The 56,128-nt window shown below is 72.6% G+C and carries 51 protein-coding genes (2 of these 51 only partly in view); 19 read left to right on the top strand and 32 right to left on the bottom strand.

The window, feature by feature from the left end:
• The 3 genes in view from AB0K28_RS29330 to AB0K28_RS29320 are tightly spaced (at most 42 nt apart) and all read right to left on the bottom strand, a layout consistent with a single transcriptional unit that may run on beyond the window.
• Positions 1–1,729, bottom strand: the 5' portion of a protein-coding gene (locus AB0K28_RS29330; protein WP_364376344.1) for a molybdopterin cofactor-binding domain-containing protein. It extends 539 nt beyond the left edge of the window; only the first 1,729 of its 2,268 coding nucleotides appear in the window; the start codon lies at positions 1,727–1,729; its stop codon lies beyond the left edge, outside the window.
• A complete protein-coding gene (locus AB0K28_RS29325; RefSeq protein WP_364376341.1) occupies positions 1,726–2,940 on the bottom strand; it encodes an oxygenase MpaB family protein in 1,215 nt (404 codons plus the stop codon). The genes AB0K28_RS29330 and AB0K28_RS29325 overlap by 4 nt, the downstream gene beginning before the upstream one ends.
• Positions 2,941–2,982: 42 nt before the next feature.
• Positions 2,983–4,197 (bottom strand): oxygenase MpaB family protein, encoded by a 1,215-nt coding sequence (locus tag AB0K28_RS29320; RefSeq protein ID WP_364376338.1) that lies wholly within the window; start codon positions 4,195–4,197, stop codon positions 2,983–2,985.
• A gap of 193 nt (positions 4,198–4,390) precedes the next feature.
• On the opposite strand from AB0K28_RS29320, the gene AB0K28_RS29315 reads away from it, so the two are divergent.
• Positions 4,391–5,035, top strand: a complete 645-nt coding sequence (locus AB0K28_RS29315) for a helix-turn-helix domain-containing protein (protein WP_364376392.1) — start codon at positions 4,391–4,393, stop codon at positions 5,033–5,035.
• Here the strand turns inward: AB0K28_RS29315 and AB0K28_RS29310 are convergent, their stop codons facing one another.
• Positions 5,036–6,205: a cytochrome P450 gene (locus tag AB0K28_RS29310; RefSeq protein ID WP_364376335.1), complete on the bottom strand. Its 1,170-nt coding sequence runs from the start codon at positions 6,203–6,205 to the stop codon at positions 5,036–5,038.
• A gap of 86 nt (positions 6,206–6,291) precedes the next feature.
• Between AB0K28_RS29310 and AB0K28_RS29305 the strand changes: the two genes are divergently transcribed.
• The 3 genes from AB0K28_RS29305 (at position 6,292) to AB0K28_RS29295 (ending at position 8,688) form a co-directional block, all read left to right on the top strand.
• Entirely contained in the window at positions 6,292–7,362 is a 1,071-nt protein-coding gene (locus AB0K28_RS29305; protein ID WP_364376332.1) for a TetR family transcriptional regulator, read from the top strand.
• 222 nt (positions 7,363–7,584) lie between these two features.
• Positions 7,585–8,292 (top strand): TetR family transcriptional regulator, encoded by a 708-nt coding sequence (locus tag AB0K28_RS29300; RefSeq protein WP_345404041.1) that lies wholly within the window; start codon positions 7,585–7,587, stop codon positions 8,290–8,292.
• A gap of 180 nt (positions 8,293–8,472) precedes the next feature.
• Complete coding sequence (locus AB0K28_RS29295; RefSeq protein ID WP_364376329.1) at positions 8,473–8,688, top strand: hypothetical protein; 216 nt, start codon at positions 8,473–8,475, stop codon at positions 8,686–8,688.
• On the opposite strand, the gene AB0K28_RS29290 is transcribed toward AB0K28_RS29295, so the two are convergent.
• From AB0K28_RS29290 to AB0K28_RS29260, 7 genes are all read right to left on the bottom strand, one after another.
• Positions 8,689–10,236: a two-component sensor histidine kinase gene (locus AB0K28_RS29290; protein ID WP_364376326.1), complete on the bottom strand. Its 1,548-nt coding sequence runs from the start codon at positions 10,234–10,236 to the stop codon at positions 8,689–8,691.
• A 67-nt stretch (positions 10,237–10,303) separates the two neighbouring features.
• Complete coding sequence (locus AB0K28_RS29285; RefSeq protein WP_345404032.1) at positions 10,304–11,167, bottom strand: SMP-30/gluconolactonase/LRE family protein; 864 nt, start codon at positions 11,165–11,167, stop codon at positions 10,304–10,306.
• 52 nt (positions 11,168–11,219) lie between these two features.
• Complete coding sequence (locus tag AB0K28_RS29280) at positions 11,220–12,377, bottom strand: MFS transporter (protein WP_364376323.1); 1,158 nt, start codon at positions 12,375–12,377, stop codon at positions 11,220–11,222.
• A gap of 44 nt (positions 12,378–12,421) precedes the next feature.
• A complete protein-coding gene (locus AB0K28_RS29275) occupies positions 12,422–12,901 on the bottom strand; it encodes an Rrf2 family transcriptional regulator (RefSeq protein ID WP_364376320.1) in 480 nt (159 codons plus the stop codon).
• 193 nt (positions 12,902–13,094) lie between these two features.
• A complete protein-coding gene (locus AB0K28_RS29270; RefSeq protein WP_364376317.1) occupies positions 13,095–13,973 on the bottom strand; it encodes a pentapeptide repeat-containing protein in 879 nt (292 codons plus the stop codon).
• 71 nt (positions 13,974–14,044) lie between these two features.
• Positions 14,045–14,821 carry a polyprenyl diphosphate synthase gene (uppS, locus tag AB0K28_RS29265; RefSeq protein ID WP_345404020.1) on the bottom strand — a complete coding sequence of 259 codons (777 nt, stop codon included), beginning with the start codon at positions 14,819–14,821 and terminating at the stop codon, positions 14,045–14,047.
• A 78-nt stretch (positions 14,822–14,899) separates the two neighbouring features.
• Positions 14,900–15,466, bottom strand: coding sequence for a TetR/AcrR family transcriptional regulator (locus AB0K28_RS29260; RefSeq protein WP_364376314.1), 567 nt, complete (start codon positions 15,464–15,466; stop codon positions 14,900–14,902).
• A gap of 75 nt (positions 15,467–15,541) precedes the next feature.
• Between AB0K28_RS29260 and AB0K28_RS29255 the strand changes: the two genes are divergently transcribed.
• A complete protein-coding gene (locus AB0K28_RS29255) occupies positions 15,542–16,540 on the top strand; it encodes a DsbA family protein (protein WP_364376311.1) in 999 nt (332 codons plus the stop codon).
• Between the two features lie 285 nt (positions 16,541–16,825).
• Here the strand turns inward: AB0K28_RS29255 and AB0K28_RS29250 are convergent, their stop codons facing one another.
• Positions 16,826–17,293, bottom strand: coding sequence for a hypothetical protein (locus AB0K28_RS29250; RefSeq protein ID WP_364376308.1), 468 nt, complete (start codon positions 17,291–17,293; stop codon positions 16,826–16,828).
• 74 nt (positions 17,294–17,367) lie between these two features.
• Positions 17,368–17,994 carry a GNAT family N-acetyltransferase gene (locus AB0K28_RS29245; RefSeq protein WP_364376305.1) on the bottom strand — a complete coding sequence of 209 codons (627 nt, stop codon included), beginning with the start codon at positions 17,992–17,994 and terminating at the stop codon, positions 17,368–17,370.
• A gap of 367 nt (positions 17,995–18,361) precedes the next feature.
• On the opposite strand from AB0K28_RS29245, the gene AB0K28_RS29240 reads away from it, so the two are divergent.
• Together AB0K28_RS29240 and AB0K28_RS29235 are read left to right on the top strand one after the other, a co-directional pair.
• The gene (locus AB0K28_RS29240) at positions 18,362–18,631 is read left to right on the top strand and encodes a hypothetical protein (RefSeq protein ID WP_345404004.1); all 270 of its coding nucleotides are present in this window, start codon (positions 18,362–18,364) and stop codon (positions 18,629–18,631) included.
• Positions 18,632–18,718: 87 nt separating this feature from the next.
• Positions 18,719–19,558, top strand: coding sequence for an LLM class flavin-dependent oxidoreductase (locus tag AB0K28_RS29235; RefSeq protein ID WP_364376302.1), 840 nt, complete (start codon positions 18,719–18,721; stop codon positions 19,556–19,558).
• A gap of 58 nt (positions 19,559–19,616) precedes the next feature.
• Here AB0K28_RS29235 and AB0K28_RS29230 read toward each other — a convergent pair whose 3' ends face one another.
• A complete protein-coding gene (locus AB0K28_RS29230) occupies positions 19,617–20,048 on the bottom strand; it encodes a MarR family transcriptional regulator (RefSeq protein ID WP_364376300.1) in 432 nt (143 codons plus the stop codon).
• Positions 20,049–20,147: 99 nt separating this feature from the next.
• Between AB0K28_RS29230 and AB0K28_RS29225 the strand changes: the two genes are divergently transcribed.
• From AB0K28_RS29225 to AB0K28_RS29215, 3 genes are read left to right on the top strand one after another with little or no spacing between them, the layout of a single operon-like run.
• Positions 20,148–20,477, top strand: a complete 330-nt coding sequence (locus tag AB0K28_RS29225) for a multidrug efflux SMR transporter (RefSeq protein ID WP_345403998.1) — start codon at positions 20,148–20,150, stop codon at positions 20,475–20,477.
• A 47-nt stretch (positions 20,478–20,524) separates the two neighbouring features.
• Complete coding sequence (locus AB0K28_RS29220) at positions 20,525–20,845, top strand: multidrug efflux SMR transporter (protein WP_345403995.1); 321 nt, start codon at positions 20,525–20,527, stop codon at positions 20,843–20,845.
• 60 nt (positions 20,846–20,905) lie between these two features.
• Entirely contained in the window at positions 20,906–21,700 is a 795-nt protein-coding gene (locus AB0K28_RS29215; protein ID WP_345403992.1) for a TetR/AcrR family transcriptional regulator, read from the top strand.
• Between the two features lie 62 nt (positions 21,701–21,762).
• Here the strand turns inward: AB0K28_RS29215 and AB0K28_RS29210 are convergent, their stop codons facing one another.
• The 5 genes from AB0K28_RS29210 to AB0K28_RS29190 all read right to left on the bottom strand — a co-directional run bounded on the left by AB0K28_RS29210 (position 21,763) and on the right by AB0K28_RS29190 (position 25,558).
• Entirely contained in the window at positions 21,763–22,122 is a 360-nt protein-coding gene (locus AB0K28_RS29210; RefSeq protein WP_364376295.1) for a DUF4180 domain-containing protein, read from the bottom strand.
• Entirely contained in the window at positions 22,119–22,520 is a 402-nt protein-coding gene (locus AB0K28_RS29205) for a helix-turn-helix domain-containing protein (protein WP_345403986.1), read from the bottom strand. Before AB0K28_RS29205 ends, AB0K28_RS29210 begins: the two co-directional genes overlap by 4 nt.
• 44 nt (positions 22,521–22,564) lie before the next feature.
• Positions 22,565–23,683, bottom strand: coding sequence for a winged helix DNA-binding domain-containing protein (locus AB0K28_RS29200; RefSeq protein ID WP_364376291.1), 1,119 nt, complete (start codon positions 23,681–23,683; stop codon positions 22,565–22,567).
• 73 nt (positions 23,684–23,756) lie between these two features.
• Positions 23,757–24,608, bottom strand: a complete 852-nt coding sequence (locus AB0K28_RS29195; protein WP_364376288.1) for an ATP-binding cassette domain-containing protein — start codon at positions 24,606–24,608, stop codon at positions 23,757–23,759.
• Between the two features lie 98 nt (positions 24,609–24,706).
• Entirely contained in the window at positions 24,707–25,558 is an 852-nt protein-coding gene (locus tag AB0K28_RS29190) for a nucleotidyltransferase domain-containing protein (protein WP_345403975.1), read from the bottom strand.
• A 44-nt stretch (positions 25,559–25,602) separates the two neighbouring features.
• On the opposite strand from AB0K28_RS29190, the gene AB0K28_RS29185 reads away from it, so the two are divergent.
• The 3 genes from AB0K28_RS29185 to AB0K28_RS29175 all read left to right on the top strand — a co-directional run bounded on the left by AB0K28_RS29185 (position 25,603) and on the right by AB0K28_RS29175 (position 29,015).
• Positions 25,603–26,835 (top strand): sigma-70 family RNA polymerase sigma factor, encoded by a 1,233-nt coding sequence (locus AB0K28_RS29185; RefSeq protein WP_364376389.1) that lies wholly within the window; start codon positions 25,603–25,605, stop codon positions 26,833–26,835.
• Between the two features lie 31 nt (positions 26,836–26,866).
• Positions 26,867–27,349, top strand: a complete 483-nt coding sequence (locus AB0K28_RS29180) for a metallophosphoesterase family protein (RefSeq protein WP_364376285.1) — start codon at positions 26,867–26,869, stop codon at positions 27,347–27,349.
• A 361-nt stretch (positions 27,350–27,710) separates the two neighbouring features.
• Complete coding sequence (locus tag AB0K28_RS29175; RefSeq protein ID WP_364376282.1) at positions 27,711–29,015, top strand: FAD-dependent oxidoreductase; 1,305 nt, start codon at positions 27,711–27,713, stop codon at positions 29,013–29,015.
• Between the two features lie 104 nt (positions 29,016–29,119).
• On the opposite strand, the gene AB0K28_RS29170 is transcribed toward AB0K28_RS29175, so the two are convergent.
• Complete coding sequence (locus AB0K28_RS29170) at positions 29,120–29,386, bottom strand: WGxxGxxG family protein (protein ID WP_345403963.1); 267 nt, start codon at positions 29,384–29,386, stop codon at positions 29,120–29,122.
• A gap of 473 nt (positions 29,387–29,859) precedes the next feature.
• Between AB0K28_RS29170 and fusA the strand changes: the two genes are divergently transcribed.
• On the top strand, positions 29,860–31,848 hold the full coding sequence (fusA, locus tag AB0K28_RS29165) for an elongation factor G (RefSeq protein ID WP_364376279.1): 1,989 nt from the start codon (positions 29,860–29,862) through the stop codon (positions 31,846–31,848).
• A gap of 40 nt (positions 31,849–31,888) precedes the next feature.
• Here fusA and AB0K28_RS29160 read toward each other — a convergent pair whose 3' ends face one another.
• From AB0K28_RS29160 to AB0K28_RS29135, 6 genes are all read right to left on the bottom strand, one after another.
• Entirely contained in the window at positions 31,889–32,389 is a 501-nt protein-coding gene (locus AB0K28_RS29160) for a GNAT family N-acetyltransferase (protein WP_345403960.1), read from the bottom strand.
• Positions 32,390–32,454: 65 nt separating this feature from the next.
• On the bottom strand, positions 32,455–35,013 hold the full coding sequence (locus AB0K28_RS29155; RefSeq protein ID WP_364376276.1) for a M14 family zinc carboxypeptidase: 2,559 nt from the start codon (positions 35,011–35,013) through the stop codon (positions 32,455–32,457).
• A 79-nt stretch (positions 35,014–35,092) separates the two neighbouring features.
• Positions 35,093–37,132: a M14 family zinc carboxypeptidase gene (locus AB0K28_RS29150; RefSeq protein ID WP_364376273.1), complete on the bottom strand. Its 2,040-nt coding sequence runs from the start codon at positions 37,130–37,132 to the stop codon at positions 35,093–35,095.
• 87 nt (positions 37,133–37,219) lie between these two features.
• Positions 37,220–37,924 (bottom strand): aspartate/glutamate racemase family protein, encoded by a 705-nt coding sequence (locus AB0K28_RS29145; protein ID WP_364376270.1) that lies wholly within the window; start codon positions 37,922–37,924, stop codon positions 37,220–37,222.
• A gap of 68 nt (positions 37,925–37,992) precedes the next feature.
• The gene (locus AB0K28_RS29140) at positions 37,993–38,877 is read right to left on the bottom strand and encodes a hypothetical protein (protein ID WP_345403945.1); all 885 of its coding nucleotides are present in this window, start codon (positions 38,875–38,877) and stop codon (positions 37,993–37,995) included.
• Complete coding sequence (locus AB0K28_RS29135; protein ID WP_364376267.1) at positions 38,874–40,310, bottom strand: FGGY family carbohydrate kinase; 1,437 nt, start codon at positions 40,308–40,310, stop codon at positions 38,874–38,876. The genes AB0K28_RS29140 and AB0K28_RS29135 overlap by 4 nt, the downstream gene beginning before the upstream one ends.
• Before the next feature lie 137 nt (positions 40,311–40,447).
• Here AB0K28_RS29135 and AB0K28_RS29130 point away from each other — a divergent pair, with 137 nt between their 5' ends.
• Entirely contained in the window at positions 40,448–41,275 is an 828-nt protein-coding gene (locus AB0K28_RS29130; protein WP_364376264.1) for a DeoR/GlpR family DNA-binding transcription regulator, read from the top strand.
• Between the two features lie 169 nt (positions 41,276–41,444).
• On the opposite strand, the gene AB0K28_RS29125 is transcribed toward AB0K28_RS29130, so the two are convergent.
• Positions 41,445–42,446 carry a hypothetical protein gene (locus tag AB0K28_RS29125; RefSeq protein ID WP_364376262.1) on the bottom strand — a complete coding sequence of 334 codons (1,002 nt, stop codon included), beginning with the start codon at positions 42,444–42,446 and terminating at the stop codon, positions 41,445–41,447.
• Between the two features lie 502 nt (positions 42,447–42,948).
• Here AB0K28_RS29125 and AB0K28_RS29120 point away from each other — a divergent pair.
• Positions 42,949–45,267, top strand: a complete 2,319-nt coding sequence (locus tag AB0K28_RS29120) for a rhamnogalacturonan lyase (RefSeq protein ID WP_364376260.1) — start codon at positions 42,949–42,951, stop codon at positions 45,265–45,267.
• Between the two features lie 514 nt (positions 45,268–45,781).
• Here the strand turns inward: AB0K28_RS29120 and AB0K28_RS29115 are convergent.
• The 3 genes from AB0K28_RS29115 to AB0K28_RS29105 all read right to left on the bottom strand — a co-directional run bounded on the left by AB0K28_RS29115 (position 45,782) and on the right by AB0K28_RS29105 (position 48,890).
• Positions 45,782–46,348 (bottom strand): hypothetical protein, encoded by a 567-nt coding sequence (locus tag AB0K28_RS29115; RefSeq protein ID WP_364376257.1) that lies wholly within the window; start codon positions 46,346–46,348, stop codon positions 45,782–45,784.
• A gap of 260 nt (positions 46,349–46,608) precedes the next feature.
• Positions 46,609–47,370, bottom strand: a complete 762-nt coding sequence (locus tag AB0K28_RS29110; protein ID WP_364376254.1) for a hypothetical protein — start codon at positions 47,368–47,370, stop codon at positions 46,609–46,611.
• Positions 47,371–48,176: 806 nt separating this feature from the next.
• Positions 48,177–48,890, bottom strand: a complete 714-nt coding sequence (locus AB0K28_RS29105; protein ID WP_364376251.1) for an ATP-binding cassette domain-containing protein — start codon at positions 48,888–48,890, stop codon at positions 48,177–48,179.
• Between the two features lie 635 nt (positions 48,891–49,525).
• Here AB0K28_RS29105 and AB0K28_RS29100 point away from each other — a divergent pair.
• Both AB0K28_RS29100 and AB0K28_RS29095 read left to right on the top strand, forming a co-directional pair.
• Positions 49,526–50,701 (top strand): histidine kinase, encoded by a 1,176-nt coding sequence (locus AB0K28_RS29100; protein WP_364376248.1) that lies wholly within the window; start codon positions 49,526–49,528, stop codon positions 50,699–50,701.
• 21 nt (positions 50,702–50,722) lie between these two features.
• Positions 50,723–51,352, top strand: a complete 630-nt coding sequence (locus tag AB0K28_RS29095) for a response regulator transcription factor (RefSeq protein WP_364376246.1) — start codon at positions 50,723–50,725, stop codon at positions 51,350–51,352.
• Positions 51,353–51,461: 109 nt separating this feature from the next.
• On the opposite strand, the gene AB0K28_RS29090 is transcribed toward AB0K28_RS29095, so the two are convergent.
• Both AB0K28_RS29090 and AB0K28_RS29085 read right to left on the bottom strand, forming a co-directional pair.
• Positions 51,462–52,808 (bottom strand): GAF domain-containing SpoIIE family protein phosphatase, encoded by a 1,347-nt coding sequence (locus tag AB0K28_RS29090; RefSeq protein ID WP_364376243.1) that lies wholly within the window; start codon positions 52,806–52,808, stop codon positions 51,462–51,464.
• 173 nt (positions 52,809–52,981) lie between these two features.
• Positions 52,982–53,992 (bottom strand): LacI family DNA-binding transcriptional regulator, encoded by a 1,011-nt coding sequence (locus AB0K28_RS29085; RefSeq protein WP_364376240.1) that lies wholly within the window; start codon positions 53,990–53,992, stop codon positions 52,982–52,984.
• 231 nt (positions 53,993–54,223) lie between these two features.
• Here AB0K28_RS29085 and AB0K28_RS29080 point away from each other — a divergent pair, with 231 nt between their 5' ends.
• Positions 54,224–56,128, top strand: the 5' portion of a protein-coding gene (locus AB0K28_RS29080; protein WP_364376237.1) for a glycoside hydrolase family 3 N-terminal domain-containing protein. 417 nt of this gene lie beyond the right edge of the window; only the first 1,905 of its 2,322 coding nucleotides appear in the window; the start codon lies at positions 54,224–54,226; its stop codon lies off the right edge, out of view.

The following is a 56,128-nucleotide window of genomic DNA, read 5'->3' as shown; positions in this document are numbered from 1 at the left end:
GCATCGCCCGCCCCCATGACCCGGCCTCGGCGACCCGGTCGAGCACCGCCCTGGCACGCGCGTCGTGCAGCAGGCCGCGGCGGAGCCGGTAGGGGTCCTTGCGGGTGCGGGCGGCGAGCTGGTCGAGGATCAGCTCGCGGGCGCAGGTGACGTCGGGCGAGTAGACGTTGCGCATGCTGCCGGTGTTGAAGCCCTTGCCGGTCTCGCTGAGCAGCCTGCTGCTCACGCCGAGCGTGTACGGCATCGACTGGCTGAAGTGGAAGAACGTCTGGGCGAAGGTCATGTCGCCGACCGGCAGGCGGGCGGCCAGCGCGGTGATGATCTCGCCGAGGCCGTGCCCGAGGTCGGTGGAGACGCCGGTGTGCCGCTGCTGGTAGCCGAGCACGGTGTCGCCCAGGTGGGACAGCCGGACCCGGGAGGTGACCATGGGGTGCACGCGGCCCTGGCGTACGTCGTCGGCGCGGTGCCACATGAGCTTGACCGCCTTGCCGATCTTCTGCGACAGCTCGGCGGCCTCCAGCGCGGCGTCGAAGAAGAGCTTGCGGCCGAAGGAGCCGCCGCCCTCGGTGACGTGCACGGTGACCCGGTCCTGCGGCAGCCCGAGCCGGGCGGCGATGGCCTGCTGGGCGACGATCGGCGACTTCAGCGACGACCAGATCTCGGCGCGCCCGTCGCGTACGTCGGCGATCGCGCAGTTGGTCTCCAGCGCGCTGTTGCCCCGGAAATAGAAGGTGAACAGGCCCTCGACGACCGGTGTGGGCGGCCTGATGCCGAGCGGGATCTCGGCGGCCCGCAGGTCGCGCAGCACGTCGTCGTCGGATCTGCCGGCGACGGTGCCGGGCCGCCAGGTGACGCGCAGGGCGCGTACGGCGTCGATGCACTGGCCGAAGGTGTCGGCGCGGACCGCGACGCCGGTGGAGATGACGGCGACGTCGGTGACGCCCGGCATGGCGGCCACCTCGGCGAGGTTGGCGACGGAGCCGGCCTTGCCGTTGATGGTCGGCGGCCGGCAGACCATCGCCGGTTTCGCGCCGGGCACGTCGAGGTCCATGGTGAACGTCTTGCGCCCGGTCACGGCGTCGCGGGCGTCGACGCGGCCGTGCGGGCGGCCGATGACGGCGAAGCTCCTGCGCTGGGTGAGCTCGACCTGGACCTGGTGGGTGGTGGCGGAGGCGGCTTCGGCGGCGAGCGCGCCGATCCCGATGCTCTGACCGGCGGGACCGACGACGGCTCCGTCCTTCATGGTCAGGCCGCCGGCGGGGACGCCCAGCTCGGCCGACGCGGCGGCCAGCAGCCGCTGCCTGGCGACGGCGGCGGCCACCCTGATCGGGGTGTAGGTGGCGATCGTCGTGTTGGAGCCGCCGGTGAGCTGGTTGAAGATCAGCTCGGGCCTGGCGTCGGCGAGCGTGACGCGGACCCGGTCGAGCGGCACCGCCAGTTCCTCGGCGATCAGCATGGCCGTCGAGGTCGTGATGCCCTGGCCCACCTCGGCTCGCGGCAGCGCGAACGACACCGTGCCGTCGCCGCCGACCTCGACCCTGATGAGGCCGGAGGTCGGCAGCGCGGCGACGGTCATGAGGTCGTTGAGGTCGACCAGCTCGGTGATGTCGGCGGCTTCACCGGCCGCCGCCGGGGCGGGCAGGAGCTGGGCGGCCGCCACCAGGGTGGGGGCCGCCAGCACGTATCCGAGGAAGCGGCGCCGGCCGACGCCCGTGCTCTGTGCGGTCATCGGCCGGGCCGGTTGGTGGCCGGGATCTCGATCTTCGTCTCCTGCCCCTTGGTGAGGTAGAAGAGGATGTACTTGCGCACGGCCTCGTCGATCACCCAGGCGACGCTCGGCACCAGCGGCAGCGGGATGATCCCCTCCCTGAACCTGACGAGTTTCGGCCAGGCGGAGGCGATGACCGGGTCCCACACCGGCTCGCGCGGGATGTCGTCCCAGTCGGCCACCACGTCGCCGACCAGATAGCGGGCCAGCGCGTTGCACAGCGGCCTGCTGATGCTGCCGGGGCTGGTCTGCTCGGCGAGCTGACCGAGCAGGATGTCGGTCAGCTCGACGCCCTCGGGAGTGGGGCCCATGTTCCTCGGCAGGATCTCGTCCGACTGGGCGCCCGCGGCGTCCCAGGTGGCGGGGATGTACTCGTCCTTGATGCCGAGCATGTGCGCGGTCACCTGCCACACGTGCAGGTACGCCTGCGACTCCGCGTCGGTGATCGGCACCCGCCACTCCAGCAGCTTGCGCATGGCGAACGTCGGCAGCGTGTGCCAGGTGACCAGCATGTCCTCCTGGCTGATCGGGATGTCGCCGCCCCAGTGGGGCGACTGCTGCAGCAGGTGCCGTACGGCGGCGTGCACCAGCCGGGTCTTGACCGCCTCCACCACGCACGAGCCTTGGGGCCGGTAGGCGTCGAGGTCGCCGACCGCGAACCCGAAGATGCTGGTCTTGGCGACCCGGTCCTCCATGTCCGCGCCGCCCTTGGAGTAGTAGACCGCGCGGGCCTCCTTGGGGATGGCGGTGCTGAGCATGCCGCCGCCGACGCCGTTGAGCAGGTTGAGGTAGAGCCCTCTGGCCTTGGTGAATGTCGCGGCCGTCTCCAGCTTGGCGCGGTCGGCCCAGGACGGGAGCCGCCGGGCCCGTTCCATGAAGTCCCGCAGGTCGGCGGGGAGCCCGGCGGGCAGCGGCTGGTCGTTCCTGTTCCAGTCCCACAGCAGCCGGTTCACCTCCGGCACGTCGCCGCGGTCGAGCAGCGAGGCGACCAGCGGGTCGGCCTCCTCGTCCCACACCCACCGCGGGTCGGCGCCGGTCCCGGCGCCCGCGATGGAGCCGCCCGGCGCCCAGGTCCACGCCGCGGCGTGGGCCGGCATCGCCATCCCGAGTGCTCCGAGCGCCCCGAGGGCGCCTCCCGTGACCAGCATCCTGCGTCTGCTCAGCTCCGCCATGCCCGTGCTCTCCTTCCTCCTGTCGTGGACACCGTGGACACCTCAGGAGGGCCGGTTGCTCTCGGGGATCTCGATGCTGATCGGCCGGCCCTCCGACAGGAACAGCAGGGCCGCCTTGCGCAGGAACTCGTCGAACGTCCAGTACGCCGCCGGCGCCAGCGGGAAGGGCAGCAGCCCTTCGCGTACCGCGATGAAGGGCCCCCACGACGCCCGCAGCAGCGGGTCCCAGATCGGCTCGCGCGGGATCCTCAGCCAGCCGGCGATCTCGTTGCCGAGCATGAACCGGGTGAACGCGCCGAGAATGGGCTTGCTGAGGATGCCGGCGTCCACGGGGGTGCCCAGGCTGAGCAGGATGTCGGCGAGCTCGATGCCCTCGGTGGTGGGCGCGAGCACGGGGGTGAGCACCTGGTCGGCCTGCGAGTTCGCCTCGGACCACGAGCCGGGGATGTACTCGTCCTTGATGCCGAGCATGTGCGCGCAGAGCTGCCAGGAGTGCAGGAACGCCTCCGACTCGGCGGCGGGGATGGGCACCCGCCAGTCGACCAGCTTCTGCATGACGGTGGTGGGCAGGCTGTGCCAGGTGACCATCATGTCGCGCTGGCTGATCGGGATGTCCTCCTCGGCGCGGCCCGGCCAGTACGGCGACTGCGGCAGCAGGTGGCGTACGGCGGCGTGCACGAGCCGCGTCTTGACGCAGGTCACCACCATCTCGCCGTCGGGCTGGTAGGCGTTGCGCGACATGATGTCGTAGCCGAGCTTGGCGGTCTTGGAGATGCGGTCCTTCATGTCCGCGCCGCCCTGGGAGTAGTAGACCGCCAGGGCCTCCTTGGGGATGACGGTGCTCATCATGCCGCTGGCCAGGCCGTACAGGACGCCGAGGTAGAGGCCGCGCTTCTCGTTGAAGCGGACGGCGGTGGCCAGCTTGCCGTGGTCGGCCCACGACGGGAGCCGCCTGGCCTCCTCCATGAAGTCGCGCAGGTCGGCGGGCAGCCCGGCGGGCAGCGGCTGGCCGTTCTTGGTCCAGGTGCGTAATAACCGGTTGACCTCGGGTACGTCGCCGCGGTCGAGCAGTGAGGCGACCAGCGGGTCGGCCTGCTCGTCCCAGACCCAGCGCGGGTCGAGGCCGGCCCCCGTGCCCGCCACCGAGCCCTTGGCCGACCAGGTCCACGCCTGGGCGGGGGCCGCCGCGGTGAGCGCGCCGATCGCGCCGAGCGCCCCACCCGCCTTCAACACGTTGCGTCTGCTGAGTTCGCCCATGCCGCCGTGCCTCCTCTGTCGCCTGTCGCCGAGGGTTCGAGAGCGCTCTTGGTACGATGAAACAGAACTTGAGTCTGTGTATCATTCATGACAGCACACCGTGACCGGCATCACAAGACCGTGACAGCGGCTGTTGGCGACTGAGGCACAATCGAGCCAGGAGGTGAAGGTGGAATCAGCGCTGTCCGCGTTCATGACGCCGTCCGAGTCGGAGTCGCTGCTCGAACGCGCCTACCTCGAGGCCGTCGAGCGCGTCGGCGACACCGACGAGCTGCGCACGCGCATCCTCGACGCCGCCTACGAGCAGTTCTGCCGCATGGGCATCCGCCGCTCGACCATGGAGGACGTCGCCCGCCGCGCCAAGGTCTCGCGCATCACCGTCTACCGCCGCTTCGCCACCAAGGACGCGCTGGTGGAGCACGTCGTGCGGCGCGAGTTCCGGCGCTACTTCGACCGGTTCCTCATCGACATCGAGCAGGCCGGCACCGCCGCCGACCGGGTGGTGCTCGGGTTCGTCAGCTCGCTGCGCGCGATCCGCGGCAACCCGCTGATCGGCGGCCTCATCGCGATCGAGCCCGACCTGGTCGTGCCGTCCATGGTCGCCGACGGCGGTCACACGCTCGCCACCGTCCGGCAGTTCGTGGCCGGGCAGCTGCGCCGCGAGCAGCGGGCCGGCCACGTGTCGGAGGAGCTCGACATCGACCTGGTGGCCGAGATGATGGTCAGGGTCTCGGCGTCCTTCCTCGCCGTGCCCAGCATGGTCGTCGACCTCGACGACGACGAGCAGCTGGCCGGCATCGCGCGGCGGTTCCTCGTGCCGATGCTGGAGCCACGCTGATCAGCCCAGGGCGACCGGCAGGGCCGCCAGCCGCAGCGTCCCCGGATCGGGCAGGTACGCCGGCTCGCCCTTGATCTCCATGCCGGGGAAGCGGCGCAGCAGGGCGCCGAGCGCGACGCCGGTCTCCACGCGGGCCAGCCCCGCGCCCACGCAGAAGTGCGGCCCGTGGCCGAACCCGAGGTGCGGCACCGGCTCCCTGGTGATGTCGAACCTGTCCGGCTCGTCGAACACGCGCGGGTCCCGGTTCGCCGCGGCCACCGAGACGGTGACCGGCTCGCCCCTGGGGATGCGGACGCCGCCGATCTCGACGTCCTGCGCGGCGAAGCGCGGCACGGTCATGATCTGCGGGGTGCACCAGCGGGCCAGCTCCTCCACCGCGCGCGGCATGAGCGCGGGGTCGGCGCGCAGCGCGGCCAGCTGATCGGGGTGGGCGAACAAGGTGACCAGGGCGTTGGCGATGAGGTTGGCCGGGGTCTGGCCGGCCAGGACCAGCAGCCACACCATGGTGACCAGCTCGTCGTCGGAGAGCCTGTCGCCGTCCTCACCGGCGATGCGGGCCAGGTCGGAGACCACGTTCGCGGACGGCGTCGCGCGCGCCTCGGCGATCGCCTTCTTCGCGCCCTCGATGATCGCCGGCAGCGCCTCCTTGAACGCCTCGCCGTGGCCGCTCGCGACGGCGACGCCGTACTCGCGCCAGGCGGGGCGGTCGGCGGCGGGGATGCCGACCAGCTCGCAGATCACCTCCATGGGCAGCGGCCTGGCGAAGTGCGCGAGCAGGTCGGCCTCCTGGCCCGGCAGCTCGGCGAGCAGGCGGTCCACGACGGCCTCGATGCGCGGGGCTAACTCCACGGCCTTGCGCGGCGTGAACGCGGGCGCGACGAGGCGGCGCAGGCGGGTGTGCTCGGGGCCGTTCATCTCGGACATCGTGCGCATGTAGCGGACGCAGTGCTCGGGGACGTCGGGGCGCAGGAAGCTGCCTGAGTTGATCTCGAGGCGGGGGTCGGCCAGCGCCGCCCTGGCCTCCTCGTAGCGGGTGACCGCCCACAGGTGGCCGAGTCCCGGCACCAGCAGCCGCGCCACGGGGGACTTCTCCCTGGCCGGGGCGTACGCGGCGGCCAGGTCACGCAGCACCGCGAGGTCGGACAGGTCTATCTCCGGCACATCGGTCATGACGCCGCCTCTCATTTCGAATGATGCCATCATTTGAATGTTGACGGTATCTTGTTTTTCGAGCGCACGGCAACGGAGGAGGGCGGTTGGTCCGGCTCACCAGGGCACAGACGCAGGAGCGCAACAGGGCGAAGGTGCTGGCGGCGGCCAAGGAGGAGTTCGCCGAACGCGGCTACCGCGACGCCAAGATCGACGACATCGCCGACCGGGCCGAGCTGACCCGCGGCGCGGTCTACTCCAACTTCCCCGGCAAGCGGGCCCTCTACTTCGCGGTGCTGGCCGACCTGGCCGAGCACGCGCCCGTACGGCCTCCCGACGAGCCCGCGCTGACCGTGCGCGAGGCACTCGGCGAGGTCGCGCGGGCCTGGGTGACCCGGCTGCCGCTGGTCACCGACGGCGAGCACGAGCCGAGCCGGCTGGGCATGCACCTGCTGCCCGAGATCCTCGCCGACGAGGCCACGCGCAAGCCGTACGCGCAGCTCATGCGGCTCAACGCCATCTTGCTCGGACTGGCCATGGAACGCCTGCGGCCGCCCCGCGAGCCGGACGGGCGGCTCGTGCGGCTCGCCGAGTCCGCGCTCACCGTCCTGCAGGGGGCCGCGCAGCTGTCGGCGGCGGCGCCCGGGTTCGTCGATCCGTTCAACGTCATCAGGACGTGCGAGCAGCTCGCCGGCCTCGACCTCGACGACCGCTGGTTCCAGGCCCCCATGACCCCCTCGGTCCTGTCCCCTGCCACCTCCTGGACGCCGCCGTCCGGGACCGTCGACGCGGTCTCCGGCGAGCCCGCTCACCCGGAGCGCGACGGGGTGGTGGCGGTGCTCGGCCTGCACCGGCTCTCGGCCGCCGAGGAGCTCGTCCGCGCCGCGCCCCCCGGCGCCGAGCTGACCGTCGCCATCGTCACCGGCGCCCCCAAGGAGCTGCTCCCCCTGGCCCGCCTCGTCATCGCCGAAGTGGTCACCTGCCTGCGCCAGGCCTTCCCCCGCGCCGCCTGGCCCCGACTGCGCGTCCTGTACGACGACACGGGCGCGCTGGCTTCGGCCGCCGGCGTGGCGGACCCGGACGACCGCACGGAGGTGGCGCTGCGGGTGCGCGAGGGCCACGTGGAGCTGCGAGCCGCAGGCTTCGGCGCCTGCCACGCCGCCGCCCTCCACCCCTGACCTGCGGGTGGGGCGGCGTTCGCATTCCGGTGGAACCGGGGTGGGTGGGTGCGCGGTCCAAGGTAAGGGCGACGCTCACGCCGGCGTCCAGAGCGGGCTCGACACCGCCGGGAGGCCGGCCGACGCCGCCAGGCGGCCCTTCCCGTCCGGCACGTGCCGGGCGTCGCCCCCCGCCAGCTCCACCGCTCTGCTTGCGGTGGCATGCCCTTCATAATGGGGACCGTGGTGGAGCAGGAGGCCGGGGCGGTCGTCGGGCGGCGCGAACGCAAGAAGCAGGCCACCAGGGCGGCCCTCAGCGCGGCCGCGCTCCGCCTCTCCCTGCGTCACGGCGTCGAGAACGTCACCGTCGAGCAGATCGCCGGTGAGGCCGACATCGCGCTGCGCACCTTCTTCAACTACTTCTCCAGCAAGGAGGAGGCGGTCGTGGCGACCCTCTCGGCCGCCGCCGAGCAGCTCATCGCCGAGTTCCGCGCCCGGCCCCCGGAGGAGACGGTGCTGGCCGCCTTCAGGGAGGCGGTGCTCACCGTCATGGACGCGAGCGACACCGGCGGCCGGGACCACATCCGGGCGCTGCGGCTGGTCAGGACCACGCCGTCGCTGGTGCCGTACGAGCTGGCCGTGCTCGCCGCCCAGGAGCGGGCCCTGGCCGAGGCGATCACCGAACGCATCGCCCCGCCCTCTTCCGGGGCGGTCTCCTGGGACGCCGGCCTGGACGAGGACGAGAGCGTCTATCCGATCGTGTGCGCCGGCGCCGTGCTGAGCGCGCTGCGCGTGGTGCTGGATCGGTGGTCGCGCCAGGCGGGCGAGAGCGGCCTGCCGCCTGACATCGCGGTGCTGCGGCGCCGGTTCGACGCCGCCATCGCCGAGCTGGCCGCCGGCCTCGACCGCCCCGGCAGCGCGCCGGCCGAGCCAGGCCGGACCCTCACCTGAACGAGCCTGCAACCCTCCGGCCGAGCCAGGCCCCGTCCCCGCCTGAGCGAGCGTGCGACCCTACAGGCGGGCCAGGCCCCGTCCCCGCCTGAGCGAGCGTGCGACCCTCCAGGCGGGCCAGGCCCCACCCCGCCTGAGCGAGCCCGCGGCCCTCGGGTCGAGCCCCGCCTGAGGGGGACGGTGCTGCCGTACGTGTGGGGCGTGCACGCCGTGCGGCGGCTGTCGGCGGTGGCCGCCACGATAGGAACGGTGGAGGTCATCGCGGGGGCGGTGATGGCGTGCGGGTTCGCCGGGGAGACGCTGGGCGTGCCGCGGATCGCGGGCGGCGTGGTCGTGTTGTGCGGCGCGGTGCTCGCCCACCGTTCGCATCGCGCTCCCGACCGCGTACTCGCGTGATCACTCGCCGCCTCTGGGCGGCAGGTCGGCTTGGAGGAGCCAGCCGCCGTCGCCGTCGGGGCCGGAGTCGAGGGTGCCGCCCAGGGCGCGGACGCGTTTGCGCATCCCGGCCAGGCCGTGGCCTGAGGAGGGCAGGGGTTCCGACGTGGCCGGCGCGGGGCCGTTGTGCAGCTTCACCGACAGCCCGCCACCGGAGGCGGCGACCGTGACCCGGACGCGGGTGCCGGGGCCGGCGTGTTTGAGCACGTTCGTCAGTCCTTCCTGGACGATGCTGGCGGCGCACGTGCGCAGCACCGGCGAGACCGTCGCCATGCCGGGGTCGAGGCCGAGGTCCACCACGAGACCGGCGGCGGACATGCGGCGGGCCGCCGCGCGGATCAGCTCGGCCGCGTCGAGGTGCAGGTCGGCGCCGTGCAGCAGGTTGCCGAGGTCGCGCAGCACCTGGTTGCCCGTCTCGCGGATGTCGGTGAGCGCGTGGCCGACCGGCCCGTCGGGAGCGGCGTCGCAGGCGTCGCCCGCCCGCAGCACCATCGCGCCGACGTGGCCCGCCACCAGGGTCTGGACGTCGCGGGCGATGTGCTCGCGCTCGGCCAGCAGGTCGGCGCGGGCGCGGGCGAGCGTCAGGCGCACGGCCTCCTCGGCCCGCAGCCGCTCGGCCGCGGTGACGGCGCGGCGCATGCCGAAGTAACGGCCGACCGCGATGGGCATCGCCACCAGCGTCATCAGGAAGAGCACGCGCAGGGTGGTGATCCTGCTCAGCGGCTCGAACACGGCCACCGCGACGACCACGCAGCCCGCCGCGTACGCCAGGGCCGTCCGTGCCCACGACGCCACCCGCATCGCGAACACCCCCATCGCCACCATCAGGAGCAGCATGCCGGTGTCGGCGGCGCGGTGCAGGTGGGCGTCCGCGGCGATCAGCAGCACCCCTTCGACGGCCACGACCAGGCCGGGCAGCCTCCTGGCCACGCCCAGCGCCAGCCCGGAGACGACCGCGGCGACCTGGACGATCGCGACCGGATGGCCGCCCGAGTGCCAGACGTCCCATGTGCTCAGCACGGCCAGCAGCACGCCGCCGGCCGCCAGCAGCAGGTCAGGGGTGACGTCGCGGGTGCTGCGGTGCAGGTAGCCGCCGATGACGGCGGGCGCGGCGGGCAGCAGGAGCGCGAGCGCCATCGTTCCGGCGGTGACGCCGGGGGCAGCCACGGTGAGCGCCGTGGCGAGCATGGCGGCGGCCATCGGGCCGCGCGCCGCCCTGAGCCCGGAACGGTAGCCGGTCAGGCACAGCGCCACGCACAGCAGGATCTGCGCGCTGTCCGTGCCCGGCGCCAACCGGCCGGCGATCACCACGAGGGCGGCGAGGTAGACGGTGACGGGGGCGGGGCGCTGGCGTACGACGCCCATGGGCAGGCCGGCCAGCAGCGCCGCGGCGAACTCGGGCGGCGTCGGCGACGCGGTGCCCTCACTCGCGTAACCGTTGATCACCAGTTCCAGGGCGACGGCCGAAGCGGCGAACAGCCCATCCAGCGACACACCGCGCGAACGCATGCGCTAACGCTACCGATTGATCACCTCACCCGGGCACATCCTCGCGCCGAACGCGTTCGCGGCACGGTCAGAGCGTGGTGGGGAGGACGGGCAGGCCGTGGATGCCGGGGTCGGCGGCGAAGAGGGCGCCTGCCTCGGGTTGTTCCGTGCGGTCCACGTCCAGGGCCGAGGTGGTGATGTAGAGGCGGTTCAGCTCTTCGCCGCCGAAGGCGACGGCGGTGACCTTGCGGACCGGGAGCGTGATCACCGCGTCGAGCCGGCCGTCGGGGGCGTAGCGGTGGACGGCGCCGCCGTCCCACAGGGCCACCCAGACGCCGCCCTCGGCGTCCACCGTCAGGCCGTCGGGTGCTCCCTGCGAAGGGTCCACGACGGCGAAGGGGCGCCGGCCGCTCAGCCCGGTCTCCTGCTCGTAGTCGAGGACGTCCACGCGGCCGGTCTCGGTGTCGGCGTAGTAGGCCAGCCGGCCGTCCGGGCTGAAGCCGAAGCCGTTGGAGATCGTCACCTCCGGCAGCACCACGCGCAGCTCGCCGCCGGGCCCGGCCACGTAGAACGAGCCGCGGCCGGGGGCGGAGTCGTAGGCCATGCTGCCGATGTAGAAGCGGCCGTCGGGGTCGCAACCGCCCTCGTTCATACGGACGCCGGGGTCGGTCCACGCCTCACCGAGCGAGCGCAGCGGGGCGTCGAGGTCGTCGGAGTCGGCCAGCAGCAGCTCGCGCTCGGCGGCGACGACGTACCCGCCGGAGACGCGGGGGCGCACGACGGCGGCGACCTCGGCGACGTGGCGGCGGCGCACCTCGCCGCCGGGCGTGAGCGCGAGGACGTCGCCGGCCAGCATGTCCACCCACCGCAGCCCGCCCCACCGGCCGGACCACACGGGTCCCTCGCCGTGCTGGGCGACGGGGTCGGTGACGGTGTACGCGGTGATGGTCATGCCGCTTCTCCTCCATGATCGCCGGGGTAGGCCAGCCTAGTACGACGCGGGGTCAGACCCGGCGGGTGGCCGCGACCAGCAGCAGGGCGAGCACCGCCAGCGCCGCGCCCGCCGCGTACGTCACCGCCACCCCGTGCGCCAGCGTCAGCCCGCCGGCGAGCGTGCCGGCGCCGATGCCCACGTAGATGGCCGACGCGTTGAGCGAGACGACCAGGGACGCCTCCCCGGGGGCGACGCCGATGAGCCGGTGCTGCTGGGGCGGTGTCTGGCACCAGGTGCCCGCGCCCCACCCGGTGGCCAGCAGCCCGACGAGGACGACGGGGACGTTCTGCGAGCCCGCCAGCCAGCCCAGCCCGGCCAGGCTGGCGGCCATCACGACATATCCGGCCATGAGCACTCGGCCGGCGCCCCACCGGTCCGTGGCGTACCCGGCGGCCAGGTTGCCGAGGACGGCGCCCAGCCCGTACAGGAAGAGCATCGACGCCGTGGACTCCACGCCGACGGCGCGCATCGCGGGGGCGCTGTAGGCGTAGACGGTGTAGGTGGCGGCCATACCGAGCACGGTCAGCGCCAGCACGGCGGGGACGGCGGGCCGCCGCAGCACCCTGAGCCGTACCCGCAGCGGCACCGGGGGCTCGCCGGGCAGCGCCGGCAGGATCACGTACACGGCGGCGGCCACCACCACGCAGGCTCCCGCCACCAGGCCGAGCGCCGCCCGCCAGCCGAGCCACTGCCCGGCCAGCCCGCCGAGCGGCACCCCGGCCGCCGTCGCCACCGTGAGCCCGCCGACGACCGTGGCGAGTGCCCGCCCCCGCGCCTCGGGCCGCGACAGCGCCGCCGCCACCGCCCCGGCGTTCGGCGTGAACGCCGCCGCTCCCGCCGCCGCCACGACCCGCGTCACCAGCAGCACCGCGAATGTCGGCGCGAGCGCCGACCCCAGGTTCGCCAGCGCGAGCAGCAGCAGCGCGCCGGCCAGCAGCTCCCGCCGCGACAGGCAGGCGGTCACGGTGGCGAGGACTGGCGACAGGATCGCGTACGCCACCGCGAACGCGGTCACCGACTGCCCCGCCGCCGTCTCGCTCACCTCCAAGGACGCGGCGAGCTGCGGCAGGAATCCCGCCACCACGAACGCGTCCGTCCCCACGGCGAACGCCCCCGCGGCCAGCACCGCCACGGGCGCGAACGTGCGCTTAACCGGGACATCTAACATCCCGTTTCACCTCCTGGGTGGGTCATGACTCGGGCCGGGCCCGGTCAGGTGGTGAGGCGGGCGTAGTGGCGGCGGAAGCGGCCGGGCGCGGACGGGGCGGCCTCGCGCATGAGGTCGGCGACGGTCTGCGCCGCCAGCTCCCTGCGCCAGGCCAGCTCGGCGCGCCGCATCGCGATCACCACGCCGCACGGCTTCGCGAACGCGGTGGGCGGCTCCTCGGCGCCTGCCCCCTGCCGGCGGATCTCGGTGCACCTGAACGCTTCGTCCCGGCCCTCGATGGCGGCGACGACCTCCAGGAGCGTGATCCGTTCCGGCGCCTTCGCCAGCCGGAACCCGCCCTTCACCCCGGGCACCGAGGTGAGGATGCCGGCGCGTACCAGGTCCTGGAGCCGTTTCTTGAGGTAGACGGGTGGCAGCTCGAACAGCTCGGCCAGCCTCCCCGTCGGGATCGGCGCCTCGTCCTGCAGCCAGGCCAGGGCCAGGCAGCAGTGCAGGCCCCACTCGACCCCTTCACCCATTCGCATGAAAGGGGATACTACATGTCCCGTTTCAGATCGGGGCAAGGGGCTCCGGTGCGCGCCGGGTCCTGAGGCGGGTCCCGCCCCTCCAGGCGGGGCGGACCTGAGGAGTCCCACCCTTCCAGGCGGGGCGGACCAGAGGGGTCCCGCCTGGAAGAACGGGGCGGGGCCATGGGCGGCTCCCGCCCTTACCGGCGGGTCAGCGGCGGGGACGGGGGTGGCGGGGCTTGGTGGTGCGGCGGGGCGCGCGGGATTCCTGGGTGCTCGCCGTCCAGTGCGGCGGGCGGGTCAGCGTGGCGGGGAGGCGGGTGGTGGGGGCACCCTTGGCGGCGTTGACCTGGGCCTGGGTGAGGAAGATGGCGCCGGTGAGGTCGGCGTCCGTGAGGTCCGCGCCGCGCAGGTCGGCACCGATGAGGTCGGCCTGCCGCAGGTCGGCCCCACGCAGGTCGGCGCCGATCAGGTACGCCCCGCGCAGGTTCGCCCCCCGCAGCCGCGCGCCACGAAGCCGGGCGCCGATGAGGTCGGCGCCCCGGTGCTGCCGGCCGTCGAGCCCGTGGCGTACCAGCTCGCTGGCCCGCAGCAGCACCTCGTTGACCCGCTCGCGATGGGCGGCCACGTCGAAGCCTTCGAGCACGCCGGCGCTCTCACGGGTGACCTTCTCGGTCTCCTCCAGCAGCGCGCGGGCGCTGTCGTGGACGGGCACGGCGGCGGGCAGGGTGAGGATCTCCGCGAGGTACCACAGCAGCTCGTGCAGCCCGCGCATCACCGGGAACACGGCGTACATCTGCCGGGCCGTCTCCGGCTCCTCCCGCCAGCTCCGCCCCGCGTACGTGACCTGCGAGACCTTCTGCCCGGCCCCGAAGCAGTCGAACACCGTGCAGCCGGAGAACCCGCGCTCGCGCAGCCGCGAGTGGATCGAGCAGCGGAAGTCGTCACGCAGGTTGGTGCAGGGCCGGCCGGCGTCCTTGTCCACGGCGAAGTCGGCCGACGCCGAGAACGGCAGCGCCACGCAGCACAGCCCGAAGCAGCTCTCGCAGTCGGACAGCAGGCCGAGCTCTCGCGGGTGGGTTCCGGGCACCGGGCGGGTCTCCTCTTCACGTACGGGACGGCAGCTCAAGGGTACTCGCGCGGCGGAGAGCGGGGCCCCGCTCAGCCGCCGTAGCGCCGCTGCCTGGCGGCGAAGCTGCGCAGCGCGCGCAGGAAGTCGATCTCGCGGAAGGCCGGCCAGAACGCCTCGCAGAAGTACAGCTCGGAGTAGGCCGACTGCCACAGCAGGAAGTTCGACATGCGCTGCTCACCGCTGGTGCGGATGACCAGGTCGGGGTCGGGCTGCCCGGCGGTGTAGAGGTGCGGCGCGATGTCGTCCACGGTCAGCGTCGAGGCCAGCTCGACCATCGACTGCCCGGCTTCGGCCCGCTCGTACAGCAGCTCGCGCAGCGCCTCGACGACCTCCTGGCGGCCGCCGTAGCCGATGGCGAGCGTGAGATGGAACCCGGTGTCGCAGGTGCGGGTGGCCTCGACGGCGCTCTTGAGCGCGCGGGCGGTGGTGTCGGGCAGCATGTCGAGCATCCCGGCGACGTGCACCCGCCAGCGGGCGTCGGGACGGTCGAAGCGGTCGGTGACCATCTGCTCGATCACCCGCAGCAGGAACGCCACCTCCTCGTCGTTACGCCGCTGCAGGTTCTCGGTGGAGCACAGGAACACGGTCAGGTGCTTGATGCCGATCGTCTCGCACCACGAGAGCACGTCCTGGATGTGGTCGGCGCCGTACTTGTGGCCCATGCTCGGGTTGGCCATGCCCATCTGCCTGGCCCAGCGGCGGTTGCCGTCCATGATCAGGCCGACGTGGCGGGGCAGCGGGCCGGACGTCACCTGGCGGCGCAGGCGCCTGGCGTAAAGGGAGTGAAGGAGGTCAGTGGTGTGCACCTACCAAGAATGGCGTGGGTGAGGGTCAGGAATCTGATCTTTCCTGATTTCCACCTCCGGCAGGTGTCCAACGGGACGCTAGGGGGTCGTCTGCCGGAACAACTTCCAGAACGCCAGCGCCGCCCCCTCCGGCCCGCCGGGGCAGGCGGCGATCACCCAGTGGGCGATGACGCCGGCCAGGGCGCCGGCCAGGTAGGCCGCGTGCACGTCGGCCGGCACGTCCTCCCATCCCGGCGGCCGGTGGCCGGCGGCGAAGCGGCGGGTCAGCTCGCCGGTGAGGCGTTCGCGCAGGCGGGCGGAGAAGCGGGCGCTGCCGTGGGTGCCGAGCATGCGGGCGTACAGGGTGGCGTGGTCGGCGACGTACGCGAACAGCTCGGCCAGCGGATCAGGGGCGCGGTCGCGGGGGGCGTCGAGCGGGCACAGGGCGGCGGCCCTGGCGACGGCGGCCAGGGTGTCCTCCATGGCGTCGGTGACGAGCGCGTCGACGTCGGGGTAGTGCAGGTAGATCGTGGCCCGGTTCACCTCGGCGCGCTTGGCCAGCGCGGACATGGTGATGGCGGCGGGCTCCTCATGGGCTGCCAGGTCGCGCACGGCCTCCTTGAGGCGGGCCCGGGTGCGCACGGCGCGGGGGTCGTCCGGGTTCACCCTCCTCACTATACGACATTCATCGCTTAAGCGACATGTGTTGACTAATCGACATTTGTCGCATACTTTGCTGGCATGCGTATTGAGATCTGGGCAGACGTGGTCTGCGGCTGGGCCCACATCGGCAAGCGGCGGCTGGAGAAGGCGCTCGCCTCCTGGGACGGCGAGCCGGTCGAGGTGGTCTGGCGCCCGTACCAGATCGACCCGTCCGCGCCCGCCGAGGCCGTGCCGATGGCGCAGGCGCTGCTCGACCCCGTGGCCGACGAGGCGTTGCGGGCCTGCTCTCCCGGCCTGTCCCCCGCCGAGAACCGGGCGCGGGTCGCCGAGGTGGCCGCGTCCGAAGGGCTGGGCGCTCAGTGGGGCTCCTCCTACCGGGCCGGCACGCTGGAGGCGCACCGGCTGATCGCTCTCGCGTACGAGGAGGGCGGGGCCGCGCTGCAGGACCGCGTGGTGGAGCGGGTGCTGAACGCCCACTTCGTCGAGGTGCGCGACATCAGCGACCTCGCCGTGCTGACCGAGATCGCGGCGGACGCGGGCCTCGCCGAGGCGGCCGGCTACACCGGCGCAGGCCCCGACCGGCAGACGCTGCCCGGCGCCGAGCTGACCAGGGAGCTGCTGCTCACCGGCAAGGCCAAGGGCGTGCGTACGTCGCCGACCATCGTCGCCAACGGGCTCGCCCTGGAGGGTGCGCAGCCGCCTGAGACGATCGCCGCGTTCCTGCGCGACGCCGCCGGGCACGCGCCGCGCCGCCTGCCCGCCGAGGTCGAGCGGCTGCGGCACGCCGAGTCGCTGCTCGACCAGCGCGACCCGCTCGGGGCGCTGACGCTGCTGCGCCCCCTCATGGACGCACACGGCGACGACCGTGGCGTCCGCCTGCTGGCCGCGCGAGCCTACTTCGGGTCGGCGCAGCTCAACAGGGCGCGTACAGCACTGGAGTCGCTGGTCGCCGAATCCCCCGACGACTCCTACGCCCGCCACCTGCTGGGCCGCACCCTGCAACGCCAGGGCCGCCACGAGGAGGCCACCACCCACCTCACCCTGGCCGCCACCATGACCCCGGACTACGCCGCCTAGCCCGCCCCGCCCTGGGCCGGAGACCCACCGCCTCCGGCCCAGGGCCCATCCGGCCCCGTCCGGCCCCGGACGGACCCGGCGCCGCAGCCGAGACGCCCCGCCTCCGGCATCGCCGTGTCACCCGGGCGGGCCCGGCTCCGTGACCGAGACGGCCAGGCGACTCACCTGGCCCGCCTCTGTCCTGAGATTCCCCTGGCCCGCCTCTGTCCTGAGATTCGTCCGCCTCGGGCGGTTTCGCTCCGCGAGCGAGGCGGCCGTGCGGCCCCGCCTGACCCGCACCTTGGGTCAGGCGTCCTGGTTGGCGCGGCCTGCCGCGGTCGCGGCGGTGGTCTGCTCGGGCCGTCGCCGTAGGTCACGGGCCGACAGGGCGATCAGGGCGCCCCACACTCCGCAGTAGAGCCCGAAGACCGCTCCCCCGCGGTTGGTGAAGAGCGCGCCGCCCACCATGCCGACGGCTCCGGCGGCGGCCATGAGGCCGCACAGCCAGTGACCGGTCACCACAGTCACGTGCGCCCACCTGGCCCTCGCCCGACCGAGGCGGAGTCGGCCGGCCAGCAGGATCGCCATGACGACGACGCCGAATGCGGCGTTCGCCCACTGGGCCGAAGCGACCTCGCCGGGGCCGTAGGAGAGGTTGCTCTCCGGCTGCACCACCGGGCCGCCGGTGACTCCCAGGCGGCCCTCGAGAGCGTAGGTGATCTTGGAGGCGACGTAGAGGGCGGTCCAGGCGATTCCCACATCAGCGACCTTCATGGGCATCACCCTCCCGATCGCCGCACTCCTCGCGGCTCCCCCGTGCGGGGGATCCCGCTCCCCCGCACGGACGCTCAGAGCTCAGGGGACAGCAGCACCTCGGCGCCGACGGGGACGTATCCGGCGGCCAGGAAGGCCCGTACGCTCGCCGCATTCCCCGGCGCGACCTGGGCCCACACCGGACCGGGCGCCAGGTGCCGGGCGGCGGCGGCCAGCGACCGGCCCAGCCCCCGACCTCGATGGCCGGGCTTAACCTCGACCGCCACCTCCCACCGCCCGCCCACGCCCCGCCCGACGGTCAGCAGCCCTCCGGGGGCGGTCCACACGCGTACGTCGTCGCGGTAGCGGCGGGCCCGCTCCACCCTCGGATGCCCGCTGTCGCGCAGCTCTTCCAGCGGGAGCGGCGCGGGCCCCGGCAGCGGAGTGGCGGCGGCGAGCAGGTCGTGGCTACCGGCGGCCCGGCCGGTCAGGGCGGCCAGCTCCTGCAGGAACGGCGGCCCGAGCGGCGCGGACAGGTCACCAGGGCGCAGCCGCTCCCGGATCCAGGCATGATCGACGTCGGCGAAGACCACGGCGTGCGCGGTGAAGGAGATCACTCCGAGGTCGCGCGCCGACGGCTGCGCCACAATGGTCACGCCGCCGTCCGCAGCGGGAAAACGGCCGCCCTCAGCATCGCGAAGCACCTCTACCAGCGTCATCATGAGCCGCCATGATGACACGCACCCCCGCCGCCCCTCACCGCCGCCCCTCAACCCGGCCCCTCAACCCGGCCCCTCAACCCGGCCCCTCAACCCGGCCCCTCACCGGCGGAGCCAACCACGGCCGGGCTGGGCCGCTGCGAGATCGGCCGGACGGCGGGGCGTGAAGGCGCGCTCGGTTCCGGTGCCCCGCCCGGGGCCGGCGGTTTCGCTGGGGGTTCGGACGTGGGGCGGGGTTTGGATCCAGGGCGGGGGTTTTGCCGGGGGGCGGGGTCCTGTTGATCAATTACGGGGTGTGGCGGGCCCTCCTACCACAAGATCGCTACGTATAGTGATGGCCGATGTCACTTCGTGATTAGAGGGGGAGATCATGAGAAGTAGCCTCGTGGCCGCCGGCGGCGCGCTGCTCATCACGGCAGCGGTGTTCGGAACGGCCGGCTCTGCGGCCGCCGACATCTGGTCCGACCACAGCTGGAACGAGCACCCGAGGGCGTGCGGGCTCGTCCTGAACGACGACAGCACCTACCACCACATCACCAAGCACGGCGTCTTCGCCGGTACGCGCGACGCCGACGCCTGCAAGAACAGCCACAAGCACCACTGGGGCTGGGACGACGACGACGCGGACGACGACGACTGAGTCCACCTGATGGCCGCCGCCGCCCGGGACACCCCGAGCGGCGGCGCGCCGTTTCCCGCCCCCGCGGAACGCCGATAGCCTGTGCCGATGCGACTGGGTGTGAACGTCCCGAACTTCGGTCCCGGCACCGACCCCGAGGTCCTGCGCCGCTGGGCGCTGACCGTCGAAGGGCTCGGCTACGACCTGCTCATGGTCTCCGACCACGTGGTGATCACCCCTGACGTGGCCGAGCAATACCCGGCGCCGTTCTACGACCCGTTCACCACCCTGGCCTGGCTGGCGGGCAGCACGACCCGGCTCACGTTCGGCACCACGGTCCTGATCGTCCCCTACCGCCACCCACTGCTGATCGCCCGCATGGCGGCCAACCTCAACGACCTGAGCGGCGGCCGGTTCGTGCTGGGCGTGGGCGCCGGGTGGGCGCGGCAGGAGTTCGAGGCGCTCGGGGTGGCGTACGAGCGGCGCGGCCGGCTGACCGACGAGCACCTGGGGGCGATCAGGGCGGCCTGGGCCGACGAGGCCGACTACCGGTCCGGCGGGGTGCCGATCTGGGTGGGCGGCGGCAGCGGCGCGGCCCTGCGAAGGACGGTGCGGTTCGGCCAGGCGTGGCATCCGCTGCGGATGACGCTGCCGTGGCTGCGCGAGCGGTGGGCCACCCTCCAGGAGGTCGCCGCCGCCGAGGAGCTGCCGGTGCCGGCCCTGGCGCCGCGCATCCTGCTGCGCGTGACGGGCACGCCGGTCACGGGCGACGAGCGGCTCCTGGGCGAGGGCACGATCGAGCAGGTCACCGAGGACCTCGAGCAGCTCAGGGAGATGGGCGCGGAGACGGTGGTGTTCGACCCGTTCTTCGAGGACCCGGCCGAGACCTCGCGCCCCGAGGCGGCCTGGGAGATGCTGGCCGCCGTCGCCGCCAGGATCCAGAAGTAGGGGCCGTCAGCGGCAGGCGAGCGCCTGGATGCGATCGCCGGCGACCCCGACTTCAAGGTCAGATATTCGCGGCGAGAGTCGTGAGCGCGGTGGCCAGTTGGGGGTCCGCCTCCGCCAGGGCGGCTCGCAGGGTCTGCTCGTACGTGCGGCTCGCCTCGGCGTGGCGGGCCTTGCCGGCCTCGGTGACGACGGCGTAGACGCCGCGCTTGTCGTCGGGGCAGAGGTCGCGGTAGGCGAGGTCGGCCGCGTTCAGCCGGGCCACCAGGCGGGTCACCGAGCTCTGGTTGAGCCCCAGCTTGTCGGCGAGCTCCTGCATGCGCAGCTCACTGCTCGGCGAGGCGGCGAGATGGCCGAGCGCGCGGAACTCGGACAGGCCGACCCCGTGCCTGCGCTGCAGCGCGGTGGCGAGCCTGCTTTCGATGTGGGAGTGCAGCAGGAGGACCTGCTGCCAGGTGTCGGTGATGGACGGCTCGGTCGCCGTGTCGGTCATGCGGGAGCCCCTTCGTCCGGGACATCGGCTTGACATGAGAATACATGTACATGCAACATACTACTCGTTATTTGCACGTACATACATGTAGGAGGAGCCGTGGCGTGGGTCTATCTGCTCATCGCGTCCATCTTCGAAATCGTCTTCGCCCTGGCCACCAACGCCACCGAGGGGTTCACCCAGCTGTGGCCATCGCTGCTCACGGCCGGCGCGGCGGCCGGCGGGATCTTCTTCCTGAGCCTGGCGCTGAAGACCCTGGACGTCGGCGTCGGCTACACCGTCTGGACCGGCATCGGCTCGGTCGGCACCGTCGTGCTCGGCACCCTGATCTTCGGTGAGGAGATGAGCGCCTGGAAGGCCCTCGCCTTCGTCCTGATCATCGGCGGCGTGCTCGGGCTCAAGCTGTCCGACCGCCTGACCACCGCCTGACCACCCGCCTGACCACCCGCCTGATCTCATCCCTCAGGAGCTGCACCATGGCCTGGATCTATCTGTCCATCGCGATCGTCTTCGAGATCGCCTTCGCCCTCGGCACCAACGCCACCAAGGGCTTCACCCGGCTCTGGCCGTCGGTCTTCACGCTGCTGGCCGCGGCCGGCGGCATCTTCACGCTCAGCCTGGCGCTCAAGACGCTGGACGTCGGCGTCGGCTACACGATCTGGACCGGCCTCGGCTCGGTCGGCACGGTGATCCTCGGCGCCCTCATCTACAAGGAGAAGATCACGCCTGCCAAGCTGGGCTCGTTCGTCGCCATCATCGGCGGCGTCGCGCTGCTCAAGCTCACCTCGGGGATCTGAACGGTTGCGGCCGCTGTTAGCCTTATGCCGTAAAGAATTGTCCGTACGGGGAGTTCCGCGTTGGTCGTCTACGCAGGCCAGGGTGACGCGCGACGGTCGATGGCGCTGCTGTGGCGCAGCGGCGAACCCGGCGAGGCGCGGCCGGGCCCCAAACCGGGGCTGAGCGTCGACGCGATCGTGGACGCCGCGATCGAGGTGGCCGACGGCGAGGGCATGGCGGCGCTGTCGATGCGCAAGGTGGGCGAGCGGCTGGGCCGCACGGGCATGGCGCTCTACACGTACGTGCCGAGCAAGGGCGAGCTGGTCGACCTCATGTACGACCGCGCCCTGGCCGAGTTGCCCGCGTCCTACGACCTCGACGCCGGCTGGCGCGCGGCCCTGACGGCGTGGGCCGAGCAGACGCTCGCCTTCTACCTGCGTCACCCCTGGATGTTGCAGGTGTCGCAGGCGCGTCCTGTGCTGGGGCCGAACGAGTTCGCACTGCTGGAGAGCCTGGTGTCGATCCTGCGCGGCACCGGCCTCGGGCCGCGCAGGGTGCGCGGGATGGTGGCGCTGCTGTTCGACTTCGTCAGGGGCGCCGCCGCGACGGTCGCCGAGTCGCGCCAGGCGGCGACGGCGACCGGGGTGTCCGACGAGGAGTGGTGGCAGGCGCGCGCGTCGCTGCTCGAGGAGGTCGCGCCGGGGTTCGCGGGCCGGTTCCCGCAGGTGCGCTGGGTCGAGTCCGACGACTCCGAGCCCGTCGGGGACGAGCCTTACCTGGAGCATCGGGTGAGCGAGACGTTCTCGATCGGGCTGACGGTCCTGCTCGACGGCATCGAGACGGCGGCGAAGGCCGCAAGCCGTCAGCCACTGTGAAGCAGCCCGGCGGCGAATGGGCGACGGGCCCGGACCCATCGTCAACGCGGGCTGCCGGTTCGTCAGCGTGGAGTCAGGCGGGAGGTGAGTTCGGTGGTGTCGGGAACGAACCAGATGTGGTGGCCGCTGTTGCACTCCTCGACCCAGGCGCGCAGCGCGGAGCTGGTCTCCAGGTGGCGGGAGATGTCGCCGACGATCGACAGGCCGATGCGGTAGTTGACGAACTTCTGCGCGATCTCCCCCGCCACGCCGGTGCTGAGCGTGAAGAAGGCGGCGGGCAGCCGGTCGGCGGGGACGGCGACCCAGGTGGCGCCGCTCGACCACGCCTCGCCGATGAGGTCGAGCACGTCGCGGACCTCGGCCAGGGGCGGGCCGTCGTAGGAGTGGACGTCGGGCATGGGGGTCCTTTCGCGGGTGGTCATGGGCGGACGAGGGCGTCGACGATCCGCAGCACCTGGGCGGTCTCCTCCAGCCCGCCGAGTACGACGACCTTGAGCTGCCGCCGCCGCTCGTCGTAGGCGAACTCGACGCGCAGCCCGCTCCGCTCGGCCGACAGGGCGCCGAGGACCATGGTGCTGACGCGGTCCATCGCGGCCCGGTCGATGCCGTCGATCTGGACGATGCTGGTCGCCTCCGCGTGGCGGGGGCTCGCGGGTGGTTCGGCGGGGAGCCCGGTGAAGGCCGCCAGGTCGTCTTTGGCGATGCGGTATTGCTTGCCGATGCGTACGGCGGGCAGGCGGCCGTCGCGGATGTAGCCGCGCACGGTCTTGACGTGCAGACCGAGGAGGTCGGCCACCTGGTCCACGGTGTAGTGCTCCATATCGTTCCCTATTATGCAGGATGATATGGAGTGATAGGGGATTGTCAGGCGTGTGCGCCGACCGTGACGGTGCCGATGGTCAGGCGGGGCGCGGCCTCCATGACGACCCCCAGGCGCTGCACCTGCTCGTCCAGCTCGCGGGCCTGGGCCGGGGTGAGGTCGCGCAGCGGCTCGACCGTGACGTCCATCGTGCGGCCCTTGCGCCGCTGGTGCCAGACGCCGCTCACCTGCCCGTCCACCAGCAGCACGGGGAAGTTGCCGGCCTGCCCGCCGGCCAGCGCCCGCTCCGCCGCGGCCCCGGCGTAGAGCAGCTCGCGGGGGCGGCCGGCGACCACGTACGCGTCGAAGTACGGCAGCAGCCGCACCCCGCGCGGCGGCTCGTCGGGCAGCTCGGTGTCGCCCGCGAGCAGCCAGGCCCGCTGCCCCTCCAGCCGCACCTCGGCCGGCTCGACCCTTCTGAACGCCTCCGCCGCCCACGTCACGGGACCGCCCGCCCACTGGGCGAACTGCGCGGGCGTGGCCGGCCCGTACGCCCTCAAATAGGCCCTGACCAGCCAGGCGGCCCCGTCAGCCGCAGGGCCGGTGGCGAGTGGGGCGGCGGTGTAGGTGACCTTGCGGCCACGGCCCGCGCCGAAGACGAACGCGCCCCGGTGCGCCGCCGGCCCCATCACCTGCCGCCAGCGCGGCCACCACCCCTGGAACGCCGGCATGACCAGCTCGCCCGCCCACGGCCCTGTCGCGGCGACGACGGCCTCGCTCAGCTCGTCGATGGTCAGCTCGGCCCCGGCCACCGCGTCGCGGATGGCGGCGATGACCTGCTCGATCTGCTCGGGCGTCATCCTGATGGAGGCGGGCGCCCGGTCCGCGTACGGGATCGACGACATGGCCGCGACCCAGAGCGGCAGGTCGCGGGCAGGCAGCAGGTGCACGGTGCCGCGCGGCCCGTGCGTCTTGACGAGGCCCTCCCCCACCGCCGCCCGCACGCCGGTCCGTGTGACGCCGTCGAGCCGCAGCCCGATCGAGGCCTCGGCGGCGGACATCACCTGGGCGTGCGCCCCGCACATGGCGGCCACCGCCTCGGCGGGCTCCGCCCGCATGGGAGCGGTGAGCCCGGCGCGGGCCAGGCGGCGGGCGCTCACCTGCGGCCAGGTCAGTTCGATCATGCGCTCCTCCTCGGTCAGGCGACCACCATAGGAGGAATTGCGGAAGGGATCGTGCCGCGTTACAAGCGTTCGGTCAGGCGGCGGGGACGGGCTCGCCGGGCATGGCGACCGGGACCCGGGCGGCGCGCGCGGCCCAGCGGCCGTCGTCGCTGCGCACGAGGCGTACCGGATGGTCGAAGCAGGCGCTCACCAGCTCACTGGTGAGGACGTCGGCGACCGGGCCGCTCGCCAGGCAGCGGCCGTCGCGCAGCAGCATGGCGTGCGTGGTGGTGGCGGGCAGCTCCTCGAGGTGGTGCGTCACCAGGACGGTGGCCAGCGAGGCGTGCCGGGCGCGCAGGGCGTCGATGCTGGCGAGGAGTTGTTCGCGGGCGGCCAGGTCGAGGCCGGTGGCGGGCTCGTCGAGGAGCAGCAGGCGCGGCCGCGGCATGAGGGCGCGGGCGATCAGCGTGCGGCCGCGCTCGCCCTGCGACAGCGTGGGCCACCTGGACTCCGCCTTGTCGCCCATGCCGAGCATGGCGAGGAGCTGGTCGGCGCGGGCCGCCTCCTCCCGCGCAGGCTGCCAGCGGGGCACGAGCGCGGCGGTGTTGGTCAGGCCGGTGAGCACGACGTCGCGCACCCGCATCGGCCCGTCGGGGGCGTGGCGCGGGTTGACGTGCCCCAGGTACGAGCGCAGCTCCCGGACGTCCACCCGCCCGAGCGTGCGCCCGAGCACCTCGACCACGCCGCGGCTCGGATGGTTGACGGCCCCCAGCAGGGCGAGCAGCGTGCTCTTGCCGGCGCCGTTGGCTCCGAGCAGCGCCCAGTGCTCGCCGGGGTGCACGGTGAGCGAGATGTCGCTCAGCAGGTGGCGCCCGTCACGGATGAACGCGACCTCGCCGGCCCGCAGCACGGGACCGCTGTCGGCGGGGCGGGAGAGCACGGTCATCGGGCCCCCTCGTCGCCGCTCGCCGCCCCGGGCCTGGACGCTTCCGCCACCACATGTCTCCCTTCGTCCGGTCGTACCCGAGTCAAGCTATCAGGTTCTCAGACATCTGACCTTTGGGCGTCCTCGCAGGCGGCGCGGACCTCGGCGACGAGATCGGCCGCGGCGTCCAGAGTGCGGCCGATCTCCTCAGGGGTGCCGCCCACGTGGGCCAGCAGCGCCTGGGCCCGCTCGCCGAAGCGCTCGGGCGCCGACGGCAGCCGGGCGGCGGAGGTGATCATGCCCTTCTCGTTGATCAGCCAGGCGCCGTCGGCGGCGTGCAGCGCGTGGCAGGCCACGCCGATCGCGCGGAACAGGGCGCCCGCCGCGTACGCGGGGTCGCGGCCGACGGCGCCGTACCGGGCGATGGTCAGGGCGAAGTCGCACTCCCACAGGCCGCTGATCAGCGCCTCCCGCAGCGCGGGCGGGTAGTGGACGGTCTCGCGCAGCTTGGTCAGCTCCCCACCGGGGTCGGCGAGCACCCGGCACAGGGCGACCTCCCCCGCGTACGCGTGCGAGAAGAAGCCGAGCGGATGCCCCGTCTGGAAGCCCACTTCGTAGCGGCCGGCCTGGCAGTCGCGCCAGACCTGCTGGACGCGGTCGAGGTCGCGGTAGATCCAGTCCACCTGCCGCCCGTCCACGATCAGCCAGCCGCCGCCGTCCACCCACGGGCCCCAGCCGCCCGGCTCGGTCACGTCGGTGTCATCGCCGGTGACCTCGCGGGCCAGCGCGCGCAGATCGTGGACGGCGAGCGAGCCACGGTAGTAGAGCCCGAGGTCGATGTCGGAGTCGGGACGGTGGGTGCCGCGGGCGCGGCTGCCGCCCAGCGTCACCGCCACCACCCCGGGCACCGCCACCAGCCGCCGGGCGATGCCCTCCAGATCCAGTCCCGCGTACGGGTCGATGTCGTGCATCGACCGAGCATAGTCAGCCCCCACCCTAGGATGGCGGGGTGGAAGTGCGTGAGGTCGAGACGTTGCTGCGCGAGCTGGCCCCGCAGGTCCTCGGCGCCCTCGTACGCCGCTACGAGCAGTTCGACACCTGCGAGGACGCCGTGCAGGAGGCACTGCTCGACGCCTCCGTGCAGTGGCCGGAGCAGGGGCTGCCGGACAACCCGCGGGCCTGGCTGACGACCGTGGCGGCGCGCCGGGTCATCGACCACATCCGCAGCGAGCACGCCCGCCGCCGCAGGGAGGAGAGTGTGGCGGTCAGCGTCCCCGCCGACGCGTTCCTGATCGCGCCGCCCGGCGAGGAGCGGGCCGCCGACTCCGACGACACGCTGACGCTGCTGTTCCTGTGCTGCCATCCGTCGCTGTCGGCGCCGTCGCAGCTCGCGCTGACGCTGCGGGCGGTGGGCGGGCTGACGACGGCGCAGATCGCGAGCGCGTTCCTGGTGCCCGAGGCGACGATGGCGCAGCGCATCAGCCGGGCCAAGCAGCGCATCAAGGCGAGCGGCCTGGAGTTCCGGATGCCGCCGCAGGACGAGCGGGCCGAGCGGCTGCGGGTCGTGCTGCACGTCCTCTACCTGATCTTCAACGAGGGCTACGCCGCCACCTCGGGCCCCGAGCTGCTCAGGGCCGACCTGACGGCCGAGGCGATCCGGCTGGCCAGGGCGGTGCGCCGGCTGCTGCCCGATGACGGCGAGGTGGCCGGGCTGCTGGCGCTGATGCTGCTCACCGAGGCGCGCAGGCCGGCGCGCACGGACCTCGACGGGCGGCTGATCCCGCTTGCCGAGCAGGACCGGAGCCTGTGGAGCCGGCCGCTCATCGAGGAGGGCGTGGAGCTGGTCAGCAAGGCGCTGGCGACCTCGCCGGTGGGCCCCTACCAGCTGCAGGCGGCCATCGCGGCGGTGCACGACGAGGCGCCGGCCGCCGACGAGACGGACTGGCCGCAGATCCTGGCCCTCTACGACGTGCTGCTCGGCATCGAGGACAACCCCATGGCCAGGCTCAACCACGCGGTGGCCGTGGCCATGGTGCGCGGGCCGCGGGCCGGGCTGGCGCTGCTCGACGAGCTGGCCGCCGACGAGCGCGTGGCGGGGCACCATCGGCCGGTCGCCGTCCGCGCCCACCTGCTGGAGCTGGCGGGCGACGCGGCGGGGGCGGTGGCGGCGTACCGGGAGGCGGCGCGGCTGACCACGAGCCTGCCCGAGCGGCGTTACCTGGAGGAGCGGGCGGCGGCGCTGGCGTGAGGCGCTCGTCGCGGTGGGCAGGGGTGACGGGGTGAAGGTGGTCGCGCTGTCCGACACGCACGCGCCGAGGCGCTGGCGCTCGTGCCCGCCTCGCGTGGCCGAGCACCTGCGCGGCGCGGACGCCATCCTGCACGCGGGCGACGTGTGCGTGCCGTCGGTGCTGGCCGAGCTGGCGGCGTACGCGCCCGTCCACGTCGTGCAGGGCAACAACGACGGCCCCGACGTGGACGCGCCGGAGACCCTCGATCTCACCCTGGACGGGCTGCGGATCGGCATGATCCACGACAGCGGCCCGGCCAAGGGGCGCCTGGCCCGGATGCGGCGCCGCTTCCCCGAGGCCGATCTGGTGGTCTTCGGTCACTCGCACATCCCGCTCGACGAGTCGGGCGACGGCCTGCGGATCTTCAACCCGGGCTCCCCCACCGACCGCCGCCGCCAGCCGCACGGCACGGTGGGGCTGCTCACCATCGAGGACGGCGCCCTGGTGCGAGCGGAGATCGTCCCCGTCACCTGAGGCGAGCGGGGCGTCAGGCGACCACGTCGTCGCGGGCTCTCCAGCTCGGTCACCAGCTCCTCCATGACCTTGGCCGCAGCCGAGGTGGCTGTGGCGTTCGGCGGCGTGCCAGGGGTGGAGCTGGCCAGCCTTGACGGCGGGCAGCTTGGCCCTTGCCCGTCCTGATGTACGCCCCGCCCCCCGCGCTACACCTCCTGGCGTAGCCCCGGCGGCGACGCGGGGCCGATTCGCGGGCCGCCCGCGCGGCCGATTCTGGAGCTCTCGAAGGGCTTAAGGGCGGCGGTAAGAAGAGCGGAACGCCGCCGTAAGCGCCCTCCAGCACAGTGATCCCAGATCGCGAAAAAGAGAAGGGCCGACGACGATGAGCCAGCCGTACCGCATCCAGGACGACATCCGCCTCCCCGGCTTCACCGGGCCCGTGCACCGGCCGGGCGAGCCGGGCTACGACACCGGGCGCCGCGCGCTGAACCCGGCGCTCGACCCGCGCCCCGCCGTGGTGGCCGAGGCGTACGGCGTCTCCGACCTCCGCTCGGCCCTGCTGGCCGCGCGGGCCCACGGGGTGCCGTTCGCGGTGCAGGCCACCGGGCACGGCACGCACGTCGCCTGCGACGGCGGCGTCCTGGTGAAGACCGCGCCCATGGCGTCGGTGCTGGTGGATCCCGTCCGCCGGATCGCGAAGGTCGGGCCCGGCGCGCGGTGGTCCGAGGTGCTGGCCGCCGCCGCGCCGTTCGGGCTGGCGCCGCTGTGCGGCTCGTCGCCCTCGGTCGGCGTCGTCGGCTACACGCTCGGCGGCGGGCTGGGCTGGCTGGGCCGCAGGCACGGGTTCGCGGCCGACGGCGTACTGCGGGCCGAGGTGCTGCTGGCCGACGGGCGGCACGTGACGGCGAGCCGGGACAGCCACCCCGAGCTGTTCTGGGCGCTGCGGGGCGGCGGTGGCGGGTTCGGCGTGGTGACCTCGCTGGAGTTCCGGCTGTACCCGGTGGCGGAGGTGTGCTCGGGGTTCGCGTACTTCCCGATCGAGGCGGCGGCGGACACGCTGACGGCCTACCGGACCTGGATCGAGGACGCGCCCGACGCGATCAGCACGGCGGTCGTGCTCAGGCGCATGCCGGACGACGAGGGCACGCCCGCCGCGGTGCGCGGCCGGCACGTCGTGATGATCAAAGTGCTGCACGCGGGCCCCGCCGGCGAGGCCAGGCGGCTGCTCGCGCCGCTGTGGCGGGCCGCGAGCGCGCACGGCGGGCCGCTGCTGGACGAGCTGCGCGCCACCACGTTCGCGGCCAGCTCGATGGGCGGTACGCCGGCCCGTCACCTGGACCTGTTCGACAGCGTCGGCGACGAGGTGATCGGCGCCCTGCTGCGGGCCGCCGAGCAGGCGCAGACCGTGGAGGTGCGGCATTGGGGCGGCGCGCTGGGGCGGCCCGGCCCTGACGCGGGGCCGGTCAGCCGGCGCTCCACGCGGCTGTCGGTGATCGTCGACACCGTGGTGCCGGGGCTGGCCGGGGAGTTGCGGCCGTACGCCAACGGCGGGTCGTTCCTGAACTTCATGGCGGACACGTCGCGGACGGCGGCGGCGTACGCGGAGGCCGACTACGAGCGCCTGCGCCGCGTCAAGCGCGCCTACGACCAGGACGGCTTCTTCCGCATCGGGCACGTGACCCGATGATCCGGGTGATGATGACGGCGCACCCGCGTGACACGGCTGACATGGGACGGCAGCCGTGTCACCGTCGGGACGTCACCCCGGCCGGCGGCCGGGGCAGGGCCTGTTTACGGCCTGTTGCCGCGGTGGGTGACGTGCTCCGCGCTGCCGACGTGATTGCGCTGCTTGCGCATGCCGGCGAAGCCCAGCAGTCCCAGGAGGCCGAGCAGGCCCCAAAGGCCGGCGTTGCCGCCTCCCTCGTCCCTGTTCTGCTGCGGTGCGGGTGTCACCTGACTCTGTGCCACCGGCGCGGCCGGTGCCTCAGCCGTGGCTGCGGTGGCCGGTGCCAGCGTGAGAAAGAACGCCAGGCCCAGCCCGGTGAGGGTCTTGCGCATTGGGTTCCCCCGATCCGGCGGTCTCAACAACCGCGGAGACCGCCTATCACGCCTTCTCTCTTGAAGGCTCCCGATAGCGGGGCGATCTCCTAATCCCCTGCTACCTGTGCCTCTACCATCGACGCCACCCCATCAAACGCCTTCTCATCCCGCCTGACCGGCGGCGACGGCCCCGCTTCCCCTGCCACGCACGGAATTCCGTTGCCCCCGGACTTCCTGGATCACTACACTCGCCACCGACATCACCACGCGACGAAGGAAGGGAGCCGGCCGTGCGCCACAGCACCGCTGCCGTCGTCCCCCCGTCGCGTCACGAGGTGATCCTGGTGTCTTCGCCGCCCCGGCGCCCGCTGCGCGGCCGGCGCCGGCCGCTGCCCTGACGAAGACCCCGTTCGCCGGGCTCAATCGCGCAGTCCTGTTCGGAAACATCCCCGAAAGGCTGTAGAGCCGTGCGTGCTCACCTTTCCTCTCCTTTGACCACCGTCCGCAACCTCGGCATCCTCGCGCACGTCGACGCCGGCAAGACCACCGTCACCGAACGCATGCTGTACGTCACCGGCGCCACCTACAAGCGCGGCGAGGTGCACGACGGCACCACCGTCACCGACTTCGACCCGCAGGAGCGCGACCGCGGCATCACGATCTTCGCCGCCGCGGTGAGCTGCGTGTGGGACGGCCACCGGATCAACCTCATCGACACGCCTGGCCACGTGGACTTCTCCGACGAGGTCGAGCGCTCGCTGCGGGTGCTGGACGGCGCGATCGCCGTGTTCGACGGCGTGGCCGGGGTCGAGCCGCAGAGCGAGTCGGTGTGGCGGCGGGCCGACCGGTACGGCGTGCCGCGCGTCGCGTTCGTCAACAAGCTGGACCGGCCAGGCGCCGACCTGGACGCGGCCGTCGCCTCGATCCGGGCGCGGCTGCACCCCGCGCCGCTGGTCGTGCAGCTGCCGATCGGGCGCGAGGACGGCTTCACCGGCGTGGTCGACCTGGTCGGCATGCGGGCGCTGGTCTGGCCGGGCGACGGCTGCGAGGCGCAGCCGGTGCCGGACGAGCTGCTGGCCGAGGCGCGGCGGCGGCGCAGGCTGCTGGAGGAGGCGGTGGCCGAGCTGCACGCCGGGGCGCTGGAGGAGTTCTGTGCCGAGCCGTCGCTGTCCGAGGCGACGCTGGCCGGCGCGCTGCGCGACCTGACCCGTACGGGTGCGGGCGTGGTCGTGCTGTGCGGCTCGGCGTACCGGAACCGGGGTATCGAGCCGCTGCTCGACGCGGTCGTCCGGTATCTGCCGTCGCCGCTGGACGTGCCCGCCGTGCACGGCCAGGGCGGCGAGGAACGGCCGGCCGACCCGGCGGCTCCGCTGGCCGCGCTGGTGTTCAAGGTGACCTCGACCGCGTCGGGGCGGCTGACGTACCTGCGGGTCTACTCCGGCACGCTGCGCAAGGGCGACACGGTGCTCGACGCGGGCACCGGCGGGACCGAGCGGATCGCCCGCATCCTGCGGGTGCAGGCCGACCGGCACGCCGAGGCGGCGGCCGCGGTGGCCGGCGACATCGTCGCGGTCGTCGGGCCGAAGTCGGCCCGCACCGGCACGACGCTGTGCGCGCGGGAATCGCCGCTGCTGCTGGAGCCGCCGAACGCGACGGAGCCGGTGGTGTCGGTGGCCGTGGAGCCGCGCAGGAGCATCGACGGCGACCGGCTGGCGGCGGCCCTGGCCCGGCTGGCCGAGGAGGACCCGTCGCTGTCGGTACGCACGGACGCCGAGACCGGGCAGACCGTGCTGTCCGGCATGGGCGAGCTGCACCTGGAGGTGGCGGCGGAGAAGCTGCGCCGCGACCACCGGCTGGAGGTCACCGTCGGCCGGCCGCAGGTCGCCTGCCGGGAGGCCGTCACGCGCGGGGTGCCGGGGCTGGTCTACCGGCACGTCAAGCAGGACGGAGGCGCCGGGCAGTTCGCGCACGTCGTGCTGGACGTGGAGCCGCTGGAGGAGGGCTTCGCGTTCGCGTCCACGGTCACCGGCGGTCGCGTGCCGCGCGAGTACGTGCGCGCGGTCGAGGCCGGCTGCCGCGACGCGCTGGCCGCGGGGCCGCTCGGCGGGCACCCGGTGACCGGGCTGCGGGTGACGCTGACCGACGGGGCCACGCACGTGAAGGACTCCTCGGAGATGGCGTTCCGCACGGCGGGCAGGCTCGCGCTCCGCGAGGCGCTGCGGGCCTGCACGATGGTGCTGCTCGAGCCGGTGGCCGAGGTGACGGTGACGGTGCCGGACGCCATGGCGGGCGCGGTGCTGGGCGACCTGTCGGCGCGGCGCGGGCGCGTGTCGGGCTCGCAGGCGCGCGGCGGCGCCGTGGTCATCACCGCGGTGGTGCCGCTGGCCGAGGTGTTCGGGTACGCGACCCGGCTGCGCAGCCGTACGCAGGGGCGGGGCACGTTCACCACCCGCCCGGCCGGCTACGCCCCTGCGGGCTGAACCGCGTCCCCGCCCCCGCTCGCCGGGGGCGGGGACCCGCTCAGGCGGCCGTGAAGGCGATCCAGGTGTCCGGCGGCGCCTCGGGCCTGCCGGGCACGGGGCGGCGCTCCTCGGTCCAGGCGTCACCGGCGAGGTCGGCGGCGACGCGCCGCCAGAACGCCACCGCGCCGGCGTTGGCGTCCTGGAACGCGATCTCCCACCGTCCCGGGTGCCGGGCGACGACCTCCTTGACGGCCCGCAGGCCGAGGCCGGAGCGGCGGGCGGCGCGTACCACGAAGAAGCTGTTGAGCACCCGGACCGGCCCGTCGAGCCCGCGCACGAACGCGAAACCGGCGGGCCGGTCGCCACGGCTCAGCAGATAGGCCGTCCAGCCGGGGTCGGCGAAGGCGGACTCGAGGCGGTCGCTGCGGAAGGTGGCGTCGGGGCGGGGCAGGCCGCCCTGGAACTCGGACATGTCGTGGCGGAACATCAGCCACAGGCGTTCCACGACGGGCCGGTCGGCGGCGGTGGCGGGGCGTACCGCGAAATCGTCGAAGGTCATGAAACGCAGCTTCCGGCCGGAACCAGATCCGGCCGGAAGGGATGGAGTGCGTGAAGACTACCAGATCACGGGGTGGTGACCGCGGCCCCGGTGACCGAGGACGCCCAGTACAACGCCCTCGCCACCTGCGGGAACAGGCCCTTCGGGTGGTTGCGGAACAGGGGCTCGGTGCCGAACATGACGACCGCGGCGCCGCGCTCGTCCCTGCCGCTGATCACCGCCGCCTGGCCCCTGGCCGACTCGGGTCCGCCGGCGCCGGCCGCGGTGGCCCGCCAGTGACCCGAGACGAGCGGGCCGTCGGCCGCGTACGACTGCTCGACCGCCACCTCGGGCCCGAGCCCGGTGAACCAGAGCGGCGAGTACACGAACGCGTGACCCGTCGCGGCGCCGCCGACCTGGCCGCCGTCCGCGACCGTGCGGACCACGCCGTTGGCGTCCGAGCGGCCCTCCACCGTGGTGGCGGTGAGCAGCCCGGCTGCGGTGTTGAACGCGGCGCCCGTACGGCCACGCGTGATGACGCCGCCCGACCCGAGGAACGCCTCCAGGTCCGCCCGCGCCTGCGGCGTGAGCGCGGCGTGGCTGAGCCCGCTGGAGACCCACAGGACGTCGGTGCCGCTCCAGTCGAAGCCCTGGTTGAGCAGGGCGGTCGAGACGGGCGTGACGTCGAAGCCCAGCTCGCGCAGCGTGAACAGCTCGTCGGCGGACGCCGCGGCGGCCACCCGCACCTGGGCGAGCGGGACCCCGCCCGGCTCGCGGGCCGGGGTGAAGGCGACGCCGTAGCGGTCGGCGACGACCCTGGCCGCCTGCCGGGCCGAGGACGGAATCACCGCCGCGCCGCCGTCCCAGCGCACGGCCACGCCCTGGGCGAGCAGGCCGTTGAGCGCCCGCACGTCCTGGGCGTCGGCCACCTTCAGGGCGAGCGGCCCTGACGTGCGCGGCACCGAGCCGGTGGGCGCGGCGACCTTGACCGGCGTGGTGTGGGCGCGCAGCGAGGTCAGCGGCTCCACCTGGGCGCCCCAGAGCAGGGCGTGGCTCCAGCCCGAGATGTCGTACATGGCATCGACGCGGGGTGAGATGTCCTCGCCCGGCTCCAGCATGACGTTCGCCAGGCCGCGCTTGGGCTGGCGCATGTCCACGACGTACGTGCCCGCCGGGTACGTCTTCCCGCCCTGGCGGAACGCCGTCTTCGCCCGCTCCACCCGGACGTCGTTGGCGATCAGGTGGTCCACCAGCCGGGCGGCGGCAGGAGTGCCGGCCGGGATGGCGTAGGCGCGGGGGAAGGTGGTCGTGTAGACGTCCTCGGGGCCGAAGCCGGGCACGATGCCGAGCGGCACCGTCCTGGCCGGCTCGCCCGCCGCGCCCCGCCTGAACACCTCGATCTGGTCGGCGATCAGCCGGTCGTGGCGGTCCTGGACGAAGCGGTAGGTGGCGCGGATGGCCGCCGCGGCCACGTCGGTGTTGATCGCCGAGCGCCGCCGCAGCTCCTCGACCGGCAGGTTGGCGTAGTCGGCGTTGTTGACCCGCAGCGGGATCTCCACCGTGTGCGCGGCGACGGCCCCGTGGAAGGGCGCGTACTGCGGGGTGAAGATCGGCGGCCAGTCGTCCCAGCCCTCCGCCGAGTCGCGGAACGGGATCTGCGCCGGCTGCACGCCGTCCTTCTCCGGCGTGTAGCCGAGCCCGTTGACCGCGGCCTCCATGCCGAGGCCGTTGGCGTAGGTGTTGGTGATGAACAGGTCGTACTCGTAGTTCGCGCCGTGCGGCGGCGTGGTCGGCTCGATGAGCGTGCCGTTGACGTAGCCGTGCAGGTCGATCATGGCGACCGGCTGGGCGTCCATCATCACCTGCCGCATCGCCCTGACCTCGGGCTGGGAGGCGGTGACGAAGTCGCGGTTGAGGTCGAAGCCGGCCGCGTTCTGCCGCGAGTTCGCGATGCGGCCGTCGGGGTTGGCGGTCACGTTGAAGTAGAGGCGGGTACGCTTGAGCAGCGCGGTGATCGCCGGGTCCCTACTGGTGGCCAGCTCCTCGATGGTACGCAGCGCCGCGTCGGTGCCCTCCCACTCGTTGCCGTGGATGTTGGCGTTGACGTACAGCGGCGCCTTGTACTTCTTGGCCAGGCCGCGGTCCCTGGCGGCGGCGGCCGGGTCGTTCTCGATGCGCTCGCGCAGGCGGGTCTGCTCGCGCGCCTGCGCCGCGCTCTCCGGCGCGGTGACGGTGACGAGGTAGAGGTCGTGGCCGCCGGCGGAACGGCCGATGATCTCCGCGCTCACCCGGTCGCTGCGCCACTGCAGCTCGTTGAGCTTGGGCGCGATGCCGTGGTACGGCACCAGCCCCAGCTTGATCGCGGCGTCGGCCGGGTTCTCCTGCGGCGGCGGCAGCTTCGTGCGCCTCGGGTAGCCGCGGTCGTGCGGGATGCCGGACGAGCGCTCCTCGCCCTGCGCGGCGGCGCGGGCGGCGGCGGCCTGTTCGGGGAGGCCGGCCGCGACCTCGTTGCGCTCGGGGCCGTTGCCGAAGTCGCGGACGGCCGGCGGTGGCGGCTGCGCGGGCTCGGCCATGGACACGTTCTGGGGGACGGTGAGCAGGGCGGCCGCGACGGCGGCGCCGAGCAGGGCTTGGGGTAAGCGCACGGAAGAGCCTCCGGGGTTCCGGCTTGCGGGACGTCGGCGCGAAAGGGCGGCCGGGCGGGGACCCGGCCGCCGCGGTTCGTCACTGTTCGCGGTAGTCGGCGGCGATGCCGACCAGGGAGATCAGGCCGGCGGCGAACTCCATCGCCTCCTTGTGGCCCTCGTCGAACGGCGGCTGGAAGCCCACGCCCTGCCACGTGCGGGTCCCGGCGTTCCACAGGTCGGCGCCGACCTCGAAGTCCCAGCCGTAGATGCCGTGGTCGTACCAGAGCTCGTCGGCCGAGTTGCCGGCCGCCGAGTACAGCACGTCCGTCACGGGCCCGGTCTGCTGCGGCCAGATGACGGTGCCCCGCTCGGCGGCGATGGCCTCCAGGATCGTCTCGGACGAGCGCTCGAAGAACGCCTCCTCCTTCTTCGTCGGCCTGGGCAGGGTGACGCGGCCCTCGGCCTTGTACGCGCCGGGCGGCCACATGAAGTAGCCGCCGTAGCTGTGCACGTTCATGGCGAACTTGATGTTGCGGAAGCGCTGCGCCAGCCAGATGACGTTGCGGCTCTCGGGCTCGGAGTGCTCGGCCGGGCCCGCGTACGTGCCGCTCTGGCAGTTGGCGGAGGCGCCGAAGTAGCCGTCGTCGTGCGAGCCGACGGCGTAGTTGCGGTTGACGTCCACGCCCCACTGGTTGCGCAGCGCCGGGTCGGACTGCTGCGGCGGGCAGTGGTTGGTCATGTTCTTCCGCTGGGAGTTGAAGTCGTAGAAGCTGTAGTTCGCGCCGTCGGGGTTGACGGTCGGGACGATGAAGATGTCCGTACGCTCCAGCAGCCGCCTGGTCGCCTTGTCGCGCCCGTAGTTGCGCAGCAGCCGCTCCGCGGCCTCGATCGTGACCAGCGGCGTCACCCATTCGCGCGCGTGCTCCTGGGCGTAGGCGAGCACGCCGGTGCGCGAGCCGTCGCGGCGGGTGCCGATGCGCAGGGCCAGCACCTCGGCCGGCTTCCTGGAGACGTCGGCGGGGGCGTTCAGGAAGTCGTCGAGCTGGACGGGCTGCGCGGGCGCCATGACGCCGGCCCCCGGGTCCGTACGGTAGAGCGCCGCCTTGAGCGGCAACCCCGGCGTCGCGTTGATCGCGGCGACCACGTCGGCGGCGGTGCTGACGGGCGCGCCCGCCTCATCGGTGCCCAGGCTGACCGTGACGAGCTTGCCGTCGAGCTTGACGCTCAGCGCGCTGCCCGGCGTGCCGGGATCGACCAGCTCGACGGACAGGTCGTCGCCGCCCTCCGAGCCGTAGGCGTTCGAGGTGATCACGACGGCGGCGCCCGGCGGGGTGCCGATGACGGCCTGGGCGTGGCGGCGGTAGCCGTTCGTCCGGTACGGCAGCGTGATCAGGTCGGTGAGCTTCGGGAACTGCCGGTGCAGCGTCTTGACGCGCTCGTTGAGCTGGGCCGGCGGCATGTACTGGGTGATGAAGTCCTTCTGGTAGCCGCGGTCGTGCTTGTCGGGGCGTTCACCGTCGGGCCACTCCCGTACGTGCGCGTCGGCGCTGCCGCCGCCGGTCGAGGTGACGGTGATCTTCTGCGGCCGGTCGTCGGCCGGGACCGGGGTGCTGAACTGGTGCCCGAGGTACGCGCCCGCGTCCACGTACGCGACCATCTCGGCCCGCCCTGTCGTGCCGCGCTTGCCGCGCCACTCGACGGTGAGCGTGGCCGCCTGGGCGGCGCTGCTCGACGCCTCGACGGACAGGAAGTAGCCGTCACGCGACTTGTACCAGAGCGCCCGCTCCACCACGATCTGGTCGCCCGAGGGCGGTTTCTTGCGGGCGTCCGCTCGTGTCCCGGCCGGCGCCTCGGACGCGAGCGCGGCGCCGAGCGCGCGGATTTCGGTCAGCTGGGTCGGGGTGACGACGGCGTCGACCTGGACGCTGCCGTCGAGCTGGGGACGTACGCGTTCTGTGAGGTCGGCGCCGGACGCCACCAGCCGCTCCATGACCGTCCGGTCCGGCACGGACAGCGTGACCAGCGACGCCGTTTCGGGGTCCGCCGGTCCGGCGACCGCGGAAACGGATGGCGCCGCCCCCGGCAACGCCGTGGCGGCGATCAGCAGAGCGACTACGGACGCCCGTAAACCACGCATATGGACCCTCCTGGATCTTGCCGTATGGGGCTCATTGAAAGCCGACAAACCACATCAAGCAAGACCCAGGACGACTTCTTCCGGCGATCAGGTGCGCGCGTCGCCTCCGTGAGGACGGCGACTTCCGGCCGTCACATGCGCGAGCTGGGCCACCCCCGAGCGCGGCGACGACAGCACCGGCACCGCGCCCGCCGGGGCGTCCCCGACGATGCGCGCCATGGACGCCTGCGCCAGCACCACCACGTCCACCTGCGCCGCGAGCTTGCCGAAGCCGTCGAGGACCAGCGCGTCGTGGCGGGCCGGGTCGCCGCCGCGCAGCGCCTCGAACGCGCCCTCGCACAGGTACGGCACCACCTCCCGGGCCGGCCCCTGCCTGGCCGCCGCCCGCTCGACCACCCGCGTGGTGGGGCCCAGCGTGGACGCGAGGGTGGCCAGCACGCCGATCCTGACGCCCGTACGCACCGCCTCCTCCGCCATCGGCTCGTCGATGCGCAGCACCGGCAGCTCGGCGTACGGGCGGGCCCGCTCGGCCGCCTCCCCGATGGACGAGCACGTCACCAGCAGCACGCCAGCGCCCGACTCCTTGGCGTAGGTGGCGTAGGCGATCAGCCGGCGCAGCACGTGCGGCGGCGGGTCGCCGGCCGCGATGGTGTCCTGCAGCAGGCTCTCGTCCACGAAGTTCAGCACCTTGGCACCGGGGCGCGCCTCCTTGGCCAGCTCGGTGAGCGAGGCGGCGAGCGCGGGCACGGTGTGCAACATCGCGACGGTCTCCTGCACGCCCTCCTGACGCATGTGCCCGGCTTCCGTGCCTCGAACGGCTTCCCCGCGCCCCTGCGCGCCTTCCCGGCGCGCCCCGCCGGTCATCGGGCGGTCCAGGGGCGGGCGTGCTCGTCCACGATCGCGGCCAGCCGCTGCACTCTCGGCACCGACGTGCCGCGCAGCTCGGCCGCGAGGTCCGCCGTACCGACCAGGTCGCTCCAGACGGCCCGCCCGGCCAGCATGCCGGACGCGCCCGCGCGGCAGGCGGCGCGTACGGCGGCGGGGAAGTCGTCCCGCTCGACGCCCTGCGACAGCACCACCCACGGCACGGGGATCACCTCGTCCAGCGCCGTGCACTCCTCGACCAGCCGCTCCTCGGGCGCGGCGCCGCCGAGCGGGACCTGCGCCTTGTAGAGGTCGGGCCGCAGCCCGGCCAGCTCACGGGCCGCCTCCCTGATCGCGGCGGGCCCGTCGAACCCGGCGGCGTCCCCGGCCGGCTTCGCCACTCCCTCCAGCACGGACAGCAGCCCGGCCGCGGCGCACCTCCTGACGAACTCGGCCGCCGTCTCCAGCCGCCGGCCCCGCTCCTCGTCGTCCCGCCAGATGAGCAGCAGCTTGGCCGCCACCGCCCCCGCCTTGCGGGCCGCCTCGAGATCGATCCGGTCGTCGATGCCGGTGTCCTCGACGGGGCCGTCCGGGTCCTGCTGGAGGCTGTCCACCGCCACGATCAGCCCGCCGGACACCGCGCCCTCCGCGGCCACCTGCTCGAACCCGTAGTCCTGGTCGATGAGGAACCCCGAGGCGTACGGGCCGACCTCCCGCGCCACCGTCAGCTTGAACTCCCGCAGCGTGTCATCGCCGACGCGCTCCCCCGTCGCGGCCGTGAACATCTGCCTGAGGCTCTCCCGCTGGTCCATGGCGACCATGGCGAACCCGCCGGAGGGGCGTGCGAGCAGGTCGAGGGTGGGTCGGTCTGGGGTGGTCATGCGTGCTCCCGTTCGGGTGATGGGTTCGTCGAATGCGTGGCTCGCGCCAGGAAGGCGTCGTATCCGGGGAGGTAGGCGGCGCGCAGGGCCGAATCCTCGGGGTGACGTTCGAGGGGCAGCACAGGAACGTCGGCCGGCGAGCCACCGGCCTGGCCCGCGATGAGCGCGGCACCGGCGCAGACCGCGTCGCCGGACCGGACGATCTCGACCGGCACCGGCGAGACGGCGGCCTTGATCCGCATCCACGCCGGGATCCTGACCTGCCCGCCGAAGACCGCCAGCCGTTCGGGAACGACACCGGCCACCGCGGCAAGCTCGTCGAGCATCCAGCGCGCGTGCAGGCAGGTGCCCTCGACGACGGCGGCCAGCAGCTCGCCGGGCCCGTGGGCGGCGTCCAGCCCCGCCAGCACCGCCCGCCGCTCCCGGTCGGGCGCCGGAGCCACTCTCCCCCTCAGGTACGGCTCGACCACGATGCCGGTCGGCAGCCGCACCTCTTCGAGCAGCTCCGGCAGGTCGTCGTACCCCTTGCCGCCGACCAGGCGCAGCACCCAGTCGAGCATCGCCCCGCTGGTGGGCAGCCCGCCGACGAGCACCGTGCGCGCGCCGTCCAGCGACGGGTCCGCCGTGACGCCCAGCGCGATCCCGGTGCGCGGGCCGGGCGCCGTTTCCGCGGGCACCATGAGGGCCTCGGCGGTGCCGAGCGAGTCGGCCACGTCACCCGGCCGCCGCACGCCCGCCGCCCACGCACCTACCGCGTGGTCGTGCCCGGCGATCACGACCGGCACCCCGCGCCGTACGCCGTTCACGTCCACGTTCAGCCCGCCGACCGGTTCGGTCGCGCCGATCACGGGCGGCAGGCGGTCGGGGCCGATTCCGGCGTGCGCGGTCAGGTCCGGGTCGTAGCGCCCGGTCCGTACGTCGTAGGCGAGCGTGCGGGCCGCCAGGGTCGCGTTCGAGCGCAGGACGCCGGTCAGCGCGTACGCCACCGCCTCCGGCATCCCGGCCCACCAGCGCATCGCCTTGAGCAGCGGCGGCTCGTGGCGGCCCAGCCACATCCACTTGGCGAGCGGCGCCTTGGCGTCGGCCCAGCGGCCGGTGGCGGCGTAGAGCGCGGCGTCGTCCGGCTTCAGCCCGGCGATCTCCGCGGCGCCGCGCGGGTCGTTCCACCAGATGAGCGGGGTGAGCGGCCTTCCTTGTACGTCGAGCGGCACCCCGGTCTCGGCCATGCCCGCGATCCCGATGGCCTCCGGCCCCCGCCCGGCCCGCTCCGCGCACTCCCCGAGCGCCTCCGTCACGGCCGTGACGAGGGCGGGCAGGTCGGGGGGCGTCCTGCGCCGGACGGTGGCCGCCTCGCCGCCCCGTTCGTCGAAGAAGCCCACCTTGACGTGGGTGGTGCCCACATCGATCCCGGCCAGCAGCCCGTTCGGCGTCATGTTGTCACTATAAATCCATAAGTTGGCGGAAAAGTGCCAACTCATGGTGCATCATGGCCATACGCCCAGCGTACGAGCGACGGGCAGCACCGAAACGATCTACGCTACGTCCCAGCGATCCACGGAACGAGCAGGAGGTGAGAAGGCTGCGCTCCGAGCAGAACCCCGGCGACCCGCACGCCGGACACGAGCCCGGCGCCGCGCAGGAGGCCGGAAGCCTGCGTTACGGATCCGCGCCCGGCCGGCGGGCCGCCATCCTGCGCCGGGTCTCCCAGGACGGCTACGTCTCCGCCGCCACCCTCGTCGACGAGCTCGCGGTCTCCCCCAACACCATCCGCCGCGACCTGCGGAAACTCGCTCAGGACGGCTTGATCAGAGCGGTGCGCGGCGGAGCCACCCCGGCGGACGCCGGCGCCCTGCCGTTCTCCGACCGCTCGACGCAGGCCGCCGGCGCGAAACACGCCATCGCCGCCGCGGCCGTACGCCTCATCGAACCCGGCACCACGGTGGCGCTCGACTCGGGCACCACCACGCTGGAGATCGCCAAGCTGCTCCCCGCCGACGCCGGCCTCACGGTCGTCACCCACTCACTGCCGGCCATCGCCGCCCTCGCCCCCCGGCCGGACATCACCCTCATCGGCATCGGCGGCCAGTACAGCCGCGACACCCGCTCCTTCGGCGGCCCGGAGACCGTCGCGGCGCTGGAACACCTCGGCGTACGCACACTCTTCCTGGCCGCCACCGCCCTCGACGAGGCCGGCGTGTACGGCGCGACCCCCTACGAGGCCGAGACCAAACGCCGCCTGATCTCCATCGCCCGCGACACGGTCGTGGTGAGCGACGCCCGCAAGTTCGAGCTGAGCGCCCCGATCAGGGTCTGCCCCTGGTCCGCCGTCACCCACCTCATCACCGACGCCCTCCCCGAGCCGCTCACCCTCCCCACCCCCACGACCGTCGCCCCGTGACTCCCAGGCAGGGTGGGAAACGGTTGGAGGGGCGGCGGTCCCGCCGTCCAGGCGGTGGGCGCACGGAGTGACCGGTGAGAAGACAGCGCGGGAAAGGCCGGCGAAACGCCAGAGACGAGGCCGGTTCGGCATTGCGGCGGGCCCGCATCCCCGGATCAGGCACTACTCCCTAGCCGTAGTACTCCTCGGCCTTCCCGTAGGCGTCTTTCCTGCGCTCCAAGAGCCGCATCCACGGGTCATCCCAGTTGCTGCGAGGCATCTTCAGTTTGCTCTCGTGAATGTCCTTGACCCTCCACCTGAGTTCGAGGTGGTTCTGGTCGTTGACGAGCAGCCCGGGCAGGTTCTCCTCGATCCGCTTGGGCATCAGCTCGTAGACCTCCATGAACGCCTTGTTCGCCTGGGTGAGGAAGTCCCGGGCACGGCTGTCCGCCGTGCCGCCGAAGTCCCAGAACTCGTCCCAGCCGCTGCGGTCGGGGTCGGCCATCGCCTCGAAGTTCTGGGCGCACCACGTGATGACCTCAAGGAAGCGGCTGCTGGCCCTGCTCATCGCGCCGGTGACGGCGGCCAGCGCCGTCACGCTGCCGTAGGTCTGCCGCAGCGCCCACTGCGCCTTGACGGCGGCATCGCCATGCCACGGGCTGTCACGCAGGTCCTGCGCCCTTAGCCGCAGCGTGTGGGTCAGATCGACCAGGGACTCGGCCATCTGCGCGTAGCTTTGCGGGTCGCGGTGACCGCCGTTCATCACCAGGATCTCGATGTCCCGCCTCGCCTGCTCCGCGGTCATGTCGTCGACGCCGTAGTCGATCGCTCTCGACAGCGTCAGCGGCACGATGCCGTTGGGGTAGATGTCGCTCGGTCCCCTCAGCCTGCGGTTCCCCAGGCCATCGACCCGCTCCTGCAACTCCTCGATCGGCGCGTCGCCGAGCAGAGGATGGTCGGCGAGCTTGTAGTTGGCCGCGGCCCGCTCGATCAGGATCCCCGCCATGCCCGTCTCGGCGTACACATCGTTCCAGAAGCCTGCGACCGCTCTGTCGGCCTCGGCCATCATCCGGTGCAGCTCGCGCGGCAGATCCCAGCTCATCCCCGAAACGCCGATGCCGTCGGCCCTGCTGTAGTTGAAGTCGCCTGCCGCGGCGGCCAGCGCGACGAGCTTGCCCCCCACGGATTTCACGGGGCCGCGAGAGATCTCGAATCCCTCCGGACGGTCCAGATCGAGCCCCGGCCAGGTGTCGGGGATGGTCGGTTCCGTATCCCATGTGGACCACTGGTCGGCAGGCGTCGGCTCAGGCTCGCGCATCGAGACTCCGATCAACACATCGGGGGGTCGCCACACCCTACGAAGATCGTCATCACCTTCGCAACCGCAGACCTGTTGGCGAGGACCGCCGAAGCCCGCCGATGCCGCGCTCAGCAGCTGAGCGGGCGCGGTGGCAGGGGGAGCCGAAAGCGGGCGCCCGGACCCGGAGCAGGGCCGCTCGGATCGCGTCCATGACGGCGCTGCCGTCAGTGGCTTCCTCCGTCCGTCGCTGAACGCCTTCAAGGTCGTTCGCAGCCCCCACCTGCGCTCCCCCGCCCCCGACGCCACCTGGCGAAACGGACCCTTGACAAACCTCACAACCCCACATAATCTCCAGCCAAAAATTTAATCGATTCAACGAGCGGAGCTCGTCACGATGAGACCCCCCAGCAGCATCCGCCGCACCCTGGCCGCAGGGTTAACCGCCCTGCTGTGCCTGCCACTCACCGCCGCCCCGGCAGAGGCCACCACGGCGACAGGCGGCAAGCACCGTCCGAGCCCCCGTCTGGAGCACCTCGACAGGGGCCTGGTGGCCGCCTCCACCAGCGAGGGCGTGTTCCTGAGCTGGCGGCTGCTCGGTGACGAGGTCACCGGGCACGGCGCGAAGGGCATGACGGGCACCGACTTCCGCGTCTACCGCGACGGCCGCGCCATCGCCACGGTGACCGACAGCACCAACTACCGCGACCCCTCGGGCACGTCCCGCTCCAGGTACCAGGTGGCGCCGATCGCCAAGGGCCGCGAGGGGCGGAAGAGCCCTGTGGCCACGCCTTGGCTTAAAACGTTTTATGATCTTCGGCTGAGCAAGCCGGCCGACGGCGTGACCCCGGCGGGCGAGGCGTACACGTACGCGGCCAACGACCTGAGCGTGGGCGACGTGGACGGGGACGGCCAGTACGAGTACGTGGTCAAGTGGGACCCCTCGAACTCCAAGGACGTCTCGCAGCGCGGCTACACCGGCAACACGTACGTGGACACGTACGAGCTGGACGGCACCCTGCGCTGGCGCCTCGACCTCGGCGTGAACATCCGCTCGGGCGCCCACTACACGCAGTTCCTGGTGTACGACTTCGACGGTGACGGCCGTTCGGAGATGATGCTCAAGACCGCCCCCGGCACGAAGATCCTTCGCTACGACACCAAGGGCAAGGTCGTCTCCGAGCGCTACGTCACGATGCCGCGCGAGGACCGCCGCGCCGGCTACTCCGACACCGACGACTACCGGCTGAGCGCCGCCGGCTACTTCGACCATCTCACGGGGATGTTCGCGAAGTGGCACAAGCACCCCGAGGTCGTCGCCGGGCACTGGCCGAAGACGATCGAGGAGGCGCTGGGCATCGAGCCGAAGTACCGCTACCCGCTCTCCCAGGCCGACGCGGCCGAGCTGGCGACGTACTTCATCGACGTCTACGCCCCCGCCCGCAGCGGCAACAACCGGCTGCGCGAGTTCGCCGGCTACATCCTGACCGGCCCCGAGTACCTGTCGGTGCTCGACGGCGCGACCGGCCGCGAGCTGCAGACCGTCCACTACAAGCCGGGACGCGGCGACGACGGCCTCCTGTGGGGCGACTACGCGATGGGCAGGATCGAGCCGGGCAACCGGGTGGACCGCTTCCTGTCGTCGGTCGCCTATCTCGACGGCAAGCGCCCGTCGGCGATCTTCGCGCGCGGCTACTACACCCGCAGCACGCTGGTGGCCTACGACTGGGACGGCAGGCGGCTCAAGGAGCGCTGGTACGTCGACAGCGGCCACGCCCCGATGGCGAACCCGTTCAACGCCGCGCCGCACGGCGTCCCCGGCAGCAACCCGAAATATGCCGACCTGACCACGCAGGGCTTCCACGCGATGGGCGTGGCCGACGTGGACGGCGACGGCAGGCAGGAGATCGTGTACGGCTCCGCCACCATCGACGACGACGGTGACCTGCTGTACTCCTCCTTCGACGTCGCCCCGCCGCAGAGCAACGTGCCGGGACAGAACGTCCGGCTCGGCCACGGCGACGCCATGCACGTGGGCGACTTCGACCCCGACCGGCCCGGCCTGGAGATCTGGACCGTGCACGAGGGCGGCGCGTGGGCCCCGTACGGCTGGGCGCTGCGCGACGCCGCCACCGGCGCGGTGATCCACGGCGGCTACAGCGGCGTGGACACCGGCCGCGGCATGGTCGGCGACATCGACCCGGACGTCCGCGGCGTCGAGACCTGGTCCTCCATGCCGCCCGACCAGGCCATCGAGGCCGGCCTGTGGTCGGCGCGCGGCGACTACCTGGGCAGGAACGCCCCCGGCACGAACATGAGCATCCGCTGGGCCGCCGACATGACCACGCAGCTCGTCAACGGCACCGCCACCGACGTCCTGCAGACACCGACCATCGACGACCACCGGCGCGGAACGCTGCTGACCGCCGAGGGCACGCTGACCAACAACTGGACGAAGGGCAACCCGGGCCTGGTGGCCGACGTCTTCGGCGACTGGCGCGAGGAGCTCCTGGTCCGTACGACCGACAGCACCGCGATCCGCATCTACCTGAGCACCGAGGTGACCGACAGGAAGCTGTACACGCTCATGCACGACCCGCAGTACCGCGTGGACGTGGCCAGGCAGCAGACCGGCTACAACCAGCCCGCCTACCCGAGCTTCTACTTCGGCTCGGACACCGACTGGTCAAAGGTCCCCGTCCCAAACCAGCGCTAACCACCACCACCACCACCCCAACACGAAACACCCGGCCCCGGACCTGAGACCTCCGGGCTCCGGGCTCCGGGCTCCGGGCTCCGGGCTCCGGGCTCCGGGCTCCGGGCTCCGGGCTCCGGGCTCCGGGCTCCGGGCTCCGGGCTCCGACAACAGCAAAGCACCGGCCCTGCCTGGCGGCAGCAGAACTTGCGGCCAGCACGTCGGGGCTTGCGCTCAGAGCACGGGCGCTGCGGTGACGGTTTCGTCCAGGGGCCCAGGAACGGCGAAGAGGGCGCTCCTCACTACGGGAGCGCCCTCTTCGAGGGGGATTTCGGGGGTTGCGGGGGTTGGCGGGGGCTACGGGGGTTCTCCGGCCGAACCCGCCAGGCCGTTCACCTGGCCGGTTCATCCGGCCGCTTGACGGGGCGCCACCCCGCTGGGGTCGGAGGGCCACCCCGCTGGGGTCGGAGGGCCGCTCAGCTAGGGCCGGGGCGGCGCTCAGCTGGAGCCGGGGTGCCGCTCAGCTGGAGCCGCTTCACTTGGCAGGGAGCTTGACCGACACCTGCTGGATGACCGGGTTCTGGTCCTTCTCGGACCAGGCGCCGGTGGAGAACGCCACGGGGTAGCTCTTCTTGCCGACCCCATCGCCCCACTTGGTGATGATGTAGTCGACCTTGATGTGGCCCTGGCCCTTGACGCCGTCGACACCCAGCGTGCGGGAGTTGAACGTGCCGCCGGTGAGCTCGGCGAAGGTCTTGGCGTCGAGGTCGAGCATCACGCCACGGTTGGAGGGGTCGCCGGGGCCGCGGTCACCCACGAAGAAGGGCAGCTTCTTGCCCTGGTAGAGCACGTAGCCCTCGGTCATGAGGGGCCAGCTCGGGCTGGCTACCAGACCCTTCTGCATGGGCTTGCCCGCGGCGGGCAGGCCGGTGTCGCCGGCTCGGCCGGAGGCGTCGTCCCAGAAGTAGGACGCGGTCGTCGAGCCCTTCAGCACACCACGCTGCTCGACGCCGGTCTCGGCGTGAGCGGTGGTCGCGCCGACGGTCATGGCCGCGACGGCGGAGGCTGCGAGCATGGCGACGGAACGCAGGCGAGCAGACATAGGAAAATTCAGGTCCTTTGTTAGGGGACGGGAACTTTGCGCTCGTCAGGACGAACGTAGCCGGGCAGCACGCCGTACAGACGCTACGTAGAGCGCGAGAATCCACGGGAACGGGATCCAGGGAAACCGGGGCAGGCCCCGCCTCTCTTGGTCAGGCGCGGGTCACTGCTCGGTAACGTCTACGACAGTACCCTCTCAAACCGGACATTGGCAAACATATCACCACGAAACCGGCATAGATCTACCTTGCCGGTAAAGCGTCAGGTCACATCCCGCTTCAGCACCCGCAAGGTGCCCACCGCGGCGGGGACGGCGATCCAGAACGCCACCGACGCCGCCAGCCGGGCCAGACCGCCCGCCGTCACGTCGTCGCTCATCAGGACGTCGCTGGTGGAATTGAGGTCCAGCCACTGTGCCACGGCTTTACCTCCCGCGCCAAGTTGGGCGGCGAAGCTCCCCACCATGGGGCTGACCAGGTAGATCACGATGGCGGCCGGGGCGTTGAGCAGCAACAACCCGAGGGCGAGGCCCTCAGCGGTCAGCAGCACGGTGGTGGCGATCCAGCCCACCAGCACGTGCGCCTCCAGCCCCCATGTCGCCTCCACGCCCCGCACGGACGCCACCACCGCCGTCGTCGGGACCGCGACCAGCACCGCCAGCAGGCACGCCAGCACGGCCGCCACCAGCACCGACACGCACTTGGCCACCAGCACCCGCGCCCTCCTGGGCTCCAGGGTGAACGTGGTCAGCGCCGTACGGTGCTGCCATTCGCCGGTGATCGACAGAATGCCCAGCACGGGCAGCAGGATCCCGAACACCGTCCCCGCCGTCCCCGCCAGCATGAACAGATCCGCCGTCTCCGTCACGACCCCCCGCCCGGCGACGAGCGCCACCGCCACGACGACGAGGATCGCGGTCATGATCAGGCTGGTACGGGTATCGAGCAACTTCCGCGCCTCAACCCGCAACAACCTCCCGAACGTGACGCGCTGCGGAAGCTGGATGGCGGTTTGGGTGGTCATGATGCCAAAGTCCAATCACTGAGTGAAGAAAGGGGTGTTATGGGCCCGCCTCACGACCACTGCTCAAGTCGAGGCGGTGGCCGTTGGTGAAGGCAGGGCCCGCTGGTCGAAGCAGGGCCGCTGTTGAGGCAGTGCCGCGGACGGTGGGCAGGTCGCAGGTGCGGCTAGCGGTCAGGCTCAGATGCAGGTAGGGACGGTGGTCAGGCTCAGTCGCGGATGGTGGCCGGACCGAGGGCTTCGAGGAGATTAGGTCGAGGCCGCTGGTCAGGCCGGGCCGCGGCGGTCACAGCGGTGGTCGGTCACCGATCGCTGCCCATGGTCGATGCGATCGCGGGCGCGGTCTGCAGAGGTTGTGGTCAGCGGTCACCGCGAAGCGGCGGATGGTGAGCAGCAGCAGGAGACCCATGCGTGGTCGGGACAGGAAGCAGGCACGCTGGGTGCCGCAGGTGAGAAGGCGAAGTCACGGGTGGTGGGTGGTCGGCGGTACGGCGGTGATTGGCGGCTGCTGAGCGCGGATCAAACAGGGGTGCGATGGTGAGTGGCGGGTTCCGGACGCAGGTCAGTCGATGGTGAGTGGCGGGTCCGAACGCGATTCAGACAGGAGCGCGACGGTACTTCTCGACTTCTGAGCGCGAGTCAGACAGGGGCGCGACGGTGCTTCTCAACTTCTGAGCGCGAGTCAGACGGGGACGCGATGGTGCGTCTCGAGTTCCGAAGGCGAGTCAGACGCGGGTGCGGTGGTGAGTCTCGAGTTCTGAGCGCAAGTCAGACCCGAGTGCGGTGGTGAGTGGTGGGTTGTGAGTGGGTCAGGCGGGGGTGCGGGAGGTTTGGGAAGTGAGGGCGAGGAAGGTCTGTTCGAGGGTGCGGCCTTGGCTGAGCTCGGCGAGGGTGCCGTCGGCCAGGACGAGTCCTGCGCCGATCATCACGATGCGGTCGGCGACCTGCTCCACCTCGTACAGCAGGTGGGAGCTGAGCAGGACGGCGCAGCCGGAGGCGGCCAGGCCGCGCAGGAGCTCGCGCATCCACTGGATGCCCTGGGGGTCGAGGCCGTTGGCGGGTTCGTCGAGGATGAGGGCTCTCGGGCGGCCCAGCAGGGCGTGGCCGATGCCGAGTCGTTGCCGCATGCCCAGGGAGTAGCCGCGTATCGGGCGTCCGGCTTCCTTGCCGGTCAGGCCCACCAGGTCGAGCACCTCGTCGACGCGTGACTTGGGCAGGCCGAGCATGAGGGCGCCCAGGGTGAGCACCTCGCGGCCGGTGCGGCCCGGGTGCTGGGCGCCGGCGTCGAGGAGGGTGCCCACGTCGTAGCCGGGGCGGGCCAGCTCGGCGTAGGGCTTGCCGAGCACGGTGGCGCGGCCGGAGGTGGGTCTGGCCAGGCCGGCCAGGATGCGCATGGCCGTCGACTTGCCGGCGCCGTTGGGGCCGAGGAAGCCCGTGACGGAGCCGGGGTGGACGGTGAAGGACACGTCGTCGAGCGCCTTCACGCCGTTGTACGTCTTGGTGACGCGGTGGAGTTCGATCACGTGCCCCAGTTCATCGAAAACGCGGCCCGGCCTCATCGGACCAGGGTCGAGAGTCGCCGTCGCCAGGGCTACAACCACCGGCCGGGTTATGGCCGAGGGTCTATACGTGGATCGACCCAGGGTGCTAATGCGCAGGCCAAGCGATGTTTAGGCTTGGTGCCGTGCACGACCACCCCGGCCCTCCGCACCAGTCCTCAGGCGACGCCCCCTGGCCCCCCGCCTCTTCCCCCGGCGACCGCCCGGTTGCACCGACCCCCGCTCCGGACGAGCGTCACGGCGTGGCGGCCCCGTCCTCGGACGAACCGCGTCGCATCCCAGGTGCGCCCTCGGACGAACCGCGTCGTGTGCCAGGTGCGGCCTCAAATGAGCCCCACGACATCCCAGGTCCGGCCTCAAATGAGCCCCACGACATCCCAGGTCCGGCCTCGAACGCGCCGCACGACATCCCAGGTCCGGCCTCGAACGCGCCGCACGACATCCCGGATCCGGCCTCCAACGCGCCGCACCACGTTCCGGGGTCGGCCTCGGGTGAGCCGGGTCCGGGCTGGGAGCAGGCGTCAGGCGTGCCTGTTCCTCGGGACAGGCCGCGTCCCCTCCCCCACGGGCTGCCGGGTTCCTCTTCCGGTGAGCGGCCTGTGGAGTGGCTGGGGGTCGCGCTCTTCTACCTGTTCGCCTCGGCGCCGCTGCTGCTCCTCGTTCTGGTGCTCATCAGTGGCAGCCTCGGCCGGCCGGTGGCCGACGTGGGCATCCTGCTGACCGACATGGCCACGGGGGCGGTGGGCATCGCGTTGCTACCGTTGCGGCGCCGGTGGCCGTGGCAGGTCGCGACGGTGCTGGCGGCGGCGTCGGCGTTCTCGTTCGCGGCGAACGGGCCGGCGATCGCGGCGTTCACCTCGCTCGCCACGCATCGCCGGTGGCGGCAGGTGGTGCCGGTGGGTGTGGTGTTCTGGGTGTGCGTGGCGATCTCCACCCGGTGGAAGGGCGACTGGCGGCTGACGGCGGTCTACGCGGTCGTCTCGGGCACGATCCTGGCCGGGCTGACCGTGTTCGGGCTCTATCTGCGGGGGCGGCGGGAGCTCGAGGCGGAGCGGCGGGCGGCGGAGCTGCGCGGGCAGGCGCAGCGGGTGGAGCAGGCGAAGCTGGCCGAGCGGCTGAAGATCGCGCAGGAGATGCACGACGTCCTGGCGCACCGCATCTCCCTGCTGGCGATGCTGGCGGGCGGATTGGCGTACCGGAAGGATCTGACGCCCGAGCAGACGCGGGAGACGGCGCTGGCCATCCAGGAGAACGCCCACCAGTCCTTGACCGAGCTGCGCGCCGTGCTCGGCACGCTGCGGCGCGGCGACCTCACCGGCCAGGACGGACCGGCCGACCAGGACAGGCCGGCCGGGCAGGGCGGCACGGCGGAGGGCGGGCCCGCGCCGCCACAACCGACGCTGGCGCATCTCGGCGCGCTCTTCGCGGAGGTACGCGCCGCCGGTCAGCAGGTCGAAGTGGACGACAGCGTCACCGACAGGGAGCTGCTGCCGGCGCAGACGGGGCGGCACGCGTACCGGATCGTGCAGGAGGCCCTGACCAACGCGCGCAAGCACGCGCCCGGGAGCGTGGTGCGGGCCGAGATCGGCGGGCGGCCCGGTGACGGCCTGCGCATCCGGGTCAGCAACGCGGCGGTGCCCGGCAGGTCAGGGCCTGGCGGGCGGCTTGGGCTGGTAGGGCTGGCCGAGCGGACGCGGATGGCCGGAGGAAGGATCACTCATGACGTACGCGACGGGCGCTTCGTCCTCGACGCGACACTGCCGTGGGAGGCTTGAGCCGTGGTGAGAGTCGTGATCGTGGATGACGATCCCATGGTGCGTACGGGGCTGCGGCTCATCCTGGGCGGCGAGGCCGACCTCGACCTCGTGGGTGAAGCGGCCGACGGCAAGCAGGCCATGACGGTGATCCGCGACCTGCGGCCCGACGTCGTGCTGATGGATATCCGGATGCCTGAGCAGGATGGGCTGACCACCACCGAGCTGCTGCTGCGGCAGGCGTCGCCGCCCCGGATCCTGGTGCTGACCACGTTCGACGCCGACGACATGGTGCTGCGGGCGTTGCAGCTCGGCGCCAACGGGTTTCTGCTGAAGGACACGCCGCCGCCGAAGATGATCGAGGCGGTGCGTGCGGTGGCCAAGGGCGAGCCGGTGCTGTCGCCGACCGTGGCCCAGCAGGTGATCGCCGCCGCCACCGGCCGCTACGAGCCGCGCCGCCCCGCCGCCGCCCGCGAGCTGGCCGAGCTGACCGAACGCGAGCGAGAGGTCGCCGTCGAGGTGGCCAGGGGCAGCTCGAACGCGGAGATCGCCCGTGATCTGTCGGTGAGCGTGGCCACCGTCAAGGCCAACATCACCCGCATCTTCGCCAAGCTGGGCACTGACAACCGTGTCCACGTGGCCATGAAGGTCCGCGACGCCGGCCTCCTCTGACCGCCTGCAAGCTCTGGGGCAGGACGGGCCCCCGAGGTCCATAAGGCGTGCGGTGAATTGGGCTGTCAGTGAAGTGGGCTATGCGGGGGTGTGTGGGGGTTGGTGGCCCTTAGCGGGCTTTGGCTAGTAGGAGGGCTATGTCGTCGCGGTCGGTGCTGGGGCGTTGGGCGCGGACGATCATGTCGCAGATGCGGTCGATGCCCAGAGGCGGGCCGGTCAGGAGACCGCGGAGCTTGGCCAGGCCCTCGTCGATGTTCCACTCGCGGCCTTCCACCAGGCCGTCGGTGTAGAGGGCGAGGAGGCCGCCGGGCGGGAGGGCGAACGTGGCCAGGTCGAAGGTGTCGGTGCCGACGCCGAGCGGCGGGCCGGGGGTGACGGCGAGGATGTCGGCGGTGCCGTCGGGCTGGACGAGCATGGGCGGGAGGTGCCCGGCACTGGCGATCTCGACGGTGCCGGTGGTGCGGTCGTGGCGGGCGTACGCGCAGGTCGCGATCTGGTCGAGGTCGAGCTGCTGGGCTACCCGGTTGAGGCGGTAGAGCAGCTCGGCGGGGTCGAGGTCGAGGCTGGCGAGGGTCTGGGTGGCGGTACGGAGCTGGCCCATGGTGGCGGCGGCGCGTACGCCGTGGCCCATGACGTCCCCGACGACGAGGGCGGTGCGGTCGGCGGCGAGCGGGATGACGTCGAACCAGTCGCCGCCCACGCCGGCCAGGTCGCCGGCGGGCAGGTAGCGGTAGGCGACCTCCAGGCCGGGCGGGGCGTTGAGCCCGGTGGGCAGCAGGCTGCTCTGCAGGGTGAGGGCGGTGCGGCGTTCCCTGGCGTACAGGCGGGCGTTGTCGATGCAGATGGCGGTGCGCGCGGCCAGCTCCTCGACCAGTGCCACGTCACCGTCCTGGAAAGGCTCGCTGCACGGCTGCCGCACGAGGACGAAGAAGCCGAGCACGTTGCCGCGCGCCAGCAGCGGGGCGACGAGGAACGAGCAGCCGGCCAGCGACCTGGCGATGACGTCGCGGCCGAACGCCTTGGCGATCTCGTCGGCGACGCTCTCGTCGAGGCGGGGCACGAGGACGGTCCTGGCGGTCGCCATGGCCTGGCCCTGCGGGAGGAACGGCGGGTAGACGGCGACCTCGTCCACGGGGAAGGCGGTGTCCCAGTCCCACGGGTTGTCGACGGCTACGGCCGTGGCGACGCGGCGGACCAGGGCAGAGCCGTCGGTGGGGCGTACGGGGAACTCGCCTTCGGTGATGAGGCGTTCCTGCACCATGATGCCGCCGGTGTCGGCGCAGCGGGGCACGGCCACGTCGAGCACTTCACGGCAGGTCTGTGCCAGGTCGAGGGTGCTGCCGATGCGGGTGCTGGCGTCGTTGAGGAACGCCAGGCGTTCCTGGGAGCCGGCGGCGGCGTCCAGGCGTAAGCCGGCGCGCGTGCGCGGATCTTTGATCAGGAACCCCGATGTCACCGACGTAGGCCCTCCGTGTGATGTGGATCACTTCCCTGCCGGTTCGATCAGGATAAAGGGTGATCTGCGGATTGCCTACTGACATGGGGTTTCGGGCATGACGACGCCCCGCCGACGGGCGGGACGAATCAGCTCGCAGCGGAGCCGGGGGACGACTCACGCAGAGGGTCGAGTCAGGTTGCCAGGGGGGCGGTGCTGCGGCGGATGATCAGGTTCGTGGCCAGTTCGATGCGGGTGCCCGAAGGGCCCCTTGGGTGGGTGAGCTCCTCGTGGACGAGGCGGACGGCCTCGTTCGCCATGTCGTCGAGCGGCTGACGGACGGTCGTGAGCGGCGGTGAGAGCATCTCGCACAGGGTCGAGTCGTCGAAGCCGACCACGGACAGGCCGTCGGGCACGCGCAGGCCGCGCTCCGTGGCGGCCTGGTAGACGCCGGCCGCCTGGAGGTCGTTGCCGGCGAAGACGGCGGTGGGCGGGTCGTCGCGGTCGAGCAGTTCGCCGCCGAGGCTCTTGCCGCCGTGGACCATGAAGTCGCCGTAGCGGGTGAGCGTGGGGTCGGGTTCGATGCCGAAGGTGCGGTGGGCGGCGAGGTAGCCCTCGTACCGGTCGAGCGTGCACTGCGTGTCGAGTGGCCCGCCGATGAAGCCGATCCTGGTGTGCCCGAGCTCCAGCAGGTGGGTGGTGGCCATGACGCCGCCCAGCCAGTTGGTGGCGCCGACGGTGGACAGGCGCGGGTCGCGCTGGCCGACGGGGTCGAGCAGGACGAGCGGCACGTGCAGCAGCTCTTCGATGGCGGCGATCTCGCGCTGGTCGGCCCGCGAGAGCACGAGCACGATGCCGTCGGTGTTGCGCTTGCGCACCATGCCGATCCAGCGGCGCAGGTCGAAGTCGGCGCGGTAGGAGGAGGTGACGACGAGGGAGAAGCCCCAGCGGGCGGCGGCCTGCTCGGCGCCGCTGATGAGCACCTGCGCCCAGGGCGAGCCGAGGCCGTCGATGAGCAGGTCGATGACGCCGACGCGGGGCTTGGTCGGCGGGCGCGGCGCCTCGTAGCCGGAGGCTCTGACCGCTTCGAGCACCTTGTCCCTGGTGGCGGCGGAGACGTGTTTCTTGCCGCTGAGCACTTTGGAGACCGTCGGTACGGACACTCCGGCGGCCGCGGCGACGTCGGCCAGCGTGGCTCGAGGCACAGGACCTCCCGTTTGCCGTGGCGCCGCCGTTGGGCGGCACCGGCGAAGTTACAAACTTTCGGAAAACCGCCGGACCCGAGGCGGCCCGCTGACCAGGCGAGATTCCGCCATGTGAGCGGGTTATTGACAGGGCCGCGAGCCGGACCCTACCGTAACAGCTCGGCAATGTCACGAGAGTTTTTCGGTAACTTGCCCAGAAAATTTCCGCCGCTAGGGAAGTCGCGAGGGGTCATGCCAGCACTTGTTGATCCGCCGGAGCCGGAGATCGCCCGCGAGCGGGCGCGGCGGGTCGAGGAACTACTCGCCGGCATGTCACTGCGGGAGAAACTCGCGCAGCTCGTCGGCGTGTGGCTGAACGTCAACAGGAAGAAGGGCGTGGTCGCGCCGCTGCAGGACTCGATGCAGGGCGAGGACCTCGGGTTCGAGGAGTTCGCCCGCGACGGCGTCGGCCACATCACCCGCCACTTCGGCACCACGCCGGTCGAGCCGGAGGCCGCGCGCAAGACGCTGGCCGAGCGGCAGCGGTGGCTGCGCGCGAACACCCGGCTCGGCATTCCGGCGATCGCGCACGAGGAGTGCCTCACGGGCCTTGCGGCGTGGCGGGCCACGACCTATCCGGCGCCGCCGGCGTGGGGCGCGTCCTTCCACCCGGAGCTGGTGGAGGAGATGGGCCGGGCCATTGGGTCCGGCATGCGGTCGCTCGGCGTGCACCAGGGGCTGGCCCCCGTCCTCGACGTGATCCGCGACCAGCGCTGGGGGCGGGTCGAGGAGTGCGTGTCGGAGGACCCGTACGAGGTGGCCACGGTGTGCGCGGCGTACGTACGCGGGCTGCAGTCGGCCGGCGTGATCGCCACGCTCAAGCACTTCGTCGGCTACTCCAACTCCCGCGCCGGCCGCAACCTGGCTCCTGTGCACGCGGGCGCCCGCGAGGTGGCCGACACGCTGCTGTTCCCGTTCGAGGTCGCGGTACGCGACGCCGGCGCCGGCTCGGTGATGAACTCCTACGCCGAGATCGACGGCATCCCGATCGCCGCCGACGACCACTACCTGACCGGCGTGCTGCGCGACACGTGGGGCTTCGACGGCACGGTGGTGGCCGACTACTTCGCGGTCGCGTTCCTGCACACCCTGCACGCCGTGGCCGAGGACGCCGGTGACGCCGCCGCGCAGGCGCTGACCGCGGGCATCGACATCGAGCTGCCGACCGGGGTGACGTACCTGGACCCGCTGCAGGAGGCGGTGACGGCGGGCCGCGTCGACGAGGCGCTGGTCGATCGGGCGCTGCGGCGAGTGCTGCGGCAGAAGGCCGAGCTCGGCCTGCTGGACGACGACTACGACCCGGAGCCGCAGGGCGAGGTGGACCTCGACGACCCGGTCTCGCGGGACGTCGCGCGCCGCCTGGCCGAGGAGTCGGTGGTGCTGCTGACCAACGACGGCGTGCTGCCGCTGGGCGACGCCGCGGGCCGCAAGGTCGCGGTCGTCGGGCCGAACGCGGACGAGGTGGCGGCGCTGTTCGGCTGCTACTCGTTCGTCAACCACGTGCTGCCGCACTTCCCCGACGCCGAGACCGGCATCAACGCGCCGACCCTGCTGGAGGCGCTGCGCGAGGAGCTGCCGCAGGCGCACATCGCGACCGAGCGCGGCACGGGGGTGGACGACGGCGATCGCTCGGGGATCGCCGCCGCCGCCCGCCTGGCCGCCGAGTCGGACGTCGCGATCGTCGTGCTGGGCGACCGTTCAGGTCTGTTCGGGCGGGGCACCTCGGGCGAGGGCTGCGACGTGGAGTCGCTCGACCTGCCGGGCGCGCAGCAGGAGCTGGCCGACGCGGTGCTCGCGACCGGCACGCCGACCGTGGTGGTGCTGATGACCGGCCGCGCGTACGCGGTGCCGGGCATCGTCGAGCGTGCCGCGGCCGTCGTGCAGGCGTACTTCCCCGGTCAGGAGGGCGCGGGCGCGCTCGCGCGGGTGCTCAGCGGCGCGGTCAACCCGTCCGGGCGGCTGCCGATGAGCCTGCCGCGCGGCACGGCCGGCCAGCCGTACAGCTATCTGCATCCCAAGCTCGGCGGGGCGGGCTCGGTGAGCAATCTCGACCCGGCGCCGGTGCTGCCGTTCGGCCACGGGCTGAGCTACACGAGC

This window comes from Nonomuraea sp. NPDC049504 (genome assembly GCF_040676845.1).
GTDB lineage: Bacteria > Actinomycetota > Actinomycetes > Streptosporangiales > Streptosporangiaceae > Nonomuraea > Nonomuraea salmonea.
Note: the sequence above shows the minus strand (reverse complement) of the source record. Positions and strands in the feature narration are given on the sequence as shown.

What these genes read in the sequence shown, in the direction of transcription:
- AB0K28_RS29325 (WP_364376341.1), bottom strand. Translation starts at nt 2,940, where the DNA reads ATGGCGGAGCTGAGCAGACGCAGGATGCTGGTCACGGGAGGCGCCCTC.
- AB0K28_RS29320 (WP_364376338.1), bottom strand. Translation starts at nt 4,197, where the DNA reads ATGGGCGAACTCAGCAGACGCAACGTGTTGAAGGCGGGTGGGGCGCTC.
- AB0K28_RS29315 (WP_364376392.1), top strand. Translation starts at nt 4,391, where the DNA reads ATGACGCCGTCCGAGTCGGAGTCGCTGCTCGAACGCGCCTACCTCGAG.
- AB0K28_RS29310 (WP_364376335.1), bottom strand. Translation starts at nt 6,205, where the DNA reads ATGACCGATGTGCCGGAGATAGACCTGTCCGACCTCGCGGTGCTGCGT.
- AB0K28_RS29290 (WP_364376326.1), bottom strand. Translation starts at nt 10,236, where the DNA reads ATGCGTTCGCGCGGTGTGTCGCTGGATGGGCTGTTCGCCGCTTCGGCC.
- AB0K28_RS29285 (WP_345404032.1), bottom strand. Translation starts at nt 11,167, where the DNA reads ATGACCATCACCGCGTACACCGTCACCGACCCCGTCGCCCAGCACGGC.
- AB0K28_RS29280 (WP_364376323.1), bottom strand. Translation starts at nt 12,377, where the DNA reads ATGTTAGATGTCCCGGTTAAGCGCACGTTCGCGCCCGTGGCGGTGCTG.
- AB0K28_RS29275 (WP_364376320.1), bottom strand. Translation starts at nt 12,901, where the DNA reads ATGCGAATGGGTGAAGGGGTCGAGTGGGGCCTGCACTGCTGCCTGGCC.
- AB0K28_RS29255 (WP_364376311.1), top strand. Translation starts at nt 15,542, where the DNA reads ATGCGTATTGAGATCTGGGCAGACGTGGTCTGCGGCTGGGCCCACATC.
- AB0K28_RS29250 (WP_364376308.1), bottom strand. Translation starts at nt 17,293, where the DNA reads ATGAAGGTCGCTGATGTGGGAATCGCCTGGACCGCCCTCTACGTCGCC.
- AB0K28_RS29245 (WP_364376305.1), bottom strand. Translation starts at nt 17,994, where the DNA reads ATGATGACGCTGGTAGAGGTGCTTCGCGATGCTGAGGGCGGCCGTTTT.
- AB0K28_RS29240 (WP_345404004.1), top strand. Translation starts at nt 18,362, where the DNA reads ATGAGAAGTAGCCTCGTGGCCGCCGGCGGCGCGCTGCTCATCACGGCA.
- AB0K28_RS29235 (WP_364376302.1), top strand. Translation starts at nt 18,719, where the DNA reads ATGCGACTGGGTGTGAACGTCCCGAACTTCGGTCCCGGCACCGACCCC.
- AB0K28_RS29230 (WP_364376300.1), bottom strand. Translation starts at nt 20,048, where the DNA reads ATGACCGACACGGCGACCGAGCCGTCCATCACCGACACCTGGCAGCAG.
- AB0K28_RS29220 (WP_345403995.1), top strand. Translation starts at nt 20,525, where the DNA reads ATGGCCTGGATCTATCTGTCCATCGCGATCGTCTTCGAGATCGCCTTC.
- AB0K28_RS29210 (WP_364376295.1), bottom strand. Translation starts at nt 22,122, where the DNA reads ATGACCACCCGCGAAAGGACCCCCATGCCCGACGTCCACTCCTACGAC.
- AB0K28_RS29205 (WP_345403986.1), bottom strand. Translation starts at nt 22,520, where the DNA reads ATGGAGCACTACACCGTGGACCAGGTGGCCGACCTCCTCGGTCTGCAC.
- AB0K28_RS29200 (WP_364376291.1), bottom strand. Translation starts at nt 23,683, where the DNA reads ATGATCGAACTGACCTGGCCGCAGGTGAGCGCCCGCCGCCTGGCCCGC.
- AB0K28_RS29195 (WP_364376288.1), bottom strand. Translation starts at nt 24,608, where the DNA reads ATGACCGTGCTCTCCCGCCCCGCCGACAGCGGTCCCGTGCTGCGGGCC.
- AB0K28_RS29190 (WP_345403975.1), bottom strand. Translation starts at nt 25,558, where the DNA reads ATGCACGACATCGACCCGTACGCGGGACTGGATCTGGAGGGCATCGCC.
- AB0K28_RS29175 (WP_364376282.1), top strand. Translation starts at nt 27,711, where the DNA reads ATGAGCCAGCCGTACCGCATCCAGGACGACATCCGCCTCCCCGGCTTC.
- AB0K28_RS29170 (WP_345403963.1), bottom strand. Translation starts at nt 29,386, where the DNA reads ATGCGCAAGACCCTCACCGGGCTGGGCCTGGCGTTCTTTCTCACGCTG.
- AB0K28_RS29160 (WP_345403960.1), bottom strand. Translation starts at nt 32,389, where the DNA reads ATGACCTTCGACGATTTCGCGGTACGCCCCGCCACCGCCGCCGACCGG.
- AB0K28_RS29150 (WP_364376273.1), bottom strand. Translation starts at nt 37,132, where the DNA reads ATGCGTGGTTTACGGGCGTCCGTAGTCGCTCTGCTGATCGCCGCCACG.
- AB0K28_RS29145 (WP_364376270.1), bottom strand. Translation starts at nt 37,924, where the DNA reads ATGCGTCAGGAGGGCGTGCAGGAGACCGTCGCGATGTTGCACACCGTG.
- AB0K28_RS29140 (WP_345403945.1), bottom strand. Translation starts at nt 38,877, where the DNA reads ATGACCACCCCAGACCGACCCACCCTCGACCTGCTCGCACGCCCCTCC.
- AB0K28_RS29135 (WP_364376267.1), bottom strand. Translation starts at nt 40,310, where the DNA reads ATGACGCCGAACGGGCTGCTGGCCGGGATCGATGTGGGCACCACCCAC.
- AB0K28_RS29120 (WP_364376260.1), top strand. Translation starts at nt 42,949, where the DNA reads ATGAGACCCCCCAGCAGCATCCGCCGCACCCTGGCCGCAGGGTTAACC.
- AB0K28_RS29115 (WP_364376257.1), bottom strand. Translation starts at nt 46,348, where the DNA reads ATGTCTGCTCGCCTGCGTTCCGTCGCCATGCTCGCAGCCTCCGCCGTC.
- AB0K28_RS29110 (WP_364376254.1), bottom strand. Translation starts at nt 47,370, where the DNA reads ATGACCACCCAAACCGCCATCCAGCTTCCGCAGCGCGTCACGTTCGGG.